The sequence below is a fragment of the Pseudomonas putida genome, from assembly GCA_041071465.1.
Classification (GTDB): domain Bacteria; phylum Pseudomonadota; class Gammaproteobacteria; order Pseudomonadales; family Pseudomonadaceae; genus Aquipseudomonas; species Aquipseudomonas putida_P.
This window is the reverse complement of sequence record CP163498.1, coordinates 4252476-4310146: the sequence shown is the minus strand read 5'-3', so window position 1 is coordinate 4310146 and position 57671 is coordinate 4252476. Positions and strand designations below refer to the sequence as shown.

Sequence of the window (57671 nt, the reverse complement as noted above, 5' to 3'; positions counted from 1 at the left end):
CTCGCACAATCTGCGTGACGCCACCGGCACGGTCTTGAGCATGGCGGTGGACCCGTTCGGCGATCACAGCGATACAGTCGATACACTCACTACCGTGGCCACTGCCGGGCACGTCGTGGACGGCCGCGCTGCCGCGCTACCGGTGACCGACTTGCTGCACACCTGGCCCGATTACTACCTGGCAATGCGCGATTACACCGCGCAACAGCGCAGTAACCTGGTGGCGCAAGGCAAGGCAGGCGAACCTGGTACGTGGCAAGCCAAGTGCCCGCAGGTACCCGGCCATGAATGATGCCCACGCCGCCATGCTGCTGTTCCGGCGCCTGGAGGGTGCCGCCCGGCAACCGCTGTTGCTGCACGAACTGGAGGCCCGGGTGTCTGCCGATGGCCGCAATCTGGTCCTCAGCCGCTATCGCGAACGCTATACCGCCGAGGGTGAGCCCTACCGGCACGAGGCTCACCGCAGCGTACCGATCGCTGCGTTGCTGCGCTGGATGGCAAGGCACGAACGGTAAAAAGGCCTCACGGGCACGGATGCCGCACAGATGCCCGAAACGCGGCAGTGGCTGCCTGTTCGGCGTGAGACAGGCAACCCAGGCACTGGCTAACCTGCGGCGGCAATGCCTTGCTCCCTTGCCACAGAAGAACCTTGCCCATGACAACCTCTACCGCCTCCATGGCCACCGCCACGCCTGCCGACCAGCCTCAGGGCTTCGCGGTCCGTATCGTCGGTGCCGCCGCATTCGCCCACTTGCTCAACGACTTGATCCAGGCCGTACTGCCGTCGATCTACCCGATGCTGAAAAGCGATTTCACGCTGAGCTTCGCCCAGATCGGCTGGATCGCCTTGATCTACCAGGTGACCGCCTCGCTGCTGCAACCTTGGGTCGGCATGTTCACCGACAAGCACCCACAACCCTACCTGCTGCCGGCCGGCATGTTGGTGACACTGGTGGGCATCGCCCTGCTCGCCTTTGCCGGCAGCTATGAAATGCTGCTGGTGGCGGCCGCCGTGGTCGGCGTGGGCTCGGCGACCTTCCACCCCGAAGCCTCGAGGGTGGCCAGGATGGCCTCCGGCGGGCGCTTCGGCACCGCGCAATCCGCCTTTCAGGTCGGCGGCAATACCGGCTCGGCCCTCGGCCCGCTGCTCACCGCCGCCGTCGTCATTCCGCACGGCCAGCCAGCCATTGCCTGGTTCATGCTCGCAGCCGCGCTGGCGGTAATGGTGCTGCTGCGGGTGACCGGCTGGAGCGTGCGTCACGGCCAGGCCCGGCTCAAGACCTTCGCCAGCCAGCAGGCGCCCGGGTTGTCGCGCAACGCCATGTGGCGCGCGGTGGTGGTGATCGCCGTGCTGATGTTCGCCAAGTTCGTCTACATCGCTTCGTTCACCAACTTCTTCACCTTCTACCTCATCGAGCATTTCGGCCTGAGCGTGCAACACAGCCAGCTGTACCTGTTCGTGTTCCTCGCAGCCGTGGCGCTGGGCACCTTTGCCGGCGGCCCGGTGGGTGACCGTATCGGGCGCAAGGCAGTGATCTGGGTCTCGTTCCTCGGCGTGGCGCCCTTCGCACTTGCCCTGCCCCATGCCAACCTGGCCTGGACAGCGGTACTGGCAGTGGCCATCGGCCTGGTGATGTCCTCGGCTTTCGCAGCGCTGGTGGTGTATGCCCAGGAGGCAGTGCCAGGCCGGGTCGGCATGGTCTCGGGAGTGATGTTCGGGCTGATGTTCGGCATCAGCGGTATCGGTGCCGCCGGCCTCGGCGAGCTGGCCGACCGGTATGGCATCGAGTGGGTGTACCAGGCCATCGCCTTCCTGCCGCTGCTGGGGCTGGCCACCGCGCTGCTGCCGGCTACCCGCTCACAAGCCCGGCCCAGCCGTTGCTGCTAAAGTGGCGCTGCCAGGCTGCATCTAGACGAGGACACGATGGTAAAGCCGCAGCGTGAATTGCTGGTGGAGGTCGATGGGTGGACCTGGGAAGTGGGTAGCCGCGCGACGGACTACCCGAGCGACTGGTTCATCGAGCCCCATCACCATGCCAAGCATCAACTGATCTATGCCATCAAAGGCCTGATGATCGTCGTCCGGGCAACGAATGCTGGACTGTGCCGCCCAGCCGCGGTGTATGGATGCCTTGCGGCCAGGTGCACGCCATCCGCTGTGTCGGTGATGTGAAAATGCGCAGCGTGTTCGTGCGCACCGACGCGGCGGCGGGCCTGCCCCTGCAGAGCAAGGCCATCAGCATTTCGCCGCTGCTCAGTGAGCTGATCAAGGCCTCGGTGGGCTTTACCGCGCCGTTTGCCGAGGACTCGCGAGAAGCCCGGGTGATGCGGCTGATCCTCGACGAGATCTGCGTACTGCCCACCTTGCCGCTGAAGCTGTCGCAGCCCAGCGACAAACGCTTGCGGGTGATCTGCTCGGCGTTGCATGAACGGCCCGACGATAATGCCACCGTAGCCGACTGGGGCCTGTATCTGGGGGTGGACGAAAAGACCATCCAACGGTTATTCCGCAAGGAAACCGGCATGACCTTCGGCCAGTGGCGCCAACAGGCGCGACTGATGCAGGCGCTGGAACGGATTGCCCTGGGCGAGCGGATCATCGATGTGGCGGGCGCACTGGGGTATGACAGCCCCAGTGCCTTCGCCAGCATGTTCAAGCGCCAGTTCGGCACCACGCCGAGCCAGTTCTTCAAATAGCCTGCAGGCTATAAAGCCATCCTCAGTCAACAGCCTGGGGCTCGAACACAGTCACCGCCCGCGCATCCACCGGTTTGGGCAGCAGCCCTTCACGGTAGAAGGCATCGGCAATACGCTGCTGCTCACCCAGGTTGTCCAGTTGCACCGGCTGCACGTCATAGCTGCGCCGGCCATTGGCCTGCTGCACCGTGACGCTGTCCAGGTTGCCCCACAACGGTCCCAGCACCCGGGCCGCCGCGGCAGGGTTGGCCTTGGTCCAGGTACCGATCTCGCGCAGCGCCTGATACACCTGCTGAAGCACTTCAGGGTGCGCCGTGGCGTAGTCGCTGCCGGCCAGATAGTAACGCTGGTAACTCGCCAGCTCGCTGCCATCGGCCAGAATGCGTGCATTCTGCTGACGCTGGGCACTGGCCACGTAAGGGTCCCAGGTGACCCAGGCATCAACCTTGCCATTCTCGAAGGCCGCGCGGCCATCGGCAGGGATCAGGTACGCCGGGGTGATGTCCTTGAAACTCAAGCCGGCCTTGGCCAGGGCCTGGATCAACAGGTAGTGGCTACCCGCCGCCTTGGTCACCGCCACGCGCTTGCCCTTGAGATCGGCCAGTGTCCTGAGCGGCGAGTCGGCCGGAACCAGGATGGCCTGGGCCGAAGGGGACGGTGCCTCACGGGCAAAATAGGTGAGCTTGGCGCCGGCTGCCTGGGTGAACACCGGCACTGTATCGGCCACGTCCGCCGACAGGTCGACATTGCCCAGGTTCAGTGCCTCCAGCAACGGCAAACCACTGGGGAACTCGTGCCAGCTGACGCGAATGCCTTCGGCTTGCAGGCGCTGCTCCAGCGTGCCGCGTGCCTTGAGCAACGTCAGCAGGGTGGAGGATTTCTGGTAACCGATGCGCAGGGTCTGCTCGGCGCTGGCAAGCGACGGCAGCAGGCCACCGAGCAGCAGGCCCAGGGCCAGGTGGCGCAGGCGTTTGCGGTGCAGCATGGGGTGTCTCCAGGTCAATGTTGGGCCAGTGAGTCAGTGGCGGGCACGGTAAAGCCAGTGGCGAAGGTCGGGCCGACGTCCAGGCGCTGATTCATAAGGCCGTGGGCGTGGTAGAAGTCGGCGGTTTCCTGTTGTTCACTGATGGTCTTGGCGTCGATGACCTGCCAGTGCAACTGACGGCGTTCAAACTGCAGCCGCGCGGCGCCCTCCGGGAAACCAATGATCGCCGCCAGGGTTTTCGAGTAGCTGTCCAGGTGTTGGTAGGCCCACACCTGGGCACCCGCCAGGCGGGCCAGGTAGTCCTGCAGTGCAGCGTGCCGAGCCGGGTCGTCCAGCGCCTTGTCGGTAGCGGCCAGGAAACTGTTGCCACTGGACAGCCCACGGCCGTTGACCAGCACCCTGCCCTGGCCGCTCAGCTCGGCCAGAGCGGTGTAAGGCTCCCAGGTCGACCAGGCATCCACCGAGCCGTTGGCCAGGGCGACCTTGGCGTCGACCGGGCCGAGAAAGCGGAACTCCACGTCTTTTTCGCTAAGGCCGACCTGATCCAGTGCCTTCAGCGCCAGGTGATGGCCAATCGAGCCGCGGCCGGTGGCGATGCGCTTGCCCTTGAGCTCGGCGGCGCTTTGCAAGGCTGCATCGGGGCGCACCAGCAGCGCTGTGCCGTAGGGGTCGGACTTGTCCACGGCAATGGCCTTGACCGGCGCCCCGGAGGCCAGCACGAACAGCAATGGTGCGTCACCGATGATGCCGGCATCGATCGCCCCGGCGTTCAGTGCCTCGGCCAGGGGGGCGGCTGCGGGGAATTCGGCCCAACGGATATCGTAAGGCAAGTCGCGCAAGGCATCGGCCGCCTCCAGCTGGGCACGCATGTTTCCTTTCTGGTCGCCGATGCGCAGGGTCAGGCGTTCGCTGGCGAAAGCCTGGGTGGTCAGCAGCGTAGCGGCTGCGAACAGCAGCAGGCGAGATCGAATGGACATCCGCAGTTCCTTGCAGGTAAGAGAACGCTGAATGTAACGGGCCAAACCAGATAAATGAAATTAATTTTAGAGCTAAGCTAATATGCAAAAAATATAGATACTTATCTGACCAACGCTGGCCGCGGCAGCTCGATCACAGCCTGCCCGACAAAAGCGCGCACGAACTTGTCCCGTCACATTCCGATACCGCCATGTCATGCAAACAGACGCAACAACCCTGCCAAGCCGTGTACAGTACCCTTACAACAATACCCGCAAAGGAGCCCGGCACATGACCGTGACGCTGTCCCCCCTGCAGATCGACTGCGACTTCGATTCCGGCAACATCCAGGTGCTGGATGCCAGCAACCCGGCCCAGGTACACCTGGCCATCCGCCCGGACACCCACAGCGGCCACTACCAATGGTTCCATTTCAAGGTCAGCGGGCTCACCCCGGGGCAGGTGCATCGCTTCAGCCTCGACAACGCGTCTGGCTCCTCGTACAAGAACGCGTGGAGCGGCTACAACGCGGTGGCCAGCTACGACCAGCAGAGCTGGTTCCGCGTGCCCAGCCGGTTCGACGGTACGGCGCTGTCGTTCGAGGTAAAGGCTGAACAGGAACATATCTGGTTCGCCTACTTCGAGCCCTTCTCGCGCCCGACACAACCAGCTGATCGAACGTGCACGGCAACTGCCGGGGGTCGAGTTGCTGGCCAGCGGCCGCAGTGTCCAAGGCCGCGATATCCCGCTGCTGCGCGCCGGTGACGGTGCAGATGGCAAGCGCAAGCTCTGGCTGATTGCCCAGCAACACCCAGGCGAGCACATGGCCGAATGGTTCATGGAAGGCGTGATCGACCGCCTGCAGGCCAACGATGCAGTGGTTAAGCAATTGCTGGCCAAGGCTGACCTTTACCTGATCCCCAACATGAACCCCGACGGCGCCTTCCTCGGCCACCTGCGTACCAACTTCAAGGGCAAGGACCTCAACCGCGCCTGGCAGGACGCCAGCATCGAACTGAGCCCAGAGGTGTTCTTTGCTCAGGCGCAGATGAAGCAGTACGGCGTGGACGCGTTCATCGACGTGCATGGTGACGAAGAGATTCCGCACGTGTTCACCGCCGCGTGCGAGGGCAACCCAGGCTACACCCCGCGACTGGAAAAACTCGAAGCGCAGTTTCGCAATACCTTGTGCAGTGTGACCCGCGACTTTCAGACCGTGCACGGCTATACCCGCGACGAGCCTGGCCAGGCGAATACGACGCTGGCCTGCAATGCCGTGGGCATGGCACATGACTGCCTGTCGCTAACGCTGGAGATGCCATTCAAGGACCATGACGACGCGCCCGATGCGGTAACCGGCTGGTCGGGGGCACGCTCGAAGGCCCTGGCCGGGGCGGTGCTGGAGACCCTGGCAAAAATGGTGGGCGATTTGCGCTGAGCCAAGGCTGACGCGGCCCTACAGGGGCCGTGTCAGCGGCAGGCATCAGGCTCCGTCAGAGCTGCATCAGAACTGCACATCCAGTATCACACTGTCGGTATAGGTCGCTGCAGGCGGTGTCGCCTGGTCGGTATAGACCTTGGCGTTGTAGTTGAACACCTGGCTACCCGTACCAGTCCCCACACCGGGGTTGACGTCGGCATCGGTGCTGGAGCGCCTGGCAGCCCCGGTCGCGCCCCAGCGCACCGTCCCAGCACTTTTGAAAATGTCATAGGCCAGGTAGTTGTTGGCCGCCGACTTCATCCGCCGCCGCCCAGCGGACACGTTCTGCCCGTCATCCAGCCCCACCGTGTAGCTGCTGCCCTTGGTGCACGACACGTTTATACCCTGGCTCACAGTGCCGAACCCTGCCACCACCGGCGCACTGGCGAAGCTGATGTTGGGGGTGGTGATCTGGCAGTCGTTGGTCACCGTCAGGCTCACGTTCAAGGTCTGGCTACCTGAACCGATGTCACGCCCAAGGCATATCCCTAACGCGCCAATCCCCGAACAATAGTTCCAGCTCCAGGCCACGGTCAGGTTCTCTTGGTACACCCCTGCCGCGACATTGCTGCCAATCTGGGTACGCATGTAGATAGGCACCGCTTTGGGCGTGGTGCCGCCGAGCAGCCCTAGCAGGTCGATGATACCGTTGCGAGCGAAGTCGTAGGCCAGACCGCGGGTGATCGGGTAGTTGGTGCTGTTGTCGGCATACAATGTGTAAGAGATGACATCGCCTGTCGGGCCGACCAGCCCGCCCGAGGCGGGCGTGATGGTTGCGTAGAAATGATCATTGCTGCTGAGCAAGGTGAGTAGCGAGCCGGTGCACTGCAAACCGGAGTTAAGGGTGGAAGCCGTCTGTACCGTGGTGCGAACCTGCGTTGAATTGAGGCTGCCAAACGCCGCCGGCAACGTGGCTACCGACGAACAAACCGCCCAGGCCGTACCCGTCGGCAACAGCAGTACGCTCGCCCACAGACCACGCACCCAGGCATTCATCGGCACACCAGCGGGCCAATCAAGGGCACCGAGCCTTGTGACTCAGGCAGGTCGAATGCCACCTCGCAATGCCCGCCGCCTTCAATTTCCACCTGCAAGCGGTTATGCGGCGACAAGTTCTCCAGGTACACCAACCCGTCCCAACCCACCACCGCCTGGCCGCCACTTTCTGTGTGGGTCACACGGCTACCCAATTTGAGCACCTGCTGGTCGCCATCCACCAGCTCGACGCTGGCCGCCATGACCCGCTTGAGCGGGAACTCCAGCAAGTAACCGCTGCCCCGTCTTACCGCCACACGCTGCTCCACGTCTGACGCCAGCACATCCGGCGGCAGGTCCATGGGGTCGATTTCGTACTTGCCACGGTAGTAACCGCTGCTGTACGGCACCAGCAAGTGCCCCTTGGCATCGGTGCGGCCAACGTCCTGGTTTTCGTAGCGCACCGGCACATCGGCGTAGCCCGCGGTACTGACAACTACGAAGGCATCATCGATGCGGTTGGCTGCGAACACCCCGGCATCCATCCACACCAGAGAACCACTGGCGTCAGCCCAACGGGTCATTTCACCGCTACTGCCATACACACCCGCCTGCAACTGCACCGATTGCAGGCGCCAAGTGACGTCGGCCTGGCGATAGGCATCCCGGTCGCTGCCTGCGGCATAGCCCAGGTTGTAACCAACGCCGACACCCGCTGGCACCGCGTGGCTGTAGTTGACCCGCTGCAGTGTCTCGCCTTCTTTACTTCGCTCCATGCCCAGCGCCAGGGTGCCGTGCAAGTCGAACGGAATCACCAACTGCGCCTGCACCGCCCACTGGCTGTCACCCACTTCGCGGTTGGCCGACAAGTACACGCTGCTGCTGCCCCACAGCGGCTTGCTGTAGCTCAGGTTGATCAGCCGGGTACGCGTGCCGTCACCGGCGCGTACATCGAAGTAGCCGGCGCCAATGCTGCCGTACTCGTTCAGGTTCAGGCTGAGGGTGACCTGTTCGCTGCGCTTGCTCAACTGCATGTCCGGAAGGTCGACCCGGGTCAGGTCGGCATAGTCACCATGGCGTTGCAGGCGCTGGTAACTGAAGCCGATGCGCTGGCTGTTGTACTGGTACCCAAGGGCGACCTGGTGGCCCTTCTCGCCATCGAACTGGCTTTGCGCCAGGGCGGCATTGAGCACGCCGAAGTTGCCCAGCCGCATGTTGCCACCCAGCCCGCCCAGCATCAGCGACTCGGCAGTTTCGGCGTGGGTTTCGAGGGTGAAGAAGTCACTGAGCCCATAGCGCAGGCTGCCCGAGGCCACACCCGGCCCATAGCTGAAATCGCGCACGCCGTAATCACGGCGCAGGCTGCCGGCGGCCACCGAGTAGTCCGTCAGGCCCTTCTGCAGCAGGCTGCTGGTGACATAGAACGGCAAGGTCGTCGACACCTGCCGGCCAAGCGCATCGGTGGTGACCACCACCGCCTCCCCGGCGCCGTTGATGAACGGCACGTTGGTCAGGGTGTACGGGCCTGGCTGCAGCTCGGTAGTGCTGGACTTGAAACCGTTTATGAACAGGTCGAGCGACGTCGGCACCGCCGCTTCGCCTGCGAACGCCGGTAACGGGTAAGTGACCAGGTCGGGGCGCGCAGCGAAGTCACGCGACAGCTGCACGCCGCCCACCCGCACCGAGCTGCTCCAGGGCAAAGCGCCAGTCACGAAGTCACCGGCTTCATAGGACAGCAGACGCTGCTCGTCAGTGAAGCGCCAAGTAGTGTCATAACGCATGAAGCCTTGGCGCGTATCATCCGCCTGTGCGCCGTTGAATGACTGGCGCCACTGCCCGGTACTGGAGAAAGTGCCCCAGCTGTCAAACAGGCGCAGCTCGTTCCAGGCGGCCAGGTAGGTGCCGCCTTCATCGGTGTCATTGAGGTACAGGTCGTAGTTGAACAAAGCGCCGAAACTGCTGCGCGCATCACTGGCCGGGTACAGGTTGCGGTCACCCACTTGCTGGTCTGGCAACCAGGCCGGCGGCACCTGCAGCAGCAGGCGCTGGTTCTGGCTGTCGTAGTCGGCATGCAACCCCGCGATGCTTTCCAGGGCCACCTCGCCCTGGGGGCTGCCAGGCAACGAAATACCGGCTGACCGCAAGATGTCGCTGTCCAGGTACAGCTGCCCGGCCCGCTGCTGCACCGGGACCAGTTCAGCCCTGGGCATCTGGTTCACCACCAGGTCGAGGTACAGGGTGGCTTCGGCGATGGCGGACATCTCCGTGGGCGGTGGGGGCAGGTCGTCGGCCAACGCCAGCCCTGGGCTGACCATGACCAGCCCCAGGCACCAACGGCGAGTCGTCGCCGAAAGCTTTTTCACACACGGTTTCCGACCATTGCCGGGTACTCCCTGACCCCTGCACTGCATTCATTTGCTGGCTCATTGGCCTTGGCGAATAGCGTCCGCCGTACCCTGCCCATTGACCCTGCCCTTGAGCACGCTACCGCTGCTGGACGCCTCGGGAGCAGGCCAGCGCATGCTGGCGCCCGGCAGCACATAGCCCAGCAGCCCCTCGGCCAGTGGTTTGCTCTGGCTGCCTTGCTGCACCACTACATCGGTCAAGCGCGCATGCACGGGGCCAGTGTTGCGCAGTTCAACGTAAGGCTTGCCCTGCACGGTAACCGGGCGCCAGCTGAGCTGCGGCTTGCCCACACCCTCGGCATTGCGCTTGCCGTCAGGGTCGGCCTTGCCCCACAGCCCTTCGCCATAGACGAACAGCGGCACCGAATAACGCATTTGCAAACGAATGGCCGCGGTAGCGCCGGGGTCGGCTTTATCGACCGGGATGGCGGGCGGGATCTCGTCGATGATGATGCGGTAGGCCTGCTCCTGGCCGGCGGGTGATGAGCCCGTACGGGTCAGGCGAATCAGCTGCTTCTGCCCTGGGGCAATGTTGGCGACCGGCGGGCTGCCGATGATTTCACGCTGCGCCTGGAACTGTTCCTGGTAATCACCCTGGCGCCAGGCGAATACCCGCACCTGCAAGTTGGCCGGCGCAGTACCGCGGTTTTCCAGCCACAGGGCGCCCGCCTTCTGGTCGGCCTCCAGCACCGGGTCGATCGGCCAGATCAACACCGAGGTGGCCGCCCCGGCTGGCAAGCTTGCCAGCCACCACAACCCGATCAATCCTCGCGCCCACTTCGCGCCTACCCGCATGCAGCTCTCCTTAGACACTTGTCGTTGGTGGCGCTGGTGTTCACCAGGTCACCGTCACTTGCACCACATCGGTGTAGGTCCCTGCCGGCAGCGTGCCGGTCAGCTGAACCCGCCCGTACACCGGCAGCTTGATCGCCGTCGGGTCGGCATAGCTCACGGCCACGCTCTGGCCGATTCCCAGGCTCTGGCTGTAGGCCGCGTCCCGGTACAACTGGTAGGCCAGCACTTGCGTGCCGTTCGATCGTTTCAGGTTGCGTGTGCCGCTGGCACTGTTCTGCCCACCATCCAGGCTCATGCTCATGGCCACGCCTGGCGTGCACTGGAAGGTCACGGTAGAGCCACCCAACGACGTGCTGAGCAAGCCCGTGGACAGCGCGGACTGCGAGCCATAATCGAGCGTGCCGTAGCTGGTGACACCCCCACCACCAGGCAACCGGCGACAATCTGCGCCGTCACCGTGAATGTACTGGTGGTCACCGCCCCCAGCGGGGCCGCCAACAGCATGCCGATTCCGCTCAGGCCACTTGCCAGCCAACCGCGCATGGTTCAGAACGACAGCTCGACCGAAATCGTGTCGCTGTAGACCCCTGCGGGCAGGCCCGCCTTGCCCACGGCCTTGCCGTAAAGGTTGACGGTCTGGGCCGCGCCAGTACTGGTTGGCAGGGTGATGGTGCCGTCAATGGCCAGCAACGTCGTACGGCCGGAGTCGGTATAGAGGTCGTACGGCACGAAGTTGCCAGCGCCATCGGCGAGCGCACGCGTGCCACCGCTCGACTGGCCGTCATGTAGCCCTGCGCGCACTTTGATGGCAGGCACCGTACCCGCCGAGCACAGGATGCTCATGGCACCGCCCCCACCACCCAGCACCTGGGCATTGGCAGTGGTGAACAGGGCATCCTGAGTGCCAAAGTTCAGAGCGCCGAAGTTCAACCCCGAAGTGCCCGAACTGCCGTTGACCTGGCACGCGGCAATCAGGGTCAGCGTCGAGGTGATGTTCCCGGTCACCGTGGCGGCCTGGGCCTGGGAAGCCAGTGCCAGGCCAAGGCCTGCGAGCATGCAGCATGAAAGGTTCGTTCGCATCGGAGTCTCCTTGCGTGGTTACCAGTCCAGGGTCACTCTGAGGGTGTCGCGGTAAAGCCCGGCGGGCAGCGCGCGCGGCTGCGCCACTACCACGCCGTAGATGGGAATCGGCACTTGCTGGTTGCTGCGAATGGTGAAGGCGCGCGCCTGGCCGATGCCGTAGCGGCTGTTGCCGCCAGGGTCGACTGCCAGCTGATAAGGGATCAGTTCACGGCCATTGCTCAGACGCCGTATACCGTCGTCGCCATTCAGGCCACCATTGATGCGCACATTGAAAGCCCGGACTTCGGGCGTGCAACTGATCTGCAGGCTACCCTCGCCGCCCACTTCGTCCACCCGGCTGCGCAGTGGCTGGTCCCAGTTCGGGCCGCGCTCGCCAAAATCCAGCACCCCCGGGTTGCCCAGCACGGCCGGTTGTGTCTCGTTGCTGCTGATCTGGCAGGCCGCGCTGATCACCAGCCGCGCCTGGATGAAACCTGTGGTGCTGCCATGCGCCTCACCACCAGGTACCAGCAGCGGGCCGAGGGTAAGCAACAGGATCGAAGTGCGGTTCATGGCATGGCGTCCTTGTGCATGGTGGCGTCCCTACCAGGTGACTGTGACTTTGAGCAGGTCGGCATACAGCCCTGCATTCGGTACCCAGGCCAGTTTGTCGATACGTGCGTACAGAGGCAGCTCAACCGAGCCACTGTCCGGCACCCGCGCCGACTGGGCCACCCCCACCGCCAGAGGCTCGCGCCAGGCAGCATCGCGGTACAAGCGATAAGGAATGGGCCGGGCCGCGCGGTCGCTGCTGGCCAGGTAGCGCAATTCGCCGACGCCACCATGCTGGCCGCCATCGACGCGTACCTGGTAGGGGGTGCCAGGGTTGCACTCAAGTCGCGGTGGGCGCTGGCTCAGCAGTACCCCGCTCAAGGGCGCGCCAGGGCCATCGAGGCGTGCCGACACACCCAGGTCGATCCTCCCCAGGGCTTGGGCTCCCGCGTCGCGTGTCTGGTTGACCAGCATGCAGCCACGCTGCACCAATACCCGCACTTCCACGAGAAAATCCGCTGCCACGGTACTGCCGCTGAACAACAGGCCCAACAGCGCGGCCAGATAGCGCTCCGTCACCTTGTTATCCTTGTCGAAACGTCTTGGTTTGAGCGTAGCAGCGAGGCAGCGCAACCGTGGTGGCATCAAGCCATTTTTTTGTATTAGCGATAAAGCGATAGCGCCCCTTCAAAAAAAGCCTGAACGGCACAGAACCCCAGCGCACCGGCGTGCCTCCAATGGCGAGAGCCGGTAAATGTGCCGGGTTTCTGTTAGGGTGAACCAGTCTCATCCTGCCCCAGGCACCTATGCCATACATGGACGGACATGACAGGAGCGCTTTCATCGATGACTGCAGACAACACGCTGGCAGACGCCATGGAGCGCTGTGCCCAAGAACCGATCCACGTGCCGAGCAGCATCCAGCCTCATGGCTTTCTGCTGGTACTGGACGCCACCGACCTGCGCGTGCTGCAGGCCAGTGAAAACGTCGAGCACTGGCTGGGCTTGCCGGCCCAGGAACTGATCGGTTGCCCCTTCGCCAATCTGGTCAGCGACGGTTTCGACCTGCACGCGCACCTCGCACGGCTGCCCGAAGATGAAATTTTCCCCTTTCACATCGGCGACGTGCGCTTGCGCCAAGGCGCGCCCCACAGTGAGCCGCTGCACTTGCTGGCCCACTGTCACGACGAAGTACTGATTGCCGAGTTCGAACCCCCGCGCCTGCCACCGGAGCTGGCCGGGCAAGGCGACTACTACCCATTGGTGCGCAACTTCGTCGGTAGCCTGCAACTGGCCACAAGCCTTGAGGATCTGCTGCAACAAACGGTGGTGCAGCTCAAACGCATCACCGGCTTTGGGCGGGTCAAGGCGTACCGGTTCGATGCCGATGGCAACGGTCAGGTGCTGGCGGAGGTGGCCGACCCTGGCTACCCCAGCTATCTGGGCCTGTGTTTCCCGGCCGCGGACATCCCGCGCCAGGCGCGCGAGCTGTACCGGATCAACCGCATCCGCGTGATCGAGGATGCCAACTATCAGTCCTCCCCCTGTTACCGGCCGCCAACCCTCGCACCGGCAAGGCACTGGACATGAGCTTCGCTGCACTGCGCAGCGTGTCGCCGATACACCTGCAGTACATGCGCAACATGGGCACGCTGGCCTCGATGTCGCTGTCGATCGTGGTCGATGGCGAGCTGTGGGGGCTGGTGTCGTGCCACCACCATCAGCCACGCCCGGTGGACTTGCGTACCCGCACAGCCTGCGAGTTGCTGGCCAGCGTGCTGTCGTTGCAGATCGAGTCCCGCGAGGCCCATGCCAGCACGCGCAAGTTGCTGGCACTGCGTCAACACATCGTGCGCATGATCTCGTCCATGGCTGACCACGACAGCGTCAGCGACGGCCTGCGCGAACTGCCCCAGGTTTTGTTGGCCTTTGCCGGTGCCCAAGGTGCGGCGGTAATCTCGGCCGAACGCTGTGACCTGATCGGCCAGACCCCACCCGAAGCCCAGGTGACCGCGCTGGTGCACTGGCTTGGCCAGCGTGGCGAAGACAGCGTGTTCCAAAGTGACAACCTGCGCCGCGACATCACAGACCTGCCCGAACTGGCAACCCATGCCGGTGGTGTGCTGGCGGTGGCCATCTCGCAAATCCACTCGCACTACCTGCTGTGGTTCCGCCCCGAGCAAGTGCGTACGGTAAACTGGGCCGGCCAGCCGACCAAGCAGGTGGGGCCACAGGGCAACCTCCACCCACGACACAGTTTTGAACGCTGGCAGGAAGAACTGCGCGGCTATTGCGAGCCCTGGGACCCGCTGGTGATCGAGGGCGTGATGGAACTGCGCACCGCGGTGCTGGGCATCGTCCTGCGCAAGGCCGAAGAGCTGGCGCAACTGGCGGGCGAGTTGCGCCGCTCGAACAAAGAGCTCGAGGCGTTCTCCTACAGTGTTTCCCATGACTTGCGCGCGCCCCTACGGCACATCGCCGGCTATACCGAGCTGCTTGGCGAAATCGAAGGCCAAGACCTGAGCGAGCGCGGCAAACGCTTTTTGCAGCACATCGGCGAAGCGGCGCACTTTGCCGGCAGCCTGGTCGACAACCTGCTCAACTTCTCGCAGATGGGCCGCTCGGCCTTGCGCTTGTCCGACGTCGACCTCAACGCACTGGTCGAGGCCATTCGCAGCGAATTGACCCCAGATTACGAAGGCCGCGCAATCGTTTGGGACATCGCCCCGCTGCCCAAGGTGATCGGCGACCCGGCGTTCATCAACATGGCATTGCACAACCTTATCGCCAATGCCATCAAGTACACGCGCGGGCGTAACCCTGCCCGCATCGGGATCAGTGCCGTACAGCACCCTGGCGAAACCGAGGTCTGCATCCGCGACAATGGCGTGGGCTTCGACATGGCCTATGCCAACAAGCTGTTCGGCGTATTCCAGCGCCTGCACCGCATGGAAGACTTCGAAGGCACAGGGATTGGCCTGGCGAGCGTGCGCCGTATCATCGAGCGCCATGATGGCCGGGTCTGGGCCACTGGCCAGATCGAGCAAGGCGCCAGCTTCCACTTCACCCTACCCCGAAACACTGCTACCTGAGGCATCGCTACCATCATGCTCAAGCCCATCCTGCTGGTCGAAGACAACCCCCGGGACCTGGAACTGACCCTGCTGGCCCTGGAGCGCAGCCAATTGGCCAACGAGGTCATCGTGCTGCGCGACGGTGCCGACGCGCTCGACTACCTGCTGCGCCGCAACGCCTATGCCGAGCGCGATGACGGCAACCCTGCCGTGCTGTTACTGGACCTGAAACTGCCCAAGGTCGATGGCCTGGAAGTGCTCAAGGCTGTGCGCGCCACCGCCGAACTGCGCAGCATACCCACCGTGATGTTGACCTCCTCGCGCGAAGAACCCGACCTGCTGCGCGCCTATGAGCTGGGGGTGAACGCCTATGTGGTCAAGCCAGTGGAATTCAAGGAATTCGTCGCCGCCATCTCGGACCTCGGGGTATTCTGGGCCGTGCTCAACGAACCACCACCCGGCTCACTGCGGCTAAACCGTCGCGGTAGTAACTGAGGCCGCCGCAACGATGCAACAAACGCCGTTGAAACTACTGATGGTCGAAGACAGCTCGATGGATGCCGAGCTTACCCTGTTGCGCCTGGAACGCAGCGGGTTGCAAGTGCAATCACAGCTGGTGTTCGACCATGCGGGCGTCGAACATGCCCTGCGCGAAGCCCACTACGACCTGATCCTGTGCGACTGTGTGCTGCCAGGCTCGTCCGGCACCGAGGTGCTGGCCATCGCCCAGCGCCTGGCACCGGACATCCCGTTCATCTTCCTGTCCGGTATTTACGGCGAAGAACACGCGGTGGAAATGATCCGCCTGGGCGCCACCGACTATGTGCTGAAAAAAAACCTGCCACTGCTGCCCAAGGCCGTGCGCAGGGCGCTGACCGAAGTACAGGAGCGCCAGCGCCGGCGCCGCGCCGAAGAAGCATTGGCCGACGTTGAGGCGCGTGCTCGGATCGCCATCGACGCTGCCGGCATGGGCACTTGGGACCTGCGCCCGCAGGAAGGCCTGCTGGTTTGGGATGACCGCTGCAAGACGTTGTTCGGCCTGCCTACCAGCACCGAAATGAGCCTTGAGGTGTTCCTCGGTGGCATATACCCCGATGACCTGGCAATGGTGCGTGACGCGGTGGAATATGCCATGCGCCCCGAAAGCGGTGGCCAGTACCGGGTAGAGTTTCGTATCGCGCCAGTCGATGGCCAGGAGCCGCGCTGGTTGCTCAGCAGTGGCCAGAGCCAGTTCGTCGACGGCCAATGCGTGCGTTTTTCCGGTGTGCTGCAGGACATCCACACGCAACGCCTGGCCACCCAGGCACTGCGCCAGCTGAACGAGATGCTCGGTGAACGGGTCGAGCGACGCACGCGCGAACGCGATCGCGCCTGGGAGCTGTCGCAAGACTTGCTGGCCGTACTGAACAAGGACCTGACCCCGGTCGCGCTGAACCCCGCGTGGGAGGCCAGCCTGGGTTTCTCCCGCGAGCGCCTGAGCCAGTCGTCCCTGCTGCACCTGCTGCCCGAGCCCGATCAGGAACTGCTACTCACCGAACTGGCCGCCCTCGCCCATGGCCGCACCAGCGCCCGCTTTGTCGGCCGCATCCTGCATGCCGGCGGCCAGCAGCGCTGGCTGTCGTGGGTGGTGGTGCCGGAAGACACCCTGCTGTACGTGGTGGCACGCGACATCACCAGCGAACGTGAAGCCGCCCTGGGCCTGGCTGAAGCCAACGCCCGCCTGCGCGAGCAGATCAACGAACGCGAGCGCATCGAGGCTGCCTTGCAACAGATGCAGAGGCTGGAGGCGGTTGGCCAACTGACCGCAGGCGTGGCCCATGACTTCAACAACTTGCTCACGGTGATCCTCACCGGTGCAAGCTTTCTTGAGCGTGACCTGGCCAAGGCCGACCTGGACAAGGCCCGCACACGCCTCACGCATATCCGCGAAGCGGGCGAGCGTGGCGCCAAGCTGACCTCGCAGTTGCTGGCTTTCTCCCGTCGCCAGCGTCTGGAGCCGGTAGCGCTTAACCTAAACCGCACCTTGGCCGGCCTGGAAGAGCTGCTGCGCCGTACCCTGGGTGGCAACGTCTCGGTGCGCCTGGACCTGGACCAGGCCCTGTGGCAGGCAATGACCGACCCGACCCAGACCGAGATGATCATCCTCAACCTGGCGATCAATGCCCGCGATGCCATGCCCGAGGGTGGACAGCTGACCCTTACCACCCGTAACACCCGTATCAACGGGCGCCCGCATCGCCCAGAAGACCCGGACCCCGGCGAGTACGTGATGCTGAGCATCCGCGATACCGGCTGCGGCATGAGCGACGACGTGTTGGCCAAGGTGTTCGAGCCGTTCTTCACCACCAAGGACATCGGCAAAGGTTCGGGCCTGGGCCTGGCCCAGGTGTTCGGCTTCGCCAAGCAGTCCGGGGGTGGCGTGCGCATCGATACCACACCGGGGCGCGGCACCGAGGTGGCGGTGTACCTGCCCGCAGTAAAGGAGGAAGTGGTGGACGAACCTGCCGCAGCGGTGCTCAGCCAGTCGAGCAGCGAGAGCGGCCGTAACCGCACGGTGCTGCTGGTGGACGATGACCACCTGGTGCGCGACATGCTTGGCGATGTATTGCGCCAGTACGGCTATCAGGTGCGCCAGGCGCACAGCGGCGAGCAAGCATTGGCATTGCTGGATGACGAGATCGACCTGCTGCTGACGGATTTCGCCATGCCCGAGTTCAACGGTGCGCAACTGGCGCTGGCGGCGCGTGAGCGGTACCCGCGCCTGCCCGTGGTGTTCCTTACTGGGTATGCCGAGCTGCAGGGGCTGGAGCTGCCGGGCAGCCTGGTGATTCAGAAGCCGGTGCAGGCCGATGAACTGGCCAGGGTACTGAACGAAATGCTGGGCATTGCCGGGTAACCTGAGACGACGCAAAACCCGTGCAGGAGCGGCCCATCGCGACACAAGGCCGCTTCTACAGGCATCGCATTACGAAATTAAATACGGAAACGACAAAACCCAGCACTCATCTTTCGAAGCACCGGGTTATAGACGTTTGAAACTGGAAAATGGCAGGGGCGGCTGGATTCGAACCAACGCATGGCAGGATCAAAACCTGCTGCCTTACCGCTTGGCGACGCCCCTGTATCGGATGCAGTGTTTGCTGCTCTGACAATTCCAACTGAGTGACAACTGGGTTGTTGTCTTGGAATGCGCGGCACTTTAACAACAAATTTTCGGTCTGTGAACCCCCTGATGAAAAAAAATTGCTAAAAAACAGCGGGTTAGTCATTTCGGTGTTGGCCCATCGACCATCCGTCGCTTTCCTCCCGCTTCGCTTCAACAGAATCGCATTCCTTCCTTCCAATCAGATGAGCCCACTGCATCGACCAAGGAGGACCTCATGCCTGTCTCCCACGACCTCTACCAGGACCTGCACTACCCGCGCGAAATCGTCCAGCAACGCCGCCAGCAGGACAAGGCGCTGGACCGCCTGCTGGACGAGTACATGGACATCGACAACCAGGTGCTGGCTGCCGAGTCGATCTCGGCCGGCAACTTCGTTGACGAAGACCTGCGCCACCTCAAGGAGCGCCGCCTGGCGGTGAAGTACATGATCGAGCGCCAGCTGGAGCGCAAAGCCTAGGCAATGCAGGTGCGCGGCCAGACGTATCGCATGAAGTGATCATTGCCGGTCACTTTCTGTATTAGTCAAAATGGCCGCCCTCGGGCAAGCTGCACGCTGACCCGCCATCGCCCAAGGAGCGTTGCTTTTGTCTGCCTGGATCCCTGCCCCATTGCGCCAGCTTGGCCAGCGCCTGCGCGGCACTGCCGCCAACGAGAGCGAACTGCTCGATTGGTTCGAGGACAAAGCCCGAAGCCGGGGTTATCAGCTTAGTGACGGCCAGCGACGGGTGATCCACTGCATGGCCGAACAACTGGCACTGCTCGAACAAGGGCAGCCACGCAGCCTGTACCTCTACGGGTCGGTGGGACGCGGCAAGAGCTGGCTGCTGGACGGTTTCTTCCAGGTGGTACCGGTCGAGGCCAAGCGCCGCCTGCATTTTCATGACTTCTTTGCTCGCCTCCACCGAGGCATGCACCACCACCGGGCGCTGGACGATGCGCTGGGCGCAACCCTCGACGAGCTGGTGGGTGGCTGCCAGGTGCTGTGCTTCGACGAATTCCACGTGCATGACATCGGCGATGCCATGCTGCTGACACGCCTGTTCAACGCCCTGTTCGCACGCGGCGTGTTCCTGCTGGTGACGTCCAACTACGCGCCCGAAGGGTTGTTGCCCAACCCGCTGTACCACGAGCGCTTCCTCCCGGTAATCCGCCTGATCAACAGCTCGATGCAAGTGCTCGAAGTGGACGGCGACACCGACTTTCGCAGCTTGCCGGCCAACCGTGAGCATCAACGTTTTACCCAGGGCCATTATGTCTGGCCGGGGAATGCAGCGCAGCGCCAGGCGCTGAACGTGCCGAACGAACAGCTGGTGATGCTGGAAGTGAACAAGCGCCCGCTGCGTGCGCTGGCCATCGATGGCCGGCGGGTGGTGCTTGGCTTCGATGACTTGTGCGAGAAGGCCACGGCGGTCATTGACTACCTGGTGCTGGCGGCGCAATACGATGAATGGATCATCGACGGGCTGGGTGACCTGGCGGAGTGCTCGCTGGCGGCTCAGCAGCGTTTCGTCAACCTGGTGGATGTGTTGTATGACCAGGATCGGCAGGTGGTGGTGATAGGTAAACGGCCACTGGAAGAAAGCCTGGGCGGGCCGCTTGCCGACCTGATGCGTACCCGCAGCCGCTTGGGGCAATTGCACCAGATAGCCCCTTGAAACTGCATCGCCTCGACAGGCCTCTTCGCCGGTAAACCTGCGAAGAGGCCTGTAATGTCAAAGCATCAACCGGCTCTGGGTAAATCCGCCAGCACCGCCTCGATCTCCCCCAGCACCGCCGGGTCATCCAGGGTCGAAGGCGGCGCATAGTCCTGCCCGTCGGCGATCTTGCGCAGCACCGCACGCAAAATTTTCCCCGAGCGGGTCTTGGGGAGCCGCTTCACCAACCGAACCCGGTTGAAACAGGCCAGCGGGCCAATCGCCTCGCGCACACTGCCCACCAGGTCCACCAGCAGTTGCGCCTCGGCAATGCCCTCGCCGTCCTTGAGCACAACAAGTGCCAACGGCACTTGCCCCTTGATTTCATCGTGCACGCCAACCACCGCACACTCGGCCACCGCCGGGTGGCAGGCCACCAGGTCCTCCATTTCGCCGGTAGACAACCGGTGCCCCGACACATTGATCACGTCATCGGTGCGCCCCATGATGTAGACGAAACCGTCATCGTCCAGGTAGCCGCCGTCACCGGTGTGGTAATACCCCGGGTAGGTGCGCAGGTACGCCTGCAGGTAGCGCTCGTGGTCGCCCCACAGTGTCTGGCTACAACCAGGTGGCAATGGCAGGGCGATCACGATCGAACCCTGATGGTTGGGCCCGAGCAAGCGGCCTTCGTCGTCCAGCACGCGAACGTTGTAGCCGGGTACCGCCCGGTTGCTCGATCCCGGCTTCGCGGCGCTCCCCTCCAGCCCGACACACGGCGCAGTGACCGGCCAGCCGGTCTCGGTCTGCCACCAGTGGTCGTGCACAGGCTTGCCACTGACCCGTTCCAGCCATTCGTGGGTGCTGGAATCGAGCTTCTCACCCGCCAGGAACAATTGGCGCAGCGAGCTGAGGTCATGTTTGCGGATCAGCTCGCCTTCCGGGTCTTCCTTGCGGATGGCACGCATGGCGGTGGGCGCACAGAACAACGCATTGACCTTGTATTGCTCCACCACCCGCCAGTAGGCCGAGGCATCCGGGGTGCGGATCGGCTTGCCTTCGTAGAACACAGTGGTACAGCCGCTCATCAACGGCCCGTAAACGATCAGCGAATGGCCGACCACCCAGCCCACATCAGATATGCCCCACCACACATCGCCGGCCTGCATGCCATAGATATGGCGCATGGCATAGCACAGCGCCACGGCATTGCCACCGTTCTCCCGCACGATGCCTTTGGGTTTGCCGGTGGTACCCGAGGTATACATGATGTACAGCGGGTCGCCGGCATCCAACTCGACTGGGGCCACCGGCTCGGCGCCGGTCAAGGCCGCCTGCCAGTCCAGGTCGCGGCCTGGCTGCAGGTCGGCCTGCACCTGTGGCCGCTGCAGCACCAGCACATTGCGCGGTTGGTGCCGGGCCAGTTGCAGGGCGCGGTCGACCAGCGGCTTGTACGCAATCACGCGATCGAACTCCAGCCCGCAGGAGGCCGTCAGCAGCAGCGTGGGCCGGGCATCATCGATGCGCAAAGCCAGTTCGTTGGCGGCAAAGCCACCGAACACCACCGAATGCACCGCGCCAATCCGCGCACAGGCCAGCATGGCCATGGCTGCCTGCGGCACCATGGGCATGTAGATGATCACGCCATCGCCCTTGCTCACCCCCAGCTGGCGCAGCAAGCCAGCCAGGCGCGCCACTTCATCGCGCAACTGGTTATAGGTATACGCCTGCTGCACGCCCGTCACCGGCGAATCGTAGATCAGCGCCAATTGCTCGCCACGGCCTTGCTCGATCTGGTAATCGAGGGCCAGGTAGCAGCTGTTAAGGCGGCCGTCTGCGAACCAACTATGGGTACCGTCGGCGTGGTCTTGCAAAGTCAGGGCAGGCTTGCGGTGCCAGGCCAGGTGTGCGGCCTGTTCCGCCCAGAAAGCGGCAGGGTCGGAAATGGAATGGGCGTAGCTGTGCTGGTAGCTCATATCGAAAGAAACCCGGTACTTGTTGTTATTGAAGGGCGAAACCTGAGTATGGACCGCTACACCCACGCCGCCATGGGACTAAAGTCACAACCGACCTGCAAATTTGCAGACAACGCAAAAACGCCTCATAACGGTGCAAAGCCTCTAGAATAGGCCACCCCTCAGCCACCGAGCAGCCCATGGATATCGATCAGGCCCGAACCTTCCTGGAAATCGTGCGTTGCGGCAGCCTGGTCGCCGCCGCCGAGCGCCTGTTCGTGTCACAGACCGCGATCACCGCGCGGGTACAGCGCCTGGAGCAGCAACTGGGTTGCCAGCTGTTCGTACGCAGCCGCAACGGCGCCAGCTTGACCAGCGATGGCGAAGCGTTCGTCAGTTATGCCAACCAGCTGGTACAAACCTGGGAAGCAGCGCGCCGCGACCTGCCGCTGCCTGAAGGCTGCCAGCAGGTGCTGCATGTGGGCGGTGAGGTGAGTTTGGGCAACCCGATGCTGCTCGACTGGGTCAGCGCCCTGCACCGTGAACTGCCCAGCCATGCCATCCGCAGCGAGGTCAGCGACGGTGAATCACTGCTGCGCAAGGTCGAGATGGGCCTGCTGGACGCCGCGCTGGTCTATCAGCCGACCTACGGCCCCGGCCTGCAGGTGGAGCAATTGATGGAAGAAAAGCTGATCCGTGTGCGCCGGGTCGCCCAGCCCGAACCGTATATCTACATTGACTGGGGCGAGGCCTTCCGCCGCCAGCACGATGCGGCCCTGCCCGACTGCGCACGCCCGGCACTGAGCTTCAACCTCGGCCCATTGGCCCTGCAGTTCATTCTTGACAAGGGGGCAGCAGCGGCTACTTCCGCACACGCGTGGTGCAGGCCTACCTGGACAGCGGGGTGTTCGAGCGGGTACCGCAGGCGCCTGAGTTCACTTACCCAACCTTCCTGGTGTACCCGCGCAAACGCGACAGCGAAGCTCTGCAACAGGCCTTCGCCATCCTGCGCCGGCTGGTGGCTGCCGGCGCAAGCGATTGGTCACAACGCTGGGACCCGGTTATCTGATGCCTCAGCCTTGCTAAGCAGCTGACGTTTGAGGCCGGCGATCAAGTCGGTCTGGGTGATCACCCCTACCAGCTTCTCGGCATCGAGCACCGGCAGGCAGTGCAGGCCCTGTTCGCACAACAACGGCAGCAGCCGCTCCAGCGGGTGCTGGCTGCTGACACTGACTACCCGCCGACTCATCACTTGCTCCATGCGTACCGCTTTGCGGCCAAACAAACCGCGCCAGCTGAAACGGCCACGCTGCATGGCCGGGCCGACCAGGTCGCTGAGGCTGACGATGCCCACCAGCTTGCCGTGCTGCAGTACCGGCAGGGTTTTCAGGTGATGGCTGGCGAGCATTTTCCAGGCCTTTTCCAGCGTGGTATCAGGCGTGGCGAACTGTACATCGCGGGACATCACCGAGGCCGCGGTGATACCGCCCAGGCTACGCTGCAGGGCGTGCTGCTCGGTGGCGAGGATGATGCGCTCCAGTTCGTCACGGGTAACGTCGACGAACTCACCAAGCTCCTCCAGCGCCTGGTCCAGGTCTTCGCTGCGAATGCCGACGCGCTCGCCGGGCAGCGGGTCATGGGTGTGGTGCAGGTCTTTGCGCGGCACCGCGCCTTTCGGATAGCGCACGCCGGTCAGGCGGTTGTAGACGATTGCCACGGCCACCAGGATCAACGCATTGAGCAGCACCGGTTCCAACAGGTGATCGCCCATGGCGGTCAACCCGGAGTCGGCCAGCACCGCGCTCACTGCCACCCCGCCACCCGGGGGGTGTAGGCAGCGTAACAGGCACATGATCAGGATCGAAATGCCCAGAGCCGCAGCCGCCACCCAAAGCTCGGCACCGAAACCTTCGCGCATGGCAAGGCCAACTGCGCCAGCCAAGGCGTAGCTGCCCAGCACCGGCCAAGGTTGGGCCAATGGGCCGGAATGTACGGCGAAAACCAGGACCGCCGAGGCCGCCAGCGGGCCCAACAGGTGCAGGGCAATGCCAGGGCCATAGGCCATGCTGGTCAGCCAGCCAGCGAGGAACAAGCCGAGCAACGCACCGATACCGGCACGCAACCATTCTTTGGGAGGGATATTCAGGGGCGCCGGCAACAGGCGCTGCAGACGGCTTTCGGAACGCGAGGCAGACATTGGTATTCGGGGTCTTTGGTTTTTCTGATTAAAAAGAAAGCCCAGCCGAGATGGCCTGGGCCTTGTATTGCGCGTGCAATACCACAAGGGGCTCCGTCCATGGAGAGATGGAAACCGCAGGGTTTCGTGAGGGGGATTTTGCCGGGTGGGGTGCGATTGGGCTAATTCAAAAAACTGCGCCTGTACTGCATTTTTTTTGCAGTACTGACATTGCCATGGGGGCTCGCTGCCACAGAGGGTTTCGGCGCCTGCATCATCGGGCCTTGCGCGGCAGGTCGATGCTCACCCGCAATCCGCCCAGCGGGCTCTCCAGCAAGGCCAGTCGCCCGCCCCATGCCTCGACGATATCGCGCACGATGCCCAACCCCAGCCCATGCCCGTCCACCTGTTCGTCCAACCGCGAACCACGCTCCAGCACCTGCTGCCGCCGGCCTTCAGGGATACCGGGGCCATCGTCATCGACCCACAGCCGGTAGCCCTCGCCGTTCGGCGCTATTCCCAGGCGCACCTCGCTGTCAGCCCACTTGCAGGCGTTGTCCAGCAGGTTGCCCAGCAGCTCCAGGAAGTCCTCGCGGTCCCAGGGCAACAACAGCCCAGGCGGCACATCACTTGCCAATTGCAAGCCCTCGCCATGGATCATGCCCAAGGTCTCCAGCAACCCCGGCAGCTCGGCATCACAATCGAACTGCGCGCCCGGCAAGGCATCCCCTGCCAGCCGTGCACGGTTCAGCTCGCGCGCCAGGCGTTGCTGAATCTGCTCCAACTGCTCGCGCATCTGCGCGCGGACTTCGGGCAGATCTTTCAGGCGTTCGCTGGAGGCCAGGCTCAGCAGCACCGCCAGTGGCGTCTTCAGTGCATGGCCGAGGTTGCCGAGGGCATTGCGCGAACGGCGCAGGCTGTCTTCGGTATGGCTGAGCAAGTGGTTGATCTGCCCCACCAGCGGCGCCAACTCGCTGGGCACCTCGGCATCCAGTTGCGAGCGCTTGCCCTGCTGCAACTGGGCAATCTGCTGTCGCGCCCGCTCCAGCGGCCGCAACGAGCGGGTAACGGTGATGCGCTGCAGCACCAAAACCACAATCAGTGCCACCAACCCCATGCCCAGGCCGATCTGCTGCAAGCGCCGGAAACCTTCGCGCACCGGCGAATAATCTTGCGCCCGCTGATCGAAATATCCTGGCCCAGGCGCCGGTAGTCGGCACGCAGGGCCAGCAGTTGCTGGCCTTCCGGGCCGAGTTCATGGCTATCGGAAAGCCCAGGCGCGGCGGGCTTGGGCATGTCCAGGTCCCACAGCGAACGGGACCGCCAGGTACCTTGGTCGAAATCGATGCGGAAGTAGTAACCGGAAAACGGCCGTTGATAAGCAGCCGAAATACGCCGCTCGTCCAGCTGCAGGCCGGAAGGCCCACGCACCAATGCCACCAGCAGGTTCTCGCTTTCCTTGCGCAGGCCGTTTTCCAGGTACCGTTGCAGGCCGGCTTCGAACAGCCACAAGGTCAATTGTGCCAGCACCACGCCGACCACCACCAGCACGGCCACCAGGCCCAGGCTCAGGCGCGCCTGTATCGACTTCACTCGCCGCTCCCGGCATAGATGTAGCCTTGCCCGCGGCGGGTTTCGATGACACTGCGGCCCAGCTTGCGGCGCAAATGGTTGACGTGTACTTCCAGCACGTTCGAGTCGCGCTCGGTTTCACCGTCGTAAAGGTGCTCGGCCAGATGGCTTTTGGACAGTATCTGCTGCGGGTGCAGCATGAAATACCGCAGCAGGCGGAACTCGGCGGCGGTCAGCTGGATGTCCACGCCATCACGGCTCACGCACTGGCGGCTTTCGTCCAGGTACAGGCCGGCCGCTTCCAGCTTCGGCTGGTTGGCCAGCCCACGGGCGCGGCGCAACAAGGCCTGGATGCGCAGTTGCAGCTCTTCGGGGTGAAAGGGCTTGCTCAGGTAGTCGTCGGCCCCGGCCTTCAGCCCTTCGATACGCTCGGCCCAGGAGCCGCGCGCGGTCAGGATCAGTACCGGCGTGGCCAGGCCGGCGGCGCGCCACTGGGCCAGCACGTCCAGGCCCGGCAAGCCAGGCAGGCCAAGGTCCAGGATGATCAGGTCGTACGGTTCGCTTTGCCCTTGGTACACCGCATCACGGCCATCGGCCAACCAATCCACGGCATAACCCTGGCGCTGCAGGCCGGCAATCAGTTCATCCGCCAGCGGTACATTGTCCTCGACAAGCAACAGGCGCATTCAGTCGTCTTCCTCGTCTTTGAGCAGGGCGCCGGTGCTGGCATCGAGCTTGATCTCGCGCACCACACCTTCAGTCGTCAGCAACTCGACTTCATATTCGTAGCGATCGTCGTCCTCTTCCAGCTCGGCCTCCAGCAAACGCGCCCCGGGGTAACGCCCCAAGGCGGTTTCCAGCAAGTGCTCGAGTGGCAGGATAATGCCCTTCTGCCGCAGCTTCAGGGCTTCGTCCTGATCGAGGTCGCGGGCAGCGGCCAGCGAACACACGGCCAGCAGCGCCAGCGCGAGGTAACGCGCCGGCCGCGGTAAGTGGATCATCAGTTGTCCCGCTCGTCCTTCAGCACTTCACCGGTCTTGGCGTCCAGCGCCACGTCCCATTCGACGTTCTGCGTGTCGCGCAGCTCGACCTTGTAGATGTAGCGGCCGTATTCGTCTTCAAGTTCCGAGTCGGTGACGGTGGAGCCTGGGTGCTTGGCCACGGCGGCAGCCTTGAGTTCGTCCAGCGACTTGATGGTCTTGGCGTTGACCAGTTTGACCACTTCGTCGGGTTGAACATCCTTGGCGAAAGCGGCATTGGCGCCCAGAGCGAGGGCAGCGGCGGTGAACAGGGCAGTCAAGGTTTTCATCGTTCTTCTCTCCTGAGAACTGTGCAAGTTGTCTACGGGGTTAAGATTAACCACTGGTCCTTAATTCAACCTGAAAACAGCTGGCGGCATGATAGCGCAAGTCAAGACCGGGCCATCCTCAAACCCTTTATAGTGAACCGCGTACTGCCCAAGAGATCCCCCGCATGAGCGCCATCCACATCAAATACCCCGCCCTCACCTTCAAGGCTGGCCAACGGGCCCTGCGACATATCCGCGAGCGTGGCCTGCAGGCCGCCGATGTCGGGGTCTTGCCGGGCGCGGCGGGTGGGCCGAAGCCGCTGGGCATTCAAGGCCTGGACCTGGCGCTGTTCGGTGAGTGGCTGCCCTCGGCACCGCGCCCGCGGGCGCTGATCGGTGCCTCGATTGGTGCCTGGCGCTTCGCCAGCGCCTGCCTCGACGACCCGGTCGCAGGTATCCGCCGCCTGGGCGAGCTGTACACCGAGCAGGATTTCGCCAAGGGCGTGACCCCGGCCGAAATCAGCCGCAGTTGCCAAAAAATGCTCGATGACCTGTTGCAGGACCGTGACGGCCAGCTGCTGGCCAACCCGCACTATCACCTGAACATTCTGGTGGTGAAGAGCCATGGCCAGCTTGCCCACGACCATCGCGGGCGCCTGGGCTTGGGCCTGGGCTCGGTGGTCGCCAGCAACCTGCTCGGCCGTTCGCGCCTGGCCCGCCACTTCGAGCGCGTCATCCTGCACGATGAGCGCGCCGCCCCACCGCTCGAAGCGCTTACCGATTTCCCCTCGCGCTACTTGCCGCTGGGCCTGGCCAACCTGCGCCACGCCCTGCTCGCCTCGGGCTCGATCCCCATGGTCATGCAGGGCGTGAAAGACATCCCCGGCGCTGGCGCCGGCACTTACCGCGACGGCGGCCTGCTCGACTACCACCTCGACCTGCCCTATCGCGGCGACGACCTGGTGCTGTACCCGCACTTCACCGACAAGGTGGTACCCGGCTGGTTCGACAAGGCCTTGCCCTGGCGCAAGGGCGATGCCACTCGCCTGCAGAATGTGCTGCTGATGACCCCTTCCCCGCAGTACCTGGCCGCCCTGCCCTACGGCAAGCTGCCCGATCGCAACGACTTCAAACGCTTCATGGGCGATGCGCCTGGCCGCAAACGCTATTGGTACAAGGCCATTGCCGAAAGCCAGCGGCTAGGTGACGAATTGCTGGAGCTGATTGCCACCGGGCAGCTGTGTGAACGCCTGCAAGCCTTGTAGCGGCCATGCCTGCGCGACTACCGTTCCGACCCTTCCGCGGTGTTAATATGTCGTTTTGCCAGCATCAGGGGATCTGAGGGATGAAAGCGGTATTGGGCATCGGCGCTGCGATAGCGATTGCGGTGGCGGGTTGGTTCGGATGGAACCATTACGAAAGTGGCAAAGAACATGATGTAGCGGCAGCAGCTGTGCAGGTTTCCGTCACCCAAGCTGAACGACAGATGAAAGCGCAGTCAGAGGATGGAATCACTTTCGCGGAGTACTTCAAGCGAAGCGATACCGTGATTGACAATCTGGACAAGGAAATTGCCAACCTCGAGGGCCGAACCTGGAAACACAGGCTTGCCGAAAAGGATGCAGCCATCGCATTTATTGATCAATGCAAGGCTATTTTACGTGCGGATCAAACGGAAACCAGACTCCTGATGAAGGAGGGCAGCGCCCGAGAAGCGAATGACGAAGCCAAAAAGGAACTGAATGAGGCGGATTCGTCCGTTGCCAGAGAATGGGCATACAAAAGGTACAAGCGCACCAGCGATGCGCTGATTGATGTACTTGGGAAACTCATCAGCAATGCGGAAGAAAGCAAAGGTAAAATTGAGCGTATGCTGGCTGCGGATAACGCCGTGAAATCGACGTTTGGGGAGGGTCATGGACTCTCTCAGGGCACCGCAGAGCACTTGAAGAATCTGCTGAAACCGGCCGCCCCGGAAAAACCAGCGCAGAGCTGATTACAGCATCTTCAAAAGCCCGCCAGCAAGCGGGCTTTTTCATTGTATTTACAATGGCACAAGCTCTTCCACTTACTACCCAGGATCCTACCCCGCAACCGCGAAAATGCGACCGGCCGGAATACCTTCTATCGCAGATTCCGTGAAGCCCCCCCTAAAAAACAGGTTAAGATAGCGCCCAATTTGGTTGCCTGGCGCCAGCCGGCCATCACTCAGTGAATGACCTCTTTCACCCCAGCGACGACCAATCAGTACATTGAGCAGTACATTGAAATACCAATTTCCGCTCAAGCCCTTACCCCACCAGCTATACAGGTCCACCAGTGGAAATCTTCAAGGAATTCACATTCGAATCGGCCCACCGCCTGCCCCACGTCCCTGAAGGGCACAAATGCGGCCGCCTGCATGGTCACTCGTTCAAGGTCGGCCTGCACCTGACCGGCCCGCTCGACCCGCACACTGGCTGGATCCGCGACTTCGCCGAGGTCAAGGCGATCTTCAAACCGATCTACGAGCAGCTGGACCACAACTACCTGAACGACATCCCTGGCCTGGAAAACCCTACCAGCGAAGTAATCGCCAAGTGGATCTGGGACCAGGTCAAGCCGTTGATGCCAGAGCTGTCGAAGGTACGCATCCACGAAACCTGCACCAGCGGTTGCGAGTATACCGGCGACTGATTCAGGCTCTACGTCGGCCCCTTCGCGGGTAACCCCGCGAAGGGGCCGGTAGCTTCACCCACTCAGCGTCAACCTTGCCCCGTCGCCAAGGCATCGCGCAGGAAGCTGGGGGCGATGTAGCGCTGATAATGCGCCTCTGAAAGCAGGAAAAACTCGCGATCGATGGCATCGCGCAACTGCGGCAGTTCCCAGTCGCGAAATTCCGGCAACAGCACCATACCGTAGGCCTCCAGGTCACGGATCATCCGCGCCCCGCGGGCGATAAGCTGGTAAGCCCAGCAATATTCTGACTGCTGCTCGACAAAGCGGATCGAGCGCTGCTCCAGTTGCTGGCGCAGCAGGCTTTTGTCGAACACCTCAAGCTTGGCCATCATCACCTGCACCAGCAGTTGCTCAAGGCGCAACCACACGGCGCGCTTCTGCGTGTCGTCGTAACCGTTCCAGTTGATCACTTCGTGGTGAAAACGCTTGCAGCCACGGCACACCGTGTCTCCGTACACCGTGGAGCACAGGCCGACGCAAGGGGTTTTGATGGACTTGTTGGACATGAAAAACAACAGCTTGGCGGTGGAACACAGGCCCATGTTAGCCCTTTGTCTAACCAGGGTCACTCGTTAAAGTCATGTTCACCGCCTTACCTTCGGGCTTTTTTTGCCGTAGAATCATCCGGCCTTTTCAAAGGCAACAATGTCCGTTGGAAGCTGTTTTCAAAGCGTCACGAGCACAGTTAATCCGGTAGAACGGCGTTGGCCCGGGTCATGCTTCCCTCGCATGCCCGCGCCAACCCTCATCAGCCCCCGTTCTGCAGGCGTAAAACTTTGAAAGCAGCTTCTGTAAGGATTCTTTGCGACTCTGGCTGGGCGGCCCACAAAGCCGTGGCAGCGCATGGGTGCATTGAATGCTGGATAAGCGTCCCGGACCCCCTTTAGGGACCACTGATGAGGGAAATAACTGTGCTTGAAGCCTACCGCAAACACATCGAAGAGCGTGCCGCCCTGGGCATCGTGCCCCAGCCGCTGAACGCCGAACAAACTGCAGGCCTGGTCGAGCTGCTGAAAAACCCGCCGGCCGGCGAAGAAGCCTTCCTCGTAGACCTGATCACCAACCGCGTACCGCCAGGGGTCGACGAAGCTGCCTACGTCAAGGCCGCTTTCCTCTCCGCCGTCGCCAAGGGCGAAGCCAAGTCGCCACTGATCGACCGCAAGCACGCCACCGAACTGCTGGGCACCATGCAGGGCGGCTACAACATCGAAACGCTGGTCGCACTGCTGGATGACGCCGAACTGGGCGCCGTCGCGGCCGAGCAGCTCAAGCACACCCTGCTGATGTTCGATGCCTTCCACGACGTGGCCGAAAAAGCCAAGGCCGGCAACGCGCATGCCAAGGCCGTGCTGGAATCCTGGGCTGCCGGCGAGTGGTTCACCTCGCGTCCGGCCATCGCCGACAAGTACACCCTGACCGTGTTCAAGGTACCTGGCGAAACCAACACCGACGACCTGTCCCCAGCCCCGGACGCCTGGTCGCGCCCAGACATCCCGCTGCACGCCCTGGCCATGCTGAAAATGGCCCGCGACGGCATCGAACCGTCGCAGCCTGGTTCGGTCGGCCCGCTGGCCCAGATCGAAGCCGTCAAGGCCAAGGGTTTCCCGGTTGCCTATGTGGGTGACGTGGTCGGTACCGGCTCCTCGCGTAAATCCGCTACCAACTCGGTACTGTGGTTCTTCGGCGACGACATCCCGTACGTGCCGAACAAACGCGCCGGTGGCTTCTGCTTCGGCACCAAGATCGCCCCGATCTTCTACAACACCATGGAAGACGCCGGCGCCCTGCCGATCGAATTCGACTGCACCAACCTGGGCATGGGCGACGTCATCGACGTTTACCCATACAAAGGTGAAGTACGCCGTCACGGCAGCGACGAACTGGTCACCAACTTCGAGCTGAAAACCGAAGTGCTGCTGGATGAAGTCCGCGCTGGCGGCCGTATTCCGCTGATCGTCGGCCGTGGCTTGACCGAAAAAGCCCGCGCCGAACTGGGCCTGGGTGCTTCCGACCTGTTCAAGAAACCAGAGCAGCCTGCCGATTCCGGCAAGGGCTTCACCCTGGCGCAGAAAATGGTCGGCCGTGCCTGCGGCCTGCCAGAAGGCCAGGGCGTGCGCCCAGGTGCCTACTGCGAGCCGAAGATGACCACCGTCGGCTCCCAGGACACCACGGGCCCGATGACCCGCGACGAGCTGAAAGACCTGGCGTGCCTGGGCTTCTCCGCTGACCTGGTGATGCAGTCGTTCTGCCACACCGCGGCCTATCCGAAGCCGATCGACGTCACCACCCACCACACCCTGCCAGACTTCATCCGCACCCGTGGTGGCGTGTCGCTGCGCCCAGGCGACGGCATCATCCACAGCTGGCTGAACCGCATGCTGATGCCTGACACCGTGGGTACCGGTGGCGACTCACACACCCGCTTCCCGATCGGTATCTCGTTCCCGGCCGGTTCCGGCCTGGTGGCTTTCGCCGCCGCCACCGGCGTCATGCCGCTGGACATGCCAGAGTCGATCCTGGTGCGCTTCAAGGGCAAACTGCAGCCAGGCATCACCCTGCGTGACCTGGTGCATGCCATCCCTTACTACGCCATCCAGAAGGGCCTGCTGACCGTCGAGAAGAAGGGCAAGAAAAACGCCTTCTCCGGCCGCATCCTGGAAATCGAAGGCCTGGACGAACTGACCGTCGAGCAAGCCTTCGAGCTGTCCGACGCCTCGGCCGAGCGTTCCGCTGCCGGTTGCACCATCAAGCTGCCAGAGAAGGCCATCGCCGAGTACCTGACCTCCAACATCACCCTGCTGCGCTGGATGATCGGTGAAGGCTACGGCGATGCCCGCACCCTGGAGCGTCGCGCCCAGGCCATGGAAGCCTGGCTGGCCAAGCCTGAGCTGCTGTCGGCCGACGCCGATGCCGAGTACGCCGAAATCATCGAAATCGACCTGGCCGACGTCAAGGAGCCTGTGCTCTGCGCGCCGAACGACCCGGATGATGCCCGCCTGCTGTCCTCGGTACAGGGCGAGAAGATCGACGAAGTGTTCATCGGTTCGTGCATGACCAACATCGGTCACTTCCGCGCTGCCGGCAAGCTGCTGGACAAGGTCAAGGGTGGCATCCCAACCCGTCTGTGGCTGGCTCCGCCAACCAAGATGGACGCTCACCAGCTGACCGAAGAAGGCTACTACGGCATCTACGGCAAGGCCGGCGCACGCATGGAAATGCCAGGCTGCTCGCTGTGCATGGGTAACCAGGCACGTGTGCAGACCGGTTCGACCGTGGTTTCCACCTCGACCCGTAACTTCCCGAACCGTCTGGGCGACGCTACCAACGTGTACCTGGCATCGGCCGAGCTGGCTGCTGTTGCTTCGATCATCGGCAAGCTGCCGACCGTCGAAGAGTACATGCAGTACGCGAAAGACATCGACAGCATGGCTGCCGACGTTTACCGCTACCTGAGCTTCGACCAGATCGCCGAGTTCCGCGAAGCGGCAGCCAACGCCAAGATCCCGGTGGTGCAGGCGTAAGCTGAGTCACAGGTTGTAAAGAAAGCCCTGGCAGTGATGCCAGGGCTTTCTTGTTTCAACCCCACTCCGGCCTCAGATCACGAACAAATCCACGAACCCGTGCACCGCTGTGCGCTCCAGCCGCTGCTGGTCCTTGCACAGCTCTCCAATCTCGCCACACCGCTGCCGCGCGAAACGGGTCGCCAGGTTGGCCCTGAACTTGGCCTCCAGCAACGGTATGCCTTCTCCACGCCGCCGCCGATGCCCGATCGGATACTCCACCAGCACTTGCTCGGTGCTGCTGCCATCCTTGAAGAATACCTGCAGCGCGTTAGCGATCGAACGCTTGTCCGGTTCCAGGTACTCGCGGCTGAAGCGCGGGTCTTCCACCACCTCCATCTTCTCGCGCAAACGATCGATGCTCGGGTGGTTGGCATGGAAGGCATCCTCATAATGCTCAGCCACCAAATGGCCGAAGATCAGCGGCACCGCCACCATATACTGCAGGCAATGGTCGCGGTCGGCGGCGTTGGCCAGCGGGCCGCTTTTGGAAATGATGCGGATCGCCGACTCCTGGGTGGTGATGACGATGCGGTCGATTTCGTGCAGGCGGTTTCGTACACGCGGATGCAGGGTGACGGCCGCCTCACAGGCGGTCTGAGCATGAAACTCGGCAGGAAAGCTGACCTTGAACAGCACGTTTTCCATCACATAGCTGCCCAAGGCCTGGGGCAGACGCAGCTCGTACTGCCCAGCAGGCTTGAGCGCCAAGTCCTTGTTGGTATGGCTGAACGATACGTCGTAGAAGCCCCATTGCGGCGCCGTAAGCACACCCGGCACGCCCATCTCGCCACGCAAGGCGATATCGGCCAGGCGCACGCCCCGGCTGGACGCATCACCCGCGGCCCAAGACTTGCGTGAGCCCGCGTTGGGCGCATGGCGGTATGTGCGCAGGGCCTGGCCGTCGACGAAGGCGTGGGACAAGGCCGAGAGCATCTGCTCGCGGTTGGCCCCCATCAGCCTGGCGCACACGGCAGTCGAGGCTACCTTCACCAGAATCACGTGGTCGAGCCCAACACGGTTGAACGAGTTTTCCAGCGCCAGCACACCCTGAATCTCGTGGGCCATGACCATGGCTTCGAGCACATCACGCATCAGCAGCGGCGCTTCACCAGCGGCCACGCGCTTTTGTGACAGGTGATCAGCAACGGCCAGGATGCCGCCAAGGTTGTCTGAGGGGTGAGCCCATTCGGCAGCCAGCCAGGTGTCGTTATAGTCCAGCCAGCGCACGGCACAACCGATATCCCAGGCAGCCTTGACCGGATCGAGGCGGTAGGCGGTGCCAGGAACGCGAGCCCCATGGGGCACCACGGTACCTTCCACCAATGGGCCCAGCAGCTTGGTGCACTCAGGGAAGCGCAAGGCGAGAAGACCGCAGCCCAGGGTGTCCATCAGGCAGTTGCGCGCGGTGTCCAGGGCTTCAGCAGAATCGACCCGATAACCGAGGGCGTAGTCGGCCAGGGTTTGCAGCACCCGGTCGTAGTCCGGGCGGTCATTGAGGTCTACGTTGGCGCTCATATCCAGCTCCCTTCAGAATTGCCGGGGCTGCACAGCAGCCCCAACTGACTAAAGCCGAGCGCCGCTGGTGCGTTAGAAGCTGTCGCCAGGCACGCGAACCCAGCCCTCCATCAGCACGCGAGCACTGCGGCTCATGATTGCCTTGGTCACCGTCCACTCACCCTTCTCCTGACGCGCCTCGGCGCCGACCCGCAGGGTGCCCGAGGGATGACCGAAACGCACGGCGCTGCGCTCGCCCCCGCCAGCGGCGAGGTTGACCAGCGTGCCCGGAATGGCCGCTGCGGTGCCGATTGCCACCGCCGCCGTACCCATCATGGCATGGTGCAGCTTGCCCATCGACAGGGCCCGTACCAGCAGGTCGATATCGCCTGCCTGCACCGGCTTGCCACTGGACGCAGTGTAGGTGCTCGGTGGCGCAACGAACGCCACTTTTGGTGTGTGCTGACGCCCGGCAGCCTGGTCGACATTGTCGATCAGGCCCATGCGCAAGGCGCCATAGGCGCGAATGGTCTCAAAACGCAGCAGTGCCTGCGGGTCGCCATTGATAGCGTCCTGCAGTTCGGTACCGGTGTAGCCGATATCGGCAGCATTGACAAAAATGGTCGGGATGCCGGCATTGATCAAGGTCGCCTTGAAGGTGCCCACACCCGGCACTTCCAGGTCATCGACCAGCTTGCCGGTAGGGAACATGGCACCCCCGTCGCCGTCCTCGTCGGCGGCCGGGTCAAGAAACTCCAGCTGCACCTCGGCCGCCGGGAAGGTCACCCCGTCCAGCTCGAAATCGCCGGTTTCCTGCACCTCGCCTTCGGTGACCGGCACATGGGCGATGATGGTCTTGCCGATGTTCGCCTGCCAGATGCGCACGGTGGCGATACCGTTGCGCGGTATGCGCGCCGGGTCGACCAGGCCGCTGCTGATGGCGAACGAACCGACCGCAGCGGACAGGTTGCCGCAATTGCCGCTCCAGTCGACGAAGGCCTTGTCGATGCTGACTTGGCCGAACAGGTAATCGACATCGTGCTCGGGCTTGATGCTTCGCGACAGGATCACGGTCTTGCTGGTGCTGGACGTCGCACCGCCCATGCCGTCGATCTGCTTGCCGTAGGGGTCGGGGCTGCCGATTACCCGCAGCAGCAGTGCATCGCGGGCGGGGCCGGGGATTTGCGCCTGCTCGGGCAGGTCTTGCAGGCGGAAGAACACGCCTTTGCTGGTGCCGCCGCGGATGTAGGTGGCGGGGATTTTTACTTGCGGTACATGTGCCATTGTCTTGGGCATCCTGATAGTCCGGTGAAATACCCTGGGGCCGCAAAGCGGCCCCGCTTCATACTCAGGCGGTCGCTTCGAGGAAGTCCTGGGCAAAGCGCTGCAGCACACCACCCGCTTCGTAGATCGACACTTCCTCGGCAGTGTCCAGGCGGCAGGTCACCGGCACGTCAAGGCGCTCGCCATTGCTGCGGGTAACCACTAACGTCAGGGTCGCCCGTGGCGTACGCGCGCCCAGCACGTCATAGGTCTCGCTGCCGTCCAGGCCCAGGGTCTTGCGGTCGGTGCCCGGTTTGAACTCCAGCGGTAACACGCCCATGCCCACCAGGTTGGTGCGGTGAATGCGCTCGAAGCCTTCGGCGACGATTGCCTCGACACCCGCCAGGCGCACACCTTTGGCCGCCCAGTCACGGGACGAGCCCTGGCCGTAGTCCGCACCGGCAACGATGATCAGCGGCTGCTTGCGCTGCATGTAGGTTTCGATCGCCTCCCACATGCGGGTGACCTTGCCTTCCGGCTCGATACGCGCCAGCGAGCCCTGCTTCACGCTGCCATCTTCCTTGCGCACCATTTCGTTGAACAGCTTGGGGTTGGCAAAGGTGGCTCGCTGGGCGGTGAGGTGGTCGCCACGGTGGGTAGCGTAGGAGTTGAAGTCCTCTTCCGGCAGGCCCATTTTTGCCAGGTACTCACCGGCGGCGCTGTCGAGCATGATGGCGTTCGATGGCGACAGGTGGTCGGTGGTGATGTTGTCCGGCAGCACCGCCAGCGGGCGCATGCCACGCAACGTGCGCTCGCCCGCCAGGGCGCCTTCCCAGTAGGGTGGGCGGCGGATGTAGGTACTCATCGGGCGCCAGTCGTACAGCGGCGCCACTTTCGGCCCACGGTCCTCCTCGATGGCGAACATCGGGATATACACCTTGCGGAACTGCTCCGGCTTGACCGCGGCACGCACCACGGCATCGATTTCTTCATCGCTGGGCCAGATATCCTTCAGGCGGATTTCCTTGCCATCGACCACACCCAGCACATCCTTCTCGATGTCGAAGCGGATGGTACCGGCGATGGCGTAGGCCACCACCAGCGGCGGTGAAGCCAGGAAAGCCTGTTTGGCATACGGATGGATACGCCCGTCGAAGTTGCGGTTACCCGACAGCACGGCGGTGGCGTACAGGTCGCGGTCGATGATCTCTTGCTGGATCACCGGGTCGAGGGCGCCGGACATACCGTTGCAAGTGGTGCAGGCGAAGGCGACGATGCCAAAGCCGAGTTGCTCCAGTTCCTTCTCCAGGCCGGCCTCTTCCAGATACAACTGCACGGCCTTGGAGCCTGGCGCCAGCGATGACTTGACCCACGGCTTGCGGGCCAGCCCCAGCCGGTTGGCATTGCGTGCAATCAAGCCTGCGGCAATCACGTTGCGCGGGTTACTGGTGTTGGTGCAACTGGTGATGGCGGCGATGATCACCGCGCCATCAGGCATTTGCCCCGGTACCTCTTCCCAACTGCCGGCGATGCCTTTGGCCGCCAGGTCGCTGGTGGCCACGCGAGCATGCGGGTTGGACGGGCCGGCCATGTTGCGCACCACGCTCGACAGGTCGAAGCTCAGGGTACGCTCATAAACGGCAGCGCCCAGGCTGTCGGCCCACAGGCCGGCGGCCTTGGCGTAGGTCTCCACCAGCTTGACCTGCTGCTCTTCACGGCCGGTCAGGCGCAGGTAGTCGATGGTCTGCTGGTCGATGGCGAACATCGCTGCAGTGGCGCCGTATTCCGGGGCCATGTTGGAAATGGTGGCGCGATCGCCCAGGGTCAGGGCGCGGGCACCCTCACCGTGAAACTCCAGATACGCGCCGACCACCTTCTGCTTGCGCAGGAACTCGGTCAGGGCCAGCACCAGGTCGGTGGCGGTGATGTTCGGCGCCAGCTTGCCGGTCAGCTCGACGCCGACGATTTCCGGCAGGCGCATCCAGGAGGCGCGCCCGAGCATCACGTTCTCGGCTTCCAGGCCGCCCACGCCGATGGCGATCACGCCCAGGGCATCGACGTGCGGGGTGTGGCTGTCGGTGCCGACGCAGGTGTCCGGATAGGCCACGCCACGGTCGTTATGGATCACCGGCGACATCTTCTCCAGATTGATCTGGTGCATGATGCCGTTGCCCGGCTGGATCACGTCGACGTTCTTGAACGCCTTCTTGGTCCAGTTGATGAAGTGGAAGCGGTCTTCGTTGCGGCGGTCTTCGATGGCGCGGTTCTTCTCGAAAGCCTGCGGGTCGAAACCACCGCACTCCACGGCCAGCGAGTGGTCGACGATCAGTTGCACCGGCACCACCGGGTTGACGGCAGCCGGGTCACCACCTTTATCGGCGATGGCATCACGCAGGCCGGCGAGATCGACCAGCGCGGTTTGGCCGAGAATGTCGTGGCACACCACGCGGGCCGGGAACCACGGGAAGTCGAGGTCGCGCTTGCGCTCGATCAGCTGGCTCAGCGAGGCGTCGAGCGTGGCCGGGTCGCAGCGACGCACCAGGTTTTCGGCGAGCACGCGGGAGGTGTATGGCAGGCCGTCGTAGGCGCCGGGCTTGATCGCCTCGACCGCCGCACGGGCATCGAAGTAGTCCAGGTCGGTGCCTGGCAGGTGCTTGCGGAATGCTGTGTTCATATCGTTATCAGGCTCGGTCACGGTATTCGGGGGCAGGTGCGGCTCAGGCCTCGGGAGCGCTACGCGCCCCTTTCGCGACACAAAGCCGCCCCCACAGGTACTGCGCCGTCCCTGCGGGATCGGCCTTGTGTCGCGAAAGGGCTGCGCAGCAGCCCCAGCAATCTCTGACTCAGCGCTGCTCGATCGGCACGAACTGGCGCTGCTCGACGCCGACATACTCGGCGCTCGGGCGGATGATGCGGTTGTTGGCGCGCTGCTCGAAGACGTGCGCCGCCCAGCCGGTCAGGCGCGAGCAGACGAAGATCGGGGTGAACAGCTTGGTCGGGATGCCCATGAAGTGGTAAGCCGAAGCATGGTAGAAGTCGGCGTTCGGGAACAGGCGCTTCTGCTCCCACATGGTCTTGTCGATGGCTTCGGAAACCGGGTACAGCACCTTGTCGCCCACTTCGTCGGCCAACTGCTTCGACCAGCCCTTGATCACCTCGTTGCGCGGGTCGGACTCTTTGTAGATGGCATGGCCAAAGCCCATGATCTTGTCCTTGCGCTCGAGCATGCGCAGCAGCTCGGCAGTGGCTTCCTGCGGGCTCTGGAAGCGCTCGATCAGCTCCATCGCGGCCTCGTTGGCGCCGCCATGCAGCGGGCCGCGCAGCGAGCCAATGGCAGCAGTAACGCAAGAGTACAGATCGGACAGGGTCGACGCGCAGACACGGGCAGTGAAGGTCGAGGCATTGAACTCGTGCTCGGCGTAGAGAATCAACGACACGTTCATGACCTTGACGTGCAGCTCGCTTGGCTTCTTGCCGTGCAGCAGGTGCAGGAAGTGGCCACCGAGAGTGTCTTCATCGCTGGTGCAGTCAATGCGTACGCCATGGTGGGTGAAGCGGTACCAGTAGCACATCACGGCCGGGAAAAGCGCCAGCAGGCGGTCGGTCTTGTCGCGCTGGGCCTCGAAGGTCAGTTCGGGTTCGAGGGTTCCCAGCACCGAACAGCCAGTGCGCATCACGTCCATCGGGTGGGCGTCGCGCGGGATGCGCTCCAGCACTTCCTTCAATGCTTGCGGCAGGTCACGCAGGCCCTTGAGCTTGCGTTTGTAGTCGGCAAGCTCGGCTTGGGTTGGCAGCTCGCCGTACAGCAGCAGGTAGGCGACTTCTTCAAATTCGGCACCGGCCGCCAGGTCACGTACATCGTAACCCCGATAGGTCAGCCCGGCACCGGCCTGGCCCACGGTCGACAGTGCAGTCTGGCCGGCCACCTGGCCACGCAGGCCTGCGCCACTGAGTACTTTTGCTTCGGCCATGGTGTTTCTCCTTTCTTGAATTTGTTATGGATGCTTTCTGGCTAATTCGGGAGATGTCGCTCAGCCCTTCTTCTGGGCAAACAACGCATCAAGGCTCTGCTCGAAGGCGTGATAGCCGATGGCATCGTAGAGCTCCATGCGGGTTTGCATGGTGTCGATCACGTTTTTCTGCGTGCCGTCACGACGCAGCGCGGTGTACACGTTCTCGGCCGCCTTGTTCATGGCGCGGAACGCCGACAGTGGGTACAGCACCAGCGACACGTCGACCGAAGCCAGTTCTTCGGTGGTGTACAGCGGCGTGGCGCCGAACTCGGTGATGTTGGCCAGAATCGGTGCCTTCACCCGATCGGCGAAAGTCTTGTACATCTGCAGTTCGGTGATGGCTTCCGGGAAGATCATGTCGGCGCCGGCCTCGATGCAGGCCTCGGCACGGTCCAGGGCAGCGTTCAGGCCTTCGACGGCCAACGCGTCGGTACGCGCCATGATCACGAAGCTGTCATCGCTGCGGGCATCCACGGCAGCCTTGATGCGGTCGACCATTTCCTGCTGGGTGACAATTTCCTTGTTCGGGCGATGGCCGCAACGCTTGGCGCCAACCTGGTCCTCGATATGGATCGCGGCAGCGCCGAACTTGCTCATCGAGCGCACGGTACGGGCAACGTTGAAGGCCGAGGCACCGAAGCCGGTATCGACATCCACCAACAGCGGCACGTCGCAGACATCGGTGATACGGCGCACGTCGGTGAGCACGTCGTCCAGGCCACTGATGCCCAGGTCCGGCAGGCCCAGGGAGCCTGCGGCCACGCCTCCACCGGACAGGTAGATGGCCTTGAAGCCGGCACGCTTGGCCAACAGGGCATGGTTGGCATTGATGGCGCCAACCACCTGCAGCGGATGTTCAGCGGCAACGGCATCGCGGAAACGCTGACCGGGGGTGCTCTTCACAGTCATTTCTCACCTCGTGGGCTGTTGTTGTGGGCGTCCAGATAGTGGCGCTCGATATTGCGTTTGGATGCACCGATATGGCGGCGCATCAGGAGCTCGGCCAGTTCGCCGTCACGGTCGGCGATGGCATCGAGAATGCGGTGGTGCTCGGCAAAGGCCTGACGCGGCCGGTTGGGCGTGGCGGAGAACTGGATGCGGTACATGCGCACCAGCTGGTACAGCTCGCCGCAGAGCATCTTGACCAGGGTCTGGTTACCGCTACCCTGAATAATCCGGTAGTGGAAGTCGTAGTCGCCTTCCTGCTGGTAGTAACCCAGGCCGGCCTGGAACGCAGCGTCGCGCTCGTGGGTGTCGAGCACCCGGCGCAACTCGTCGATGTCGGCCTGGCTCATGCGTTCGGCCGCCAGCCGGCAGGCCATGCCTTCCAGGGACTCGCGAATTTCGTACAGTTCGATCAGCTCGGCGTGGTTGAGCGACACTACCCTCGCCCCTACATGCGGCACGCGCACCAGCAGGCGCTGGCCTTCAAGGCGGTGGATAGCCTCGCGCAGCGGCCCACGGCTGATGCCATAGGTGCGCGCCAGTTCCGGCTCGGAAATCTTGCTGCCGGGGGCGATTTCACCCTTGACGATGGCCGCCTGGATGCGCCGGAAGACGTTTTCGGAAAGTGTTTCCGTTTCGTCTGCCAGCACTGGGCCAGGGGTGGAAAGGTCCTGCATATTGTCGACACCTTGAAAAACTCTTCGCCAGAAATTAACCAACAGAGCCCATCAAGTCAAAGACAAAATGAATATTGTCGACAATCGTCTAAGAACGAACTATCACCGCCTTGATGCTGTCAGATCGCGCACCGCTGGCGTCAAGACGTCGGCGTGATAGAATGCCGCGCCTCCAATGGGGTATGGATAGCCTGTCTGTCATACATTCATGCTTGTTGACAGATACACGAGGAAGCTTGCGCAGCCGTTGCCAGTCGCCTTGACCCGAACCTTGCCTAGAACCTTGCACTGCACCGCGCCAGGATTATGAGACTTACACCCGTTTTATTGCTGCTATGCCTCACCCTGCTGCCGGCCCTTGGCCAGGCTGCGGGCAAGACCGTGTATGGTCTCAACGAATACGCACAGCTGGGCGACCTGAACCTGGAAGTGGCCGCCAAGCTCGACACCGGTGCCAAGACCGCGTCGCTCAGCGCCCGCGACATCAAGCGGTTCAAGCGCAACGGCGAAAGCTGGGTACGCTTCTACCTCGCCATCGATGCGGCCCATTCGCACCCGATCGAACGCCCACTGGCACGCGTAAGCAAGATCAAGCGCCGGGCTGGCGACTATGATGCCGAATCGGGCAAGGCCTACACGGCCCGCCCGGTCATCGAACTCGAAATCTGCATGGGCCAGGCCATGCGCACCATCGAAGTGAACCTCACCGACCGCAGCGCCTTCCAGTTCCCGCTGCTGATCGGCTCCGAGGCGCTCAAGCACTTCGACGCGCTGGTTGACCCAAGCCTTAAATATGCGGCCGGCAAACCTGCCTGTGCCACCGACGCTCCCAAAGCAGAGTAATCCCGATGCGCTCTCTTACCCTCCATCTGAAAGTCCTGATCACCGTACTGGTGCTATTGGGCGTGGCGGTCACGGCTTATCAGATCTTCTTCCTCGGCATCCCGGTGACCGAGGATGAAACCGACGACCTGTGGAACATCGACGCCAAGGTCGAGTTCGTGGCCAGCACCAAGGACCCGGTCAAGGTGCAGATGTTCGTGCCGCCGCTGAACCGCGACTACGTCAGCCTGAACGAGAGCTTCATCTCCAACAACTACGGGGTCAGCGTCAACCGCGCCGACGGCAACCGCAAGGTCACCTGGTCGGCCCGCCGCGCCAGTGGCAACCAGACCCTCTACTACCGCCTGGTGCTGACCAAGCGCTACAGCAACGAGAAGACCACGGTCAAAGGCCCGACCTTCCGTGACAGCCTGGCCGTCGAAGGCCCCGAGAAGATCGCCGCTGAAGCCCTGATGGCACCGATCCGCCAGCACTCGGCCGACGTCGAAACCTTCGTCAGCGAGACCATCAAGCGGGTCAACAACCTCAACGATGACAACGTCAAGCTGCTGCTGGCCGGCGACACTTCGGCCATGAAGAAGGCCCAGATCATCGACCTGCTGCTGTCGATCGCCCACGTGCCGATGGAAAAGGTGCACACCATCCGCCTGGTCGCCGACACCCCGCAAACCCCGGAACTGTGGCTGCGCAGCTTCAACGGCAACGACTGGCTGTACTTCAACCCGGACACCGGCGAGCAAGGCCTGCCGAGCGACCGCCTGCTGTGGTGGACGGGTGACGACAACCTGATCACCGTCGATGGCGGCAAGAAGGCCAACGTCACCTTCAGCATGAACAACAGCGAGATGAACGCCATCCGCCTGGCCAAGCTGACCGACGAGAACACCGACGCCGACTTCCTCGAGTACTCGTTGTACGGCCTGCCGCTGCAAACCCAGCAAACCTTCATGATCATGGTCATGATCCCGATCGGCGTGCTGGTGATCCTGGTGTTGCGCAACCTCATTGGCCTGCAGACCCTGGGTACCTTCACACCGGTACTGATTGCCCTGGCCTTCCGCGAGACCCAGCTAGGCTTTGGCATCGTGCTGTTCACGGTGATCACCGCCCTGGGCCTGTCACTGCGCTCGTACCTGGAACACCTCAAGCTGCAGATGCTGCCACGCCTGTCGGTGGTGCTGACCTTCGTCGTGGTACTGATCGCCGCCATCAGCCTGTTCAGCCATAAACTGGGCCTGGAGCGCGGGCTGTCGGTGGCGCTGTTCCCGATGGTGATCCTGACCATGACCATCGAACGCCTGTCGATCACCTGGGAAGAGCGTGGCGGCGGCCATGCCATGAAAGTGGCCATCGGCACCCTGTTCGCCGCCTCGGTGGCACACCTGCTGATGATGGTGCCGGAACTGGTGTACTTCGTATTCACCTTCCCGGCCGTACTGCTGATCCTGGTGGGCTTCATGCTGGCGATGGGCCGTTATCGCGGCTACCGCCTGACCGAGCTCGTGCGTTTCAAGGCTTTTCTGAAGAAGGCTGACGCCTGATGTTTGGCCTGATCAAGACGTGGAAAGCCCTGGAGGCCCGGGGCATCATGGGTATCAACCGGCGCAACGCGGACTACGTGTTGAAGTACAACAAGCGCCATCTGTACCCGATCGTCGACGACAAGATCATCACCAAGGAGCGTGCCCTGGCGGCCGGCATCCATGTGCCGGAAATGTACGGCATCATCGAGACCGAAAAAGAGATCGAGAAGCTCGACCAGATCATTGGCGGACGCAACGATTTCGTCATCAAGCCGGCACAGGGCGCCGGCGGTGACGGCATCCTGGTGATCGCCGACCGCTTCGAAGACCGCTACCGCACGGTGTCGGGCAAGATCATCAGCCATGAGGAAATCGAGCACCAGATTTCCAGCATCCTCACTGGCCTGTACTCGCTCGGCGGGCACCGCGACCGCGCGCTGATCGAGTACCGGGTGACCCGGACCAGATCTTCAAGAGCATCAGCTACGAAGGCGTGCCGGATATCCGCATCATCGTGCTGATGGGCTACCCGGTAATGGCCATGCTGCGCCTGCCAACCCGCCAGTCCGGTGGCAAGGCCAACCTGCACCAGGGCGCCATTGGTGTGGGTGTGGACCTGGCCACCGGCGTGACCCTGCGTGGCACCTGGCTGAACAACATCATCAGCAAACACCCGGACACCACCAATGCGGTGGACGGCGTGCAGCTGCCGAACTGGGACGGTTTCATGAAGCTGGCCGCCGGCTGTTACGAGCTGTGCGGCTTGGGCTACATTGGCGTGGACATGGTGCTGGACCAGGAAAAGGGGCCGTTGATTCTGGAGCTCAATGCCCGCCCGGGGCTGAACATCCAGATTGCCAACGACTGCGGTTTGACCCAGCGTACCCATGCCATCGAGGCGCATATCGAAGCGCTGGCCAAGGACGGCGTGACCGAGGATGCCGAGCAGCGGGTACGGGTCGCGCAAGGGCTGTTTGGGCACGTACCCAACCGCTGAGATACCGGGGGGGCTGCATTGCAGCCCCTAATGCAGGATCAGCCTTGTGCTGCGAATGGGCCAAACACAATGTTGAATGTCGCGCCCAGTGCTAGGCGCTTTTCCTACACAGGTCTACAATCGCCCTCCTCGCTTTTACATCGCCGTCCACACTGATGCCGACCTGTACGCTTTACCCCCTGCCCTACCAGCCCGACCCTGCCGCCTATTTCGCCCGCCTGCGCCAGGCCCCCGGCGCAATTCTGCTCGACAGCGCCCGCCCTGGCGCCGAACGCGGCCGCTTCGACCTGCTCAGCGCCTGGCCGCTGCAACAGTTGCGAGCGCACCCGCACGAAGAAGGCCGCGCCTTCCTTCAGCGCCTGCGTGTCGGCCTGGCTCAACTGGGTTACGCCGACTTGCCCGACGGTGTAGAACTGCCCTTCGCCGGCGGCCTGATCGGCTACCTGAGCTATGACTTCGGACGCCGCCTGGAACACCTGCCAAGCCATGCCGTGGACGACCTCGGCCTGCCAGACGCCCAACTGGGCCTGTACGCTTGGGCATTGGTCAGCGACCATCTGCTCGGCACCAGCCAACTGGTGTTTCACCCAAACCTGGCAGCTGACGAACGCCAACGCCTGATCAGCCTGTTCCAAGGCGAAATCAACGCCGAAGCCGGCGAGTTCCAGCTGCTCGCGCCGATGGCCGGCGACCTGCAGCCCGAGCAGTACAAAGCAGCCTTTGACCAGGTACAACGCTACATCCAGGCCGGTGACTGCTACCAGATCAACCTCACCCAACGCTTCCGCGCGCCCTGCCAGGGCGACCCGTGGCGCGCCTACCAGGCCCTGCGCCAGGCCTGCCCAACGCCGTTCTCCGGCTACCAGCAACTGGCCGACGGCAGCGCCTTACTGAGCTTTTCGCCTGAACGCTTCATTCGCGTCAACCAGGGCCAGGTGGAAACCCGACCCATCAAGGGCACCCGCCCACGCGCCAGCGACCCGACCGAAGACACGCGCAATGCCGAAGAGTTGCTGCACAGCCCCAAGGACCGCTCGGAAAACCTGATGATCGTCGACCTGCTGCGCAACGATTTGGGGCGCACCTGCAAAATCGGTTCAGTGCAGGTACCGGAGCTGTTCAGCCTGGAGAGCTACCCCAACGTCCACCACCTGGTCAGCAGCATCACCGGCCAGCTGGCCAGCGACAAGGACGCGCTGGACCTGATCGGCGACAGCTTCCCCGGCGGCTCGATCACCGGTGCACCGAAAATCCGCGCCATGCAGATCATCGACGAGCTGGAGCCATCGCGCCGTGCGCTGTACTGCGGCTCTATGCTGTATGTGGATGTGCGCGGCGAGATGGACAGCTCCATTGCCATTCGCAGCCTGCTGGTCAAGGACGGCCAGGTCAGTTGCTGGGGCGGCGGCGCGGTGGTAGCCGACTCCGAGTGGCAGGCCGAATATGAAGAGTCGATCGCCAAAGTGCGGGTGCTGATGCAAACCTTGCAGGGCTTGTGAGTCCGTCTAGCCCGCGTTTTTTTGTTACCATCACCTCATTACGAGCGCACAGCGCCACAGCCAAGATGGAAACCGCCTGATGAGCCAACCCTTCGACGTCGCCGCCCTGGCCGCGACCTACGCCAACAAGTCCCCACAGGACATTCTCAAGCTCGCGTTCGAGCATTTTGGTGATGACCTGTGGATCTCCTTCAGCGGCGCCGAGGACGTGGTGCTGGTCGACATGGCCTGGAAGCTGAACAAGCAAGTCAAGGTGTTCAGCCTCGACACCGGTCGCCTGCACCCGGAGACCTACCGGTTCATCGACCAGGTACGCGAGCAGTACAACCTGCCGATCGAAATCCTCAGCCCTGATCGGGCCAAGCTCGACCCGTTCGTCAAGGAAAAGGGCCTGTTCAGCTTCTACAAGGATGGCCATGGGGAGTGCTGCGGCATTCGCAAGATCGAGCCGTTGCGCCGCAAGTTGGCCACCGTCAGCGCTTGGGCTACCGGCCAGCGCCGCGACCAGAGCCCGGGCACCCGCAGCCAGGTGGCGGCACTGGAAATCGACAGTGCCTTCTCCACCCCTGAACGTACGCTGTACAAGTTCAACCCGCTGGCGCAGATGAGCAGTGAAGAGGTGTGGGGCTATATCCGCATGCTTGAACTGCCGTACAACAGCCTGCATGAGCGCGGCTTCATCAGCATTGGTTGCGAGCCGTGCACCCGGCCGGTGCTGCCAAACCAGCATGAGCGTGAAGGGCGTTGGTGGTGGGAAGAGTCGACGCAGAAGGAATGCGGGTTGCACGCGGGCAACCTGATCAGCAAGGCTTGAAATAGCCGGGGCTGCTATGCAGCCCCAGCATTCTTGAATCAGTGCACTGGCAGTTCGACGCCTTCGAAAAGCTCTTCCAGCTCCTGCTTGTTATGGCACTGAATCGCCTTGGCCATCACTTCGCGGGTCAGGTGCGGGGCGAACTTCTCGATGAAGTCGCACATGAAGCCACGCAGGAAGGTGCCACGGCGGAAGCCGATCTTGGTAATGCTGGCTTCGAACAGCTCGCTGGCGTCCAGGGCCACCAGGTCACTGTCGAGCTTGGCATCCACGGCCATGCCAGCAACGATGCCCACGCCCAACCCCAAGCGTACATAGGTCTTGATCACGTCGGCGTCAGCCGCGGTGAATACAACTTTCGGCGTGAGGCCTCGGTGGTTGAAGGCTTCGTCCAGCTTCGAACGCCCGGTGAAACCGAACACGTAGGTAACGATCGGGTATTCGGCAACGGCTTCCAGGGTCAGCTTCGGCAGCTTGGCCAGTGGGTGACCTTGCGGCACCACCACGCAACGGTTCCACTTGTAGCACGGCATCATGATCAGGTCGCCGAACAGCTCCAGCGCCTCGGTAGCGATAGCGAAGTCGACCGTACCGTCCGCAGCCATCTCGGCAATCTGCATGGGTGAGCCCTGATGCATGTGCAGGGACACTTCCGGGTATTGCTTGATGAAACTGCTGATTACCGGCGGCAGTGCATAACGCGCCTGGGTATGGGTAGTGGCAATGGACAGCGTGCCCTTCTTCTCGTTGGAGAACTCCTGGGCGATCTGCTTGATGCTCTCGACCTTGCGCAGGATTTCGCCTGCGGTATTGATGATGCGCTCACCGGCCGGAGTAACGCGGGTCAGATGCTTGCCACTGCGGGCAAAGACTTCAACACCCAGTTCGTCTTCGAGCAGGCGGATCTGCTTGCTGATACCTGGCTGGGAGGTATACAGGCTCTGCGCCGTCGCGGAGACGTTGAGGTCATGGTGCGCCACTTCCCAGATGTAGCGCAGTTGTTGAAGCTTCATAGGTTCCCCTCGGTTCAGCGATGAGTCCGCGGCAGCAGGCAGCGACGATATATAACTATATTAGTGGTTCTGGAAATAAATCTAGAACTATTTTGTTACGCGCCAGCCGGAAATGGCCTACAGCCATCTTCATGTTTTCCTACGCCCCAGGTGCTGCGCCAAAGGCACCATGTACACCGGCACCGGCGACAATTGCAGCAGCCGCACCGCCGTGCGCCCCAGCGGTACGTCCACCCCGGCACCGGCGCTGTGGCTACCGAATATCAATAGGTCGACGCTTAGCCGCTGCGCCTGGTCGAGAATCACTTGGGCCGGGTCGCCCTGCCGTACCCGCACGGCTCTGATCACCGCCAGATCGGCTTCTTCACCTAGCTCGTCGCGAAAGCTTTCCAGCACCCGCTGCTCTATATTCGCCATCACCGTGTTCACGCCTTGGCTATGCAACTGGTCGAGCGTCTGCTCATCGAGGTAGCTTTGCAGGAGGGATTCGGCGAACTGGCCCATCGGCTCTACCGCGTGTATCACATACAATTCGGCGTTGAACGTGCGCGCCAACGCCAGCGCGTGCTGCATCACGAAAGGGGCGTAGACACCGAGGTCGGTGGCGTACAGCATGGAGCGGATCATTCGACCTCCTCGACTGCCGCAGCGGCAGAGCAAGCTTCAGCTTAGCAGCGCGCCGGATGCACGCTTTGCCGTCCGGCGCGCTGCTGGCGTGGGCTGGAGCGACCCACAGCGAGTGCCGCCAAGGCCGAAGCCGCCTTCAGTGGGGCCGATCACTGCTGTCGATGAAACTCAGCGCCTGATACAGCATCTCCATGCGTGGCAGGCTGCACCCCGCCGCCCGAGCGCGTGCCAGCGGCTCGGCATAGATAGCCTGCAGTTCAAGGGGGCGCTGGTGGGCATGGTCGTGGTACATGCTCGGCCAGTAGTCGGGCATGCGCTCGGTCACCTGGAACAAGTGCTCGGCGTAGCCCTCCGGTAACACATGGCCACAGGCTTCCGCCCCCTGCACCACCTCGGCCATCAAGGCCTGGATCAGCTCGCGACTATGGCGCTCGGCCATCAGCGGCGTGGTGCTCGCCCCCAGCAGCACCGACAGGCCGTTGTAAGGCACGTTCCACACCAACTTCTGCCAGCGAGCCAGGGCCAGGTTCGGCATGGCCTGCGAATCGATGCCCGCGGCCTGGAACAACCCGGCGCCTTCCGCGACCAGCGCGGCGCCACCATCAATGGCCGGCCCGCTGTGGTACCCCAGATTGACCGCACCTAGAGCCTGGTGACGGATTACACCCGGTGCCTGGCGATTGACACAGATGAAGCACAGGCCGCCAAGCAGATGCATGTCGCTGCGCAAGGCCGAGCGCAACTGCTCCTCCACACCCAGGCCATTCTGCAACAGCACCACCTTGGCGCCGGGCGCAGCGGCCTGGACGATCAACGGCGCAAGCTGCGCGTTGCTGGTGGCCTTGGCACCGATCAGCAGCCAGTCACACGGCGGCATGTCGGCGGCATTGACGTAAGCCTGCACCTTCATTTGCAGCGTGCCATGCACGGCACTGTCCAGGCTAAGCCCCTGCTCGCGAACGGCCTGATACTCGCTGCGCAGCAGAAAATGCACATCGAAACCGGCCCGGGCCAGCATCAACCCATAAAAGCCGCCAATGGCGCCACTGCCGATGATGCCGATGCGCGGGGTGTTCGAATGCATGCCAATCTCCAGCTATAGGGTCAGCCCTCTTTTTACACAGGTTGAGCCGCGCTGGGCAGCCCATTCGCGCGCAACCCCCTCGAACAGGGAAAAACCCCACAATGACTGGGCTTAGCCCATTGTCGCGCCACCTGTAACGCGCTAAGGTTCGGCTCCCCGCTGCGATTATTCTTGCTGCTGGGCCGCACGGGGATTGTTGGCGGCCGGCACCCGTGACCTGACGAGTAACACGATGGCTGATTTACCGATCGATGACTTGAACGTTGCCTCCAACGAGACCCTGATCACCCCTGATCAGCTCAAGAAGGAAATCCCCCTCAGCGCCAAGGCCCTGCAGACCGTGACTGCCGGCCGTGAAGTGGTGCGCAATATTCTCGACGGCAAGGACCATCGCCTGTTCGTCGTGGTCGGCCCTTGCTCGATCCACGACATCAAGGCCGCCCACGAGTATGCCGAGCGCCTGAAAGTGCTGGCCGAAGAAGTGTCCGATACGCTGTACCTGGTCATGCGCGTGTACTTCGAAAAGCCACGCACCACCGTCGGCTGGAAAGGCCTGATCAACGACCCATACCTGGATGACTCGTTCAAGATCCAGGACGGCCTGCACATCGGCCGCCAGCTGCTGCTGGACCTGGCTGAAATGGGCCTGCCGACTGCCACCGAGGCGCTCGACCCGATTTCCCCGCAGTACCTGCAAGACCTTATCAGCTGGTCGGCCATTGGTGCCCGCACCACCGAGTCGCAAACCCACCGCGAGATGGCCTCGGGCTTGTCCTCGGCGGTCGGCTTCAAGAACGGCACCGACGGCGGCCTGACCGTTGCCATCAACGCTTTGCAGTCGGTGTCCAAGCCGCACCGCTTCCTGGGTATCAACCAGGAAGGCGGTGTATCGATCGTTACCACCAAGGGTAACCCTTACGGCCATGTGGTACTGCGCGGCGGCAACGGCAAGCCGAACTACGACTCGGTCAGCGTTGCCCTGTGCGAACAGGACCTGGCCAAGGCCAAGATCAAGGCCAACATCATGGTCGACTGCAGCCATGCCAATTCCAACAAGGACCCGGCCCTGCAACCGCTGGTCATGGAAAACGTTGCCAACCAGATCCTCGAAGGCAACCAGTCGATCATCGGCCTGATGGTCGAAAGCCACCTGAACTGGGGCTGCCAGTCGATACCGAAAAACCTGGACGAGCTGCAGTATGGTGTGTCGATCACCGACGCCTGCATCGACTGGTCGGCTACCGAGAAGACCCTGCGCAGCATGCGTACCAAGCTGAAAGATGTGCTGCCGCAGCGCAAGCGCGGCTAAGCATTGCAACAACGAAAAACGCCGGGCAATGCCCGGCGTTTTGGTGTCTGGTGCCTGCTCAGGCTTTGCTCGAATGCCGCTGCTGGCGCTCCATGTAGCGCTCTACATACGAGCAGGACGGAATCACCGTGTAGCCCATCTGCTCGGCGTACTCCAGGGCTCGTTCGGTCAAAGCGGCAGCGATCCCGCGGCCGCGCAGGGCGTTGGGCACGAAGGTGCGATAGATGTCCAGCGTCTGCTTGCCCAAATCCATGTACGTCAGATAGGCACGATGACCGTCCACGTTGGTCTCGAACTGATGACCCGCCTGGTCATGGTGGATGGTCAGCGCTTCGCTCATCACTACTCCTTGCAGGTCTTCTCGGCAGACCCATACCTTAACCGATGGTTGTTTATCCGGCACAGAATCTCTACGCCACCTGTTGCCCCTTCGACCACTGGACGATTGTAATCGTTCGGATCCTCTGGCACTCACAAGATAGTAGGCGCCGCGAGCGTGATTGCTCAAGGTGGCGGCGGTTAAAAATGGCCAAAATGGCATCAGGGCGACTTTCCCCATCCCACCCAACAGCCGCCGGATGTTCTAGGGCTTAAGACGCTGAGGGACAGTTAAAGTCACCCTTAGTTCAACAAAAAAGTTCCTGTACTACAATCGCTTGCGAACCCTGCACGTTTTTTTCACAGAGACGTCGCAAATCTTGTCGGCGCAGGGTCAAGCAACATTTTTTTTGCAGTTCTTGCGCTCTGTCAGTTTACTTACTACAAGTAATGGGTACTATGTACGCCGGCCAGTTTCTCTTTCCTGAGAGATGGCTATTTAATAGAAAGTCCTTGAAGGGGAACACGATGAACAACGTTCTGAAATTCTCTGCTCTGGCTCTGGCCGCAGTTCTGGCTACCGGTTGCAGCAGCGTATCCAAAGAAACCGAAGCTCGTCTGACTGCGACTGAAGACGCAGCAGCTCGCGCTCAAGCTCGTGCTGACGAAGCCTACCGTAAGGCTGACGACGCACTGGCAGCCGCTCAGAAGGCTCAGCAGACCGCTGACGAAGCCAACGAGCGCGCTCTGCGTATGCTGGACAAAGCCAGCCGCAAGTAATAATCCTCACGGATTGTTAAGAAGCCGACCCACTTGTGGGTCGGCTTTTTTATTGCCTGTGAAACGGGCAAACACGTCAGGCGGGTACGAAAAGGCCTGCACTAAGGCAGGCCCGGGTGTGTCGCGATTACCTTACTGCAGTTCGGGCGGAATGCTCGTAACCATTGGTGTGCCACCCTGGTTTTCCACGGGCACGGCAATTTCTACCGGCATGCCATCTTCTGCAGCCACCACGTCTCGCACCATGTCCCAGTTCATGCGCAGGTTATTGGCCAGGTCTTCGCGCTTGAGCAAGGCATTGATAACGGCGGTGTGTTTGTCCACCACTGACGGGTTACCCTGGTCATCCAGCGGCGTGTGTGCCTCAAGATAGACCTTGCCGCCACTGATACCAAACTTGTACGGCTCGTTGATGATGCGTACCGGAGTACCCACCGGCACCATCTTCGACAGTTCCAGCACGTTGTTGTTGAGCATGCGGAAGCAACCGTGGCTGGTACGCATACCAATGCCGAACTTCTTGTTCGAACCGTGGATCAGGTAGCCCGGCACACCCAAGGTGAACTTGAACGGCCCCAGCGGGTTGTCCGGGCCAGCCGGCACCACGGCGGGCAGGATGTCACCGTCCGCTGCGTGCTCTTTGCGAATCGAGGCAGGCGGCGTCCAGGTCGGGTTTGGCGTCTTGGCAGTGATCTTGGTGTTGGCGATCGGCGAGCCCCAACCCTCCCGGCCAATACCCAGCGGGAAGGTATGTACCACGTTCTGCCCTTTCGGGAAGTAATACAGGCGGTACTCGGCCAGGTTGATGACGATGCCTTCACGCGGGCCCGGCGGCAAGACGTAACGGGTCGGCAGGATGATTTCGGTGCCGGCGCCCGGCAGCCAGGGGTCAACGCCCGGGTTGGCGGCAATCATTTCCAGGTAGCCGAGGTCGTTGGCGGTGCCGATATCGGCGAACGTGTCCTCGTACTTTGCCTTGATCACATGCACCTGGCCGACGATGTCTTCACCGGGCGGTGGCAGTGGCAGCTCCAGCGCAGCAGCGGGGCCCGCTACCAGCAGGGCGGCCAGGGACAGGCTACGGGTGACGGCAGGAAAGCGCGGCAACATCCGGTAAATCCTTCGAAAGGTGGGTCAAGAGGATCGATTGTACACCCGCGCCAGTGCAAGCGGGAGGCATTGGCGTCATGCAAGCGTTTCAGATGATGAAAGGTGCTTGCCGTTCAGCTGCCATGCAGCTCAGGCCACACCGGGCGCATGCCGCGTCGCTGGGCATCGAGGATGGCACGGCATAGGTCACACAGGCGGCCATCGCGGTAGATCGAGCGCGGCACCCCCGACCAGCGCGGCTGCGCAGGTAGCAGACCACCGCACAAGGTACGGTCGACTGGCACACCCAGCTCAAGCTGGCGGGCCACGAGGTGAACACGGATTTCCTGGCAGGCGAACAAGTCGAGCTGCTCGTCAGGCTCGATCAGTTGGTAGGCAAACAGGGACCAGGCAGGGCGCGGCATTGGGGGCACTCGAAACGGGGGGCGCAACATTAGCCGAAAGGCGCCCTCGTTTAAAGCTTCACAGCAAGGGTTTTATCGCTGGCCAGGCATTTTCCAGCAGGCGCTGCTGGGCACCCTGCGCCGGATGGATGCCGTCGGCCTGCATCAGCTCAGGCACGCCCCCTACCCCTTCAAGGAAAAACGGCACCAAGGGCACCTGCTTGTCCGCTGCCAGCTGTTCATACACGTTGGCAAATGCGGTGGTGTAGCGCACACCATAATTGGGCGGTAGGCGCATGCCCAACAAAAGTACCTTGGCACCAGCCTGGCGCGAACGCTCGATCATCGACGCAAGATTTTGTTGCAATTGCGCGGGCGGCTGCCCGCGCAGGCCATCGTTACCGCCCAGCTCCAACACCACCAGGCTGGGTTTATGGGCTGCAAGCAGCGCCGGCAGCCGTGCCTGGCCGCCTGCGCTGGTGTCGCCGCTGATCGATGCATTGACCACTTTGTCATCGAAACCTTCGTCCTTGAGGCGGGTCTGCAAGAGAGACACCCAACCCTGGCGGGTATCCAGGCCAAAACCGGCGCTGATACTATCGCCAACAATCAGCAGCGTTCCCGCCGCCGCGCTCTGGGCCAGGCAATACAGGGCCAGACCGGCACTCAACCACCACACTCGCATCGGATTCTCCATGAGCCCCAGCATTCTCGTTGCGCAGAACCTTAGCAAAGTGGTCCCCAGCGCGGAAGGCGACCTGACCATCCTCCACGCACTTTCCCTTGATCTCACCCAGGGTGACAGCTTGGCCATCGTCGGCGCCTCGGGCTCTGGCAAGTCGACCCTGCTCGGCCTGCTCGCGGGCCTCGACCAGCCCAGCGCTGGCAAGGTCATTCTCGCCGGCCATGACCTGGGGCCACTGGATGAAGACCAGCGCGCCCGTGTGCGCGCCGAACATGTGGGCTTCGTGTTCCAGTCGTTCCAACTGCTCGACAGCCTCAATGCGCTGGAAAACGTCATGCTGCCACTGGAGCTGGACGGCCGCCGCGATGCACGCGAACAGGCGCGCACCCTGCTGGAACGGGTCGGCCTCGGCAAGCGCCTGAGCCACACCCCACGCCAACTGTCGGGCGGCGAGCAGCAGCGGGTGGCCATCGCCCGCGCCTTCGCCGCACAGCCTGCGGTGTTGTTTGCCGACGAACCCACCGGCAACCTCGACAGCCACACGGGTGAGCGCATCAGCGACTTGCTGTTTGAATTGAACAAGGAGCGCGGCACCACCCTGGTGCTGGTCACCCATGACGAACGCCTGGCCCGGCGCTGCCGCCGCCAGATCCGCCTGGACGCGGGGCGCCTGGTGACCTCGGTGGAAGCCTGATGAACCACATGCCGTTATCCCGCCTGTGCGGCCTGGCCCTGCGCCAGTTGCTGCGCGACATTCGCGCCAGCGAAGTACGCGTGCTGTTCTTTGCCCTGCTGGTGGCGGTGGCAGCCAGCACCGCCATCGGCTATTTCGGCGCCCGCCTTAACGGTGCCATGCAACTGCGCGCCAGCGAATTCCTGGGTGCCGACCTGGTGCTGCAGGGCAGTGCCCCCGCCCGCGAGCAACAGATCGATACCGGCACGGCACTTGGCTTGCGCCACGCGCAGGTGGTCGAGTTCACCAGTGTGGTGGGCGGCGATAACGGCATCCAACTGTCCAGCGTCAAGGCCGCCGACGGCACCTACCCATTGCGCGGGCAAGTACGCAGCGCGCCGGCACCTTACGCCGAGGAAACGCCTGGCGGCGGCCCTGCTCCTGGCGAGGCGTGGGTCGAACCACGCCTGCTGGCGGCACTGGGGCTGGCGATTGGTGACAGCATCGACGTAGGCATGAAAACCCTGCGCATGAGCCGCGTGCTGACCTACGAGCCAGACCGCGCCAACAACTTCTACAGCCTTACCCCGCGCGTGATGATGAACCTGGCCGACCTGGGGGCAACCGGCGTGATCCAGCCGGGCAGCCGGGTCACCTACCGCGACCTGTGGCGCGGTGATGCCGAGGCACTGGCCCGGTACCGCCAAGCCGTGGAAAAAGACCTGGCCGCCAACCAGCGCCTGCGCGACACCCGCGATGGCAACCAACAGATCGGCGGCGCGCTGGGCAAGGCCGAACGCTACCTGAACATGGCCAGCCTGGTGGCCGTGCTGCTGGCCGGCGTGGCTGTGGCCCTCTCGGCCAGCCGCTACGCCGCACGCCGCCTGGACGCCAGCGCCCTGCTGCGCTGCCTGGGGCTCTCACGCCGCCAGGCTCTGGGCTTGTATTGCCTGCAGTTGGCCATGCTCGGCCTCGTCGCCGCCTTTGCCGGCGCCCTGCTCGGCTGGCTGGCTCAGTTGGGCCTGTTCCGCTTGCTGCACGGCCTGCTGCCAAGCGTGGTACCGGCCGGTGGCATCATCCCGGCGCTGGCCGGTATCGGTACCGGGCTGGTTGCACTGGCCGGCTTCGCCCTGCCGCCAATTGCCGCCCTGGGCCAAGTTCCGCCACTGCGGGTACTGCGCCGTGATCTGTTACCGATACCACCCAGCAGCTGGTTGGTGTACGGCGCCGCTCTGTTTGCCCTGGGCCTGATCATGTGGCGCCTGAGCCTCGACTTGCTGCTCACTTTCGCCCTGCTCGGCGGCGGCCTGGTCGCTGCACTATTGCTCGGTGGCCTGCTGTTACTCGGATTGCGCAGCCTGCGCCAGCTGCTGGCCGGCGCGCCACTCACCTGGCGCCTGGGGCTCGGCCAGCTGTTACGCCACCCCATGGCTGCCGCCGGCCAGGCCCTGGCCTTCGGCTTGATTTTGCTGGCCATGGCCCTGGTCGCCCTGCTGCGCGCAGAACTGCTCGACACCTGGCAAGCGCAGTTGCCCAAGGATGCGCCGAACCATTTCGCCCTGAACATCCTGCCGGATGACCGCGAACCGTTCGCTCAACGCCTGCACCAGGTCAACGCCACTTCAGCGCCGCTGTACCCGGTGACGCCCGGGCGCCTGGTGCAGATCAACGAGCAGCCGGTACAGCAGATCGTCAGCAAGGACTCGGCAGGCGAGCGCGCCGTACAGCGCGACCTCAGCCTGACCTGGGCCGCCGAATTGCCCGAAGGCAACGCGCTGACCGCCGGCAGCTGGTGGCAAGCCTTGCCAGCCGACAACGAAATCCCCGGGGTATCGGTGGAAGCGGAACTGGCCAGCAGCCTGAAACTGCACATGGGCGACCTGCTGACCTTCGACATCGGCGGCCAGCAGCGCCAGGCCCGCGTCAGCAGCCTGCGTAGCGTGCACTGGGACAGCTTCCAGCCGAATTTCTACATGATCTTCCAGCCCGGCACGCTACAAGGGCTGCCGACCACCTACCTGACCAGCTTCTACCTGGCAACGGGGCATGATCTGGATGTGGTGGCGCTGTCACGGGCGTTTCCGGCAGTGACCATCCTGCAGGTGGATGCCTTGCTCGACCAGCTGCGCAGCATCCTCGCCCAGGTGACCCTGGCGGTGGAGTATGTGCTGCTGTTCGTACTGGCGGCCGGGCTGGCGGTGCTGTTCGCAGGCTTGCAGGCCACACTGGACGAACGCATTCGCCAGGGCGCCTTGCTGCGCGCCCTGGGGGCGGCGCGGCCGTTGCTGGTCAAGGCTCGGCGTATCGAATTCGGTTTGCTGGGAGCGGCCAGCGGGCTGTTGGCTGCAGTGGGCTGCGAACTGATTACCCTGGTGCTGTACCGCTACGCCTTTGACCTGCAATGGAGCCCACATCCGTGGTTGCTGGTGTTGCCGCTTGCGGGGGCGTTGCTGGTGGGGGGGGCGGGGGTACTGGGGACGCGACGGGCCTTGAATGCTAGCCCGCTGGCGGTTCTACGCGACACTTGATGGCTGCCTGTGCCCGCGAAGAGGCGGGCACAGGTAACG

Annotated in this window: 46 protein-coding genes, 1 tRNA gene and 7 pseudogenes (1 of these 54 only partly in view); 24 read left to right on the top strand and 30 right to left on the bottom strand. The window is 63.0% G+C overall.

Annotated elements, in window-relative coordinates:
- From AB5975_19895 to AB5975_19880, 4 genes and pseudogenes are all read left to right on the top strand, one after another.
- A protein-coding gene (locus AB5975_19895; protein ID XDR18834.1) for a VacJ family lipoprotein crosses the window boundary here: on the top strand, window positions 1-292 show its end. 491 nt of this gene lie to the left of the window's left edge; 292 of the gene's 783 nt are visible here — the last part of the coding sequence; its start codon lies beyond the left edge, outside the window; it ends in the stop codon at window positions 290-292.
- The gene (locus AB5975_19890) at window positions 285-515 is read left to right on the top strand and encodes a hypothetical protein (protein XDR18833.1); all 231 of its coding nucleotides are present in this window, start codon (window positions 285-287) and stop codon (window positions 513-515) included. Before AB5975_19895 ends, AB5975_19890 begins: the two co-directional genes overlap by 8 nt.
- Before the next feature lie 140 nt (window positions 516-655).
- Window positions 656-1888 (top strand): MFS transporter, encoded by a 1233-nt coding sequence (locus tag AB5975_19885; GenBank protein ID XDR18832.1) that lies wholly within the window; start codon window positions 656-658, stop codon window positions 1886-1888.
- Window positions 1889-1924: 36 nt separating this feature from the next.
- Window positions 1925-2697 (top strand): annotated as a pseudogene (locus tag AB5975_19880) (helix-turn-helix domain-containing protein).
- A 22-nt stretch (window positions 2698-2719) separates the two neighbouring features.
- On the opposite strand, the gene AB5975_19875 reads toward AB5975_19880, so the two are convergent.
- Together AB5975_19875 and AB5975_19870 are read right to left on the bottom strand one after the other, a co-directional pair.
- Window positions 2720-3682 (bottom strand): aliphatic sulfonate ABC transporter substrate-binding protein, encoded by a 963-nt coding sequence (locus AB5975_19875; protein ID XDR18831.1) that lies wholly within the window; start codon window positions 3680-3682, stop codon window positions 2720-2722.
- 14 nt (window positions 3683-3696) lie between these two features.
- Window positions 3697-4659, bottom strand: a complete 963-nt coding sequence (locus AB5975_19870; GenBank protein XDR18830.1) for an ABC transporter substrate-binding protein — start codon at window positions 4657-4659, stop codon at window positions 3697-3699.
- Between the two features lie 271 nt (window positions 4660-4930).
- Between AB5975_19870 and AB5975_19865 the strand changes: the two are divergent.
- Window positions 4931-6077 (top strand): annotated as a pseudogene (locus tag AB5975_19865) (M14-type cytosolic carboxypeptidase).
- Between the two features lie 66 nt (window positions 6078-6143).
- Here the strand turns inward: AB5975_19865 and AB5975_19860 are convergent.
- The 7 genes and pseudogenes from AB5975_19860 to AB5975_19830 form a co-directional block, all read right to left on the bottom strand.
- On the bottom strand, window positions 6144-7115 hold the full coding sequence (locus tag AB5975_19860) for a spore coat protein U domain-containing protein (GenBank protein ID XDR18829.1): 972 nt from the start codon (window positions 7113-7115) through the stop codon (window positions 6144-6146).
- Window positions 7112-9409, bottom strand: coding sequence for a fimbria/pilus outer membrane usher protein (locus AB5975_19855; GenBank protein XDR23001.1), 2298 nt, complete (start codon window positions 9407-9409; stop codon window positions 7112-7114). Before AB5975_19855 ends, AB5975_19860 begins: the two co-directional genes overlap by 4 nt.
- Window positions 9410-9517: 108 nt before the next feature.
- A complete protein-coding gene (locus AB5975_19850; GenBank protein XDR18828.1) occupies window positions 9518-10294 on the bottom strand; it encodes a molecular chaperone in 777 nt (258 codons plus the stop codon).
- Between the two features lie 40 nt (window positions 10295-10334).
- Window positions 10335-10837: pseudogene (locus tag AB5975_19845) on the bottom strand (spore coat U domain-containing protein).
- Window positions 10838-10840: 3 nt separating this feature from the next.
- The gene (locus tag AB5975_19840; GenBank protein XDR18827.1) at window positions 10841-11374 is read right to left on the bottom strand and encodes a spore coat U domain-containing protein; all 534 of its coding nucleotides are present in this window, start codon (window positions 11372-11374) and stop codon (window positions 10841-10843) included.
- 18 nt (window positions 11375-11392) lie between these two features.
- Window positions 11393-11929 carry a spore coat U domain-containing protein gene (locus tag AB5975_19835; protein XDR18826.1) on the bottom strand — a complete coding sequence of 179 codons (537 nt, stop codon included), beginning with the start codon at window positions 11927-11929 and terminating at the stop codon, window positions 11393-11395.
- A 30-nt stretch (window positions 11930-11959) separates the two neighbouring features.
- Entirely contained in the window at window positions 11960-12487 is a 528-nt protein-coding gene (locus AB5975_19830; protein ID XDR18825.1) for a spore coat U domain-containing protein, read from the bottom strand.
- Window positions 12488-12754: 267 nt separating this feature from the next.
- On the opposite strand from AB5975_19830, the pseudogene AB5975_19825 reads away from it, so the two are divergent.
- From AB5975_19825 to AB5975_19815, 3 genes and pseudogenes are all read left to right on the top strand, one after another.
- Window positions 12755-15000, top strand: a pseudogene (locus AB5975_19825) (ATP-binding protein).
- A gap of 15 nt (window positions 15001-15015) precedes the next feature.
- Window positions 15016-15477: a response regulator gene (locus tag AB5975_19820; protein ID XDR18824.1), complete on the top strand. Its 462-nt coding sequence runs from the start codon at window positions 15016-15018 to the stop codon at window positions 15475-15477.
- A gap of 13 nt (window positions 15478-15490) precedes the next feature.
- Window positions 15491-17878, top strand: coding sequence for a response regulator (locus tag AB5975_19815; protein XDR18823.1), 2388 nt, complete (start codon window positions 15491-15493; stop codon window positions 17876-17878).
- 150 nt (window positions 17879-18028) lie between these two features.
- On the opposite strand, the gene AB5975_19810 is transcribed toward AB5975_19815, so the two are convergent.
- Window positions 18029-18103: transfer RNA gene (locus AB5975_19810), tRNA-Gln, on the bottom strand.
- Window positions 18104-18362: 259 nt separating this feature from the next.
- On the opposite strand from AB5975_19810, the gene AB5975_19805 reads away from it, so the two are divergent.
- Both AB5975_19805 and zapE read left to right on the top strand, forming a co-directional pair.
- Window positions 18363-18605: a hypothetical protein gene (locus tag AB5975_19805; protein XDR18822.1), complete on the top strand. Its 243-nt coding sequence runs from the start codon at window positions 18363-18365 to the stop codon at window positions 18603-18605.
- A gap of 127 nt (window positions 18606-18732) precedes the next feature.
- On the top strand, window positions 18733-19803 hold the full coding sequence (gene zapE / locus AB5975_19800; protein XDR18821.1) for a cell division protein ZapE: 1071 nt from the start codon (window positions 18733-18735) through the stop codon (window positions 19801-19803).
- Window positions 19804-19868: 65 nt separating this feature from the next.
- Here zapE and AB5975_19795 read toward each other — a convergent pair whose 3' ends face one another.
- Window positions 19869-21758 carry a propionyl-CoA synthetase gene (locus tag AB5975_19795; protein ID XDR18820.1) on the bottom strand — a complete coding sequence of 630 codons (1890 nt, stop codon included), beginning with the start codon at window positions 21756-21758 and terminating at the stop codon, window positions 19869-19871.
- 179 nt (window positions 21759-21937) lie between these two features.
- Here AB5975_19795 and AB5975_19790 point away from each other — a divergent pair.
- Window positions 21938-22806: pseudogene (locus tag AB5975_19790) on the top strand (LysR family transcriptional regulator).
- On the opposite strand, the gene AB5975_19785 reads toward AB5975_19790, so the two are convergent.
- The 5 genes and pseudogenes from AB5975_19785 to AB5975_19765 all read right to left on the bottom strand — a co-directional run bounded on the left by AB5975_19785 (window position 22780) and on the right by AB5975_19765 (window position 26794).
- Window positions 22780-23934 carry an HPP family protein gene (locus tag AB5975_19785; protein XDR18819.1) on the bottom strand — a complete coding sequence of 385 codons (1155 nt, stop codon included), beginning with the start codon at window positions 23932-23934 and terminating at the stop codon, window positions 22780-22782. The pseudogene AB5975_19790 and the gene AB5975_19785 overlap by 27 nt on opposite strands.
- A gap of 253 nt (window positions 23935-24187) precedes the next feature.
- Window positions 24188-25506 (bottom strand): annotated as a pseudogene (locus AB5975_19780) (sensor histidine kinase).
- The gene (locus AB5975_19775; GenBank protein XDR18818.1) at window positions 25503-26171 is read right to left on the bottom strand and encodes a response regulator transcription factor; all 669 of its coding nucleotides are present in this window, start codon (window positions 26169-26171) and stop codon (window positions 25503-25505) included. Before AB5975_19775 ends, AB5975_19780 begins: the two are co-directional and overlap by 4 nt.
- Window positions 26172-26486 (bottom strand): PepSY domain-containing protein, encoded by a 315-nt coding sequence (locus AB5975_19770; protein ID XDR18817.1) that lies wholly within the window; start codon window positions 26484-26486, stop codon window positions 26172-26174.
- Window positions 26486-26794 (bottom strand): PepSY domain-containing protein, encoded by a 309-nt coding sequence (locus tag AB5975_19765; GenBank protein ID XDR18816.1) that lies wholly within the window; start codon window positions 26792-26794, stop codon window positions 26486-26488. Before AB5975_19765 ends, AB5975_19770 begins: the two co-directional genes overlap by 1 nt.
- 164 nt (window positions 26795-26958) lie before the next feature.
- On the opposite strand from AB5975_19765, the gene AB5975_19760 reads away from it, so the two are divergent.
- The 3 genes from AB5975_19760 (at window position 26959) to queD (ending at window position 29449) form a co-directional block, all read left to right on the top strand.
- Window positions 26959-28038 carry a patatin-like phospholipase family protein gene (locus tag AB5975_19760; GenBank protein XDR18815.1) on the top strand — a complete coding sequence of 360 codons (1080 nt, stop codon included), beginning with the start codon at window positions 26959-26961 and terminating at the stop codon, window positions 28036-28038.
- Between the two features lie 80 nt (window positions 28039-28118).
- The gene (locus AB5975_19755; protein XDR18814.1) at window positions 28119-28769 is read left to right on the top strand and encodes a hypothetical protein; all 651 of its coding nucleotides are present in this window, start codon (window positions 28119-28121) and stop codon (window positions 28767-28769) included.
- Between the two features lie 323 nt (window positions 28770-29092).
- A complete protein-coding gene (gene queD, locus AB5975_19750; protein ID XDR18813.1) occupies window positions 29093-29449 on the top strand; it encodes a 6-carboxytetrahydropterin synthase QueD in 357 nt (118 codons plus the stop codon).
- A gap of 68 nt (window positions 29450-29517) precedes the next feature.
- Here the strand turns inward: queD and AB5975_19745 are convergent, their stop codons facing one another.
- Entirely contained in the window at window positions 29518-29997 is a 480-nt protein-coding gene (locus AB5975_19745; GenBank protein XDR23000.1) for a DUF1289 domain-containing protein, read from the bottom strand.
- Between the two features lie 405 nt (window positions 29998-30402).
- On the opposite strand from AB5975_19745, the gene acnB reads away from it, so the two are divergent.
- Window positions 30403-33012 carry a bifunctional aconitate hydratase 2/2-methylisocitrate dehydratase gene (acnB, locus tag AB5975_19740; protein XDR22999.1) on the top strand — a complete coding sequence of 870 codons (2610 nt, stop codon included), beginning with the start codon at window positions 30403-30405 and terminating at the stop codon, window positions 33010-33012.
- A 72-nt stretch (window positions 33013-33084) separates the two neighbouring features.
- On the opposite strand, the gene prpD is transcribed toward acnB, so the two are convergent.
- From prpD to AB5975_19710, 6 genes are all read right to left on the bottom strand, one after another.
- Entirely contained in the window at window positions 33085-34569 is a 1485-nt protein-coding gene (gene prpD, locus AB5975_19735; protein ID XDR18812.1) for a 2-methylcitrate dehydratase, read from the bottom strand.
- Between the two features lie 72 nt (window positions 34570-34641).
- The gene (gene prpF, locus AB5975_19730; protein XDR22998.1) at window positions 34642-35832 is read right to left on the bottom strand and encodes a 2-methylaconitate cis-trans isomerase PrpF; all 1191 of its coding nucleotides are present in this window, start codon (window positions 35830-35832) and stop codon (window positions 34642-34644) included.
- 64 nt (window positions 35833-35896) lie between these two features.
- On the bottom strand, window positions 35897-38485 hold the full coding sequence (gene acnD / locus AB5975_19725) for a Fe/S-dependent 2-methylisocitrate dehydratase AcnD (GenBank protein XDR18811.1): 2589 nt from the start codon (window positions 38483-38485) through the stop codon (window positions 35897-35899).
- 169 nt (window positions 38486-38654) lie between these two features.
- Complete coding sequence (prpC, locus tag AB5975_19720; GenBank protein ID XDR18810.1) at window positions 38655-39782, bottom strand: 2-methylcitrate synthase; 1128 nt, start codon at window positions 39780-39782, stop codon at window positions 38655-38657.
- A 60-nt stretch (window positions 39783-39842) separates the two neighbouring features.
- A complete protein-coding gene (gene prpB / locus AB5975_19715) occupies window positions 39843-40733 on the bottom strand; it encodes a methylisocitrate lyase (protein ID XDR18809.1) in 891 nt (296 codons plus the stop codon).
- On the bottom strand, window positions 40730-41446 hold the full coding sequence (locus tag AB5975_19710) for a GntR family transcriptional regulator (protein ID XDR18808.1): 717 nt from the start codon (window positions 41444-41446) through the stop codon (window positions 40730-40732). The genes prpB and AB5975_19710 overlap by 4 nt, the downstream gene beginning before the upstream one ends.
- Before the next feature lie 306 nt (window positions 41447-41752).
- Here AB5975_19710 and AB5975_19705 point away from each other — a divergent pair, with 306 nt between their 5' ends.
- From AB5975_19705 to AB5975_19685, 5 genes and pseudogenes are all read left to right on the top strand, one after another.
- Entirely contained in the window at window positions 41753-42289 is a 537-nt protein-coding gene (locus tag AB5975_19705) for an ATP-dependent zinc protease (protein ID XDR18807.1), read from the top strand.
- A 5-nt stretch (window positions 42290-42294) separates the two neighbouring features.
- Entirely contained in the window at window positions 42295-43830 is a 1536-nt protein-coding gene (locus tag AB5975_19700; GenBank protein XDR18806.1) for an inactive transglutaminase family protein, read from the top strand.
- A pseudogene (locus AB5975_19695) lies at window positions 43830-44809 on the top strand (alpha-L-glutamate ligase-like protein). The gene AB5975_19700 and the pseudogene AB5975_19695 overlap by 1 nt, the downstream one beginning before the upstream one ends.
- A 155-nt stretch (window positions 44810-44964) precedes the next feature.
- On the top strand, window positions 44965-46308 hold the full coding sequence (gene pabB, locus AB5975_19690; GenBank protein XDR18805.1) for an aminodeoxychorismate synthase component I: 1344 nt from the start codon (window positions 44965-44967) through the stop codon (window positions 46306-46308).
- Between the two features lie 79 nt (window positions 46309-46387).
- On the top strand, window positions 46388-47122 hold the full coding sequence (locus AB5975_19685; protein XDR18804.1) for a phosphoadenylyl-sulfate reductase: 735 nt from the start codon (window positions 46388-46390) through the stop codon (window positions 47120-47122).
- A gap of 38 nt (window positions 47123-47160) precedes the next feature.
- Here the strand turns inward: AB5975_19685 and cysB are convergent, their stop codons facing one another.
- The 3 genes from cysB to AB5975_19670 form a co-directional block, all read right to left on the bottom strand.
- Window positions 47161-48135 (bottom strand): HTH-type transcriptional regulator CysB, encoded by a 975-nt coding sequence (gene cysB / locus AB5975_19680; GenBank protein ID XDR18803.1) that lies wholly within the window; start codon window positions 48133-48135, stop codon window positions 47161-47163.
- Between the two features lie 129 nt (window positions 48136-48264).
- Window positions 48265-48762 carry a universal stress protein gene (locus tag AB5975_19675; GenBank protein ID XDR18802.1) on the bottom strand — a complete coding sequence of 166 codons (498 nt, stop codon included), beginning with the start codon at window positions 48760-48762 and terminating at the stop codon, window positions 48265-48267.
- 136 nt (window positions 48763-48898) lie between these two features.
- Complete coding sequence (locus tag AB5975_19670) at window positions 48899-49846, bottom strand: putative 2-dehydropantoate 2-reductase (GenBank protein XDR18801.1); 948 nt, start codon at window positions 49844-49846, stop codon at window positions 48899-48901.
- A 232-nt stretch (window positions 49847-50078) separates the two neighbouring features.
- Between AB5975_19670 and AB5975_19665 the strand changes: the two genes are divergently transcribed.
- Complete coding sequence (locus AB5975_19665; protein ID XDR18800.1) at window positions 50079-51155, top strand: 3-deoxy-7-phosphoheptulonate synthase; 1077 nt, start codon at window positions 50079-50081, stop codon at window positions 51153-51155.
- Window positions 51156-51213: 58 nt separating this feature from the next.
- Here AB5975_19665 and AB5975_19660 read toward each other — a convergent pair whose 3' ends face one another.
- Complete coding sequence (locus tag AB5975_19660) at window positions 51214-51495, bottom strand: GNAT family N-acetyltransferase (GenBank protein XDR18799.1); 282 nt, start codon at window positions 51493-51495, stop codon at window positions 51214-51216.
- 506 nt (window positions 51496-52001) lie between these two features.
- On the opposite strand from AB5975_19660, the gene oprI reads away from it, so the two are divergent.
- Entirely contained in the window at window positions 52002-52253 is a 252-nt protein-coding gene (gene oprI / locus AB5975_19655) for an outer membrane lipoprotei OprI (protein ID XDR18798.1), read from the top strand.
- A gap of 132 nt (window positions 52254-52385) precedes the next feature.
- Here oprI and AB5975_19650 read toward each other — a convergent pair whose 3' ends face one another.
- The 3 genes from AB5975_19650 to AB5975_19640 all read right to left on the bottom strand — a co-directional run bounded on the left by AB5975_19650 (window position 52386) and on the right by AB5975_19640 (window position 54431).
- Window positions 52386-53363 carry a L,D-transpeptidase family protein gene (locus AB5975_19650; protein ID XDR18797.1) on the bottom strand — a complete coding sequence of 326 codons (978 nt, stop codon included), beginning with the start codon at window positions 53361-53363 and terminating at the stop codon, window positions 52386-52388.
- A gap of 113 nt (window positions 53364-53476) precedes the next feature.
- Entirely contained in the window at window positions 53477-53767 is a 291-nt protein-coding gene (locus AB5975_19645) for a hypothetical protein (GenBank protein ID XDR18796.1), read from the bottom strand.
- A 58-nt stretch (window positions 53768-53825) separates the two neighbouring features.
- Window positions 53826-54431 carry an arylesterase gene (locus AB5975_19640; GenBank protein XDR18795.1) on the bottom strand — a complete coding sequence of 202 codons (606 nt, stop codon included), beginning with the start codon at window positions 54429-54431 and terminating at the stop codon, window positions 53826-53828.
- Between the two features lie 10 nt (window positions 54432-54441).
- On the opposite strand from AB5975_19640, the gene AB5975_19635 reads away from it, so the two are divergent.
- Both AB5975_19635 and AB5975_19630 read left to right on the top strand, forming a co-directional pair.
- Window positions 54442-55125, top strand: a complete 684-nt coding sequence (locus tag AB5975_19635) for an ABC transporter ATP-binding protein (protein ID XDR18794.1) — start codon at window positions 54442-54444, stop codon at window positions 55123-55125.
- Window positions 55125-57632, top strand: a complete 2508-nt coding sequence (locus tag AB5975_19630; GenBank protein XDR18793.1) for an ABC transporter permease — start codon at window positions 55125-55127, stop codon at window positions 57630-57632. Before AB5975_19635 ends, AB5975_19630 begins: the two co-directional genes overlap by 1 nt.
- Window positions 57633-57671: the final 39 nt, after the last annotated feature.

Bases quoted from the DNA above. Each gene is read 5' to 3' on its own strand.
- AB5975_19890 (XDR18833.1), top strand. From the start codon at position 285: ATGAATGATGCCCACGCCGCCATGCTGCTGTTCCGGCGCCTGGAGGGT.
- AB5975_19885 (XDR18832.1), top strand. From the start codon at position 656: ATGACAACCTCTACCGCCTCCATGGCCACCGCCACGCCTGCCGACCAG.
- AB5975_19875 (XDR18831.1), bottom strand. From the start codon at position 3,682: ATGCTGCACCGCAAACGCCTGCGCCACCTGGCCCTGGGCCTGCTGCTC.
- AB5975_19870 (XDR18830.1), bottom strand. From the start codon at position 4,659: ATGTCCATTCGATCTCGCCTGCTGCTGTTCGCAGCCGCTACGCTGCTG.
- AB5975_19860 (XDR18829.1), bottom strand. From the start codon at position 7,115: ATGAATGCCTGGGTGCGTGGTCTGTGGGCGAGCGTACTGCTGTTGCCG.
- AB5975_19855 (XDR23001.1), bottom strand. From the start codon at position 9,409: ATGGTCAGCCCAGGGCTGGCGTTGGCCGACGACCTGCCCCCACCGCCC.
- AB5975_19850 (XDR18828.1), bottom strand. From the start codon at position 10,294: ATGCGGGTAGGCGCGAAGTGGGCGCGAGGATTGATCGGGTTGTGGTGG.
- AB5975_19840 (XDR18827.1), bottom strand. From the start codon at position 11,374: ATGCGAACGAACCTTTCATGCTGCATGCTCGCAGGCCTTGGCCTGGCA.
- AB5975_19835 (XDR18826.1), bottom strand. From the start codon at position 11,929: ATGAACCGCACTTCGATCCTGTTGCTTACCCTCGGCCCGCTGCTGGTA.
- AB5975_19820 (XDR18824.1), top strand. From the start codon at position 15,016: ATGCTCAAGCCCATCCTGCTGGTCGAAGACAACCCCCGGGACCTGGAA.
- AB5975_19815 (XDR18823.1), top strand. From the start codon at position 15,491: ATGCAACAAACGCCGTTGAAACTACTGATGGTCGAAGACAGCTCGATG.
- AB5975_19805 (XDR18822.1), top strand. From the start codon at position 18,363: ATGCCTGTCTCCCACGACCTCTACCAGGACCTGCACTACCCGCGCGAA.
- AB5975_19795 (XDR18820.1), bottom strand. From the start codon at position 21,758: ATGAGCTACCAGCACAGCTACGCCCATTCCATTTCCGACCCTGCCGCT.
- AB5975_19785 (XDR18819.1), bottom strand. From the start codon at position 23,934: ATGTCTGCCTCGCGTTCCGAAAGCCGTCTGCAGCGCCTGTTGCCGGCG.
- AB5975_19775 (XDR18818.1), bottom strand. From the start codon at position 26,171: ATGCGCCTGTTGCTTGTCGAGGACAATGTACCGCTGGCGGATGAACTG.
- AB5975_19770 (XDR18817.1), bottom strand. From the start codon at position 26,486: ATGATCCACTTACCGCGGCCGGCGCGTTACCTCGCGCTGGCGCTGCTG.
- AB5975_19765 (XDR18816.1), bottom strand. From the start codon at position 26,794: ATGAAAACCTTGACTGCCCTGTTCACCGCCGCTGCCCTCGCTCTGGGC.
- AB5975_19760 (XDR18815.1), top strand. From the start codon at position 26,959: ATGAGCGCCATCCACATCAAATACCCCGCCCTCACCTTCAAGGCTGGC.
- AB5975_19755 (XDR18814.1), top strand. From the start codon at position 28,119: ATGAAAGCGGTATTGGGCATCGGCGCTGCGATAGCGATTGCGGTGGCG.
- AB5975_19745 (XDR23000.1), bottom strand. From the start codon at position 29,997: ATGTCCAACAAGTCCATCAAAACCCCTTGCGTCGGCCTGTGCTCCACG.
- prpD (XDR18812.1), bottom strand. From the start codon at position 34,569: ATGAGCGCCAACGTAGACCTCAATGACCGCCCGGACTACGACCGGGTG.
- prpF (XDR22998.1), bottom strand. From the start codon at position 35,832: ATGGCACATGTACCGCAAGTAAAAATCCCCGCCACCTACATCCGCGGC.
- acnD (XDR18811.1), bottom strand. From the start codon at position 38,485: ATGAACACAGCATTCCGCAAGCACCTGCCAGGCACCGACCTGGACTAC.
- prpC (XDR18810.1), bottom strand. From the start codon at position 39,782: ATGGCCGAAGCAAAAGTACTCAGTGGCGCAGGCCTGCGTGGCCAGGTG.
- prpB (XDR18809.1), bottom strand. From the start codon at position 40,733: ATGACTGTGAAGAGCACCCCCGGTCAGCGTTTCCGCGATGCCGTTGCC.
- AB5975_19710 (XDR18808.1), bottom strand. From the start codon at position 41,446: ATGCAGGACCTTTCCACCCCTGGCCCAGTGCTGGCAGACGAAACGGAA.
- AB5975_19705 (XDR18807.1), top strand. From the start codon at position 41,753: ATGAGACTTACACCCGTTTTATTGCTGCTATGCCTCACCCTGCTGCCG.
- AB5975_19700 (XDR18806.1), top strand. From the start codon at position 42,295: ATGCGCTCTCTTACCCTCCATCTGAAAGTCCTGATCACCGTACTGGTG.
- pabB (XDR18805.1), top strand. From the start codon at position 44,965: ATGCCGACCTGTACGCTTTACCCCCTGCCCTACCAGCCCGACCCTGCC.
- AB5975_19685 (XDR18804.1), top strand. From the start codon at position 46,388: ATGAGCCAACCCTTCGACGTCGCCGCCCTGGCCGCGACCTACGCCAAC.
- cysB (XDR18803.1), bottom strand. From the start codon at position 48,135: ATGAAGCTTCAACAACTGCGCTACATCTGGGAAGTGGCGCACCATGAC.
- AB5975_19675 (XDR18802.1), bottom strand. From the start codon at position 48,762: ATGATCCGCTCCATGCTGTACGCCACCGACCTCGGTGTCTACGCCCCT.
- AB5975_19670 (XDR18801.1), bottom strand. From the start codon at position 49,846: ATGCATTCGAACACCCCGCGCATCGGCATCATCGGCAGTGGCGCCATT.
- AB5975_19665 (XDR18800.1), top strand. From the start codon at position 50,079: ATGGCTGATTTACCGATCGATGACTTGAACGTTGCCTCCAACGAGACC.
- AB5975_19660 (XDR18799.1), bottom strand. From the start codon at position 51,495: ATGAGCGAAGCGCTGACCATCCACCATGACCAGGCGGGTCATCAGTTC.
- oprI (XDR18798.1), top strand. From the start codon at position 52,002: ATGAACAACGTTCTGAAATTCTCTGCTCTGGCTCTGGCCGCAGTTCTG.
- AB5975_19650 (XDR18797.1), bottom strand. From the start codon at position 53,363: ATGTTGCCGCGCTTTCCTGCCGTCACCCGTAGCCTGTCCCTGGCCGCC.
- AB5975_19645 (XDR18796.1), bottom strand. From the start codon at position 53,767: ATGCCGCGCCCTGCCTGGTCCCTGTTTGCCTACCAACTGATCGAGCCT.
- AB5975_19640 (XDR18795.1), bottom strand. From the start codon at position 54,431: ATGCGAGTGTGGTGGTTGAGTGCCGGTCTGGCCCTGTATTGCCTGGCC.
- AB5975_19635 (XDR18794.1), top strand. From the start codon at position 54,442: ATGAGCCCCAGCATTCTCGTTGCGCAGAACCTTAGCAAAGTGGTCCCC.
- AB5975_19630 (XDR18793.1), top strand. From the start codon at position 55,125: ATGAACCACATGCCGTTATCCCGCCTGTGCGGCCTGGCCCTGCGCCAG.